This window comes from Roseivirga sp. YIW32, assembly GCF_057219245.1.
Genome location: NZ_JBXVVG010000001.1, coordinates 226,650 through 284,137 on the forward strand (window position 1 = coordinate 226,650; position 57,488 = coordinate 284,137).

The following is a 57,488-nucleotide window of genomic DNA, read 5'->3' on the forward strand; positions in this document are numbered from 1 at the left end:
TGAACAATCCATTGAAAATGACCTGAGTACCTACAGCTCCCATTTGGTGAACATGAAGCACTTATTGGGGCATGTCAACAAGAAAAGCCTATTCCTGATCGACGAATTTGGAACAGGCACTGAACCCCAATATGGCGGAGCAATAGCAGAGGCCATACTGGCTGAGATCAAAGCCTCCAATGCGATGGGCGTGATCACCACACACTATGGGAACTTGAAGGAGTTTGCAGAAAAAGAGGATGGGCTACTCAATGGTGCCATGCGCTACGACCTCCAACATTTGCAGCCTTTATATCAATTGGAGATGGGCAAACCCGGAAGCTCATTTGCTTTAGAAATTGCACAGAAGATCGGATTACCCAGACCAACCCTAGAAAGAGCAAAGAAAAGAGTAGGCAAGAAGTTGGTGTCCTATGATCGCATGTTGGCTGAGCTAGATCAAGAGCGTCAACTGGTTGAGCAGAAGAAAAAGGAGATCAATTTTCGTGAGCAGGCTTTGGCTGAACTCACTGAGCAATACACTGAGCTGAAGAAGCATTTAGAAAATCGAGAAAAGAAAGTCCTTAATAAAGCCAAACAAGAAGCGCTGGATATTGTCAGTCAAGCCAATAAAGAAGTCGAGCGAGTGGTCAGGGAGATCAAGGAGGCCGCTGCAGAAAAGGAATTGGTGAAGGCCAAAAGAAAAGAACTAGAGTCGATCAAGCAGTCGCTAAAACCTGAAAAGGTGGAAGAATTCAAGGCAGCTTCAGGTGCTCTTGCCGTTGGTGACTATGCCAAGGTCAAAGGGCAGACCACGGTGGGTTTGGTGAAGAGTATCAAGGGCAAAGATGCGGAACTGCAGATCGGGGCCTTAAGCTCTATAGTCAAATTGCAGCGATTGGAAAAAGTCAGCAAAAAGGCCTTCAAGCAGCAAAGCGATCCGATGGCTTCTAGAAATTTGGACTTAACTCAAAAAATGTCTGACTTTAACCCTAAGATCGATATCAGGGGGAAAAGAGCAGAAGAGGTCATCCCTATTTTGGACAAGTGGATCGATGAGGCCGTCTTATTGGGTGCAAAGCAAGTACAGGTGTTGCATGGGACAGGAAATGGCGTTCTACGTCAGGTCACCAGAAACTACCTGCAGTCACTCCGAGAAGTAAAGTCATTCAAAGACGAGCATGTCGAAAGAGGGGGTAGCGGCATTACCCTGATCACTATGGCATAAAAAAAGCCTCAAATGAGGCTTAGTTGTTTTTTTGCTGTGTTGGCTTATTCTGCAACGAGCTGAAAGACATAGAGTCCATCGGTACCCATCACACCATTTGCAATTCCACCATTAGAGGTGAAATTCACTGTTAAGGTCATGGTTGCGGGTGTTTGGTCAGCATCGAAATTGCTTATGCTGAACACGTTGTCGTCATTTTCATCTATGATGATCTGATTGATGTTTGATCCATTGAAGGACCAAGTTCCACTGGAAGAGAATAATGGGTCTCCATCCGTGGAGTTGTAGGTCAAAGTTGCCGAAGGGTTATCTCCGAATAGGGTTAAACTAAAGTTGTCAAAGCCATTCGCAGGTCCTCCCTCGAAGGTAATGGATGTCGCCGTCCATCGGGTTCCGCTTGAACCCGCTAGTGTGAGAAGTCTTTCCTCTTCTGGGGTTAGGCTTGGTTCATCATCACCACCTCCTCCACAAGCGCTTATGGAAACCATGGAAATGAGAATGAAAAGTGAAAATAAGAGTGTCTTTATCCGTTGCATCCTTGATTATTCTAAACTCAATAATAACACTTAAATGAGCCAATCACCTATAACTTGGTTGAATTTATTTGAAATCTGGGATGAATAGCTGTTGCGTACAGCAATCATATTCGTGTGGTTGATTAGAACTAATGATAAGGAGTCGTTTTTTAGCGACTTCCTGAATATGGTCTAAGTACCAATTCACACCAAAGCTGTCGAGGTTGGCCGTAGGTTCGTCTAGCAAACAGATGGCCGACCTTGTAAAAAAGCATAAGCCCAGCTTTAAACGTTGTTTCATGCCGGAGGAGAACTTCCTGACCTCTTTTTGCCCCTCCTTCTCCAAATGAGTCAGTGACTTGAAGTCGTTCGTTGATAAGCCTTCTTTGAGGGGTTTGAATTTGAAGTGAAAAGACAAGAGCTCATCTAGTTTGAATTCCTCTATCAACTCGAGATAGGGGGCAGCTATGGCCAGGTGAGTATAGATGGACTCTACTGGTATGTCATCTTGACCCAATTGGTATCGAATCGTTCCTTTTGTGGCTAATTGTTGACCCGAAAGCAGCTGGAGCAAGGTTGATTTTCCACTGCCATTAGGTCCGGTAATGGCCGTAGGGCTGCCGGTGTTGAAGGTGGCATTCAAGTCCTTGAATATCCATTGCTGGATAAACTTTTTACCAAGCCCGGCTACTGTGATTTCCATTAGCGGGCTGAATAACCCTTCATGATACCTCTGTCCGACTGCCTAAAGAAATTGAGTATTTCATCACGTTCCTTTGATGGCGTCATTTCTAATTCAATCAAGTCAATGGCCTTTGAGTTATTCAAGCCCTTGAGGAATACGTAACGGTAGATCTCCTGAATTTCAGCAATTTTTTCGTTACTGAATCCTCGTCTCCGAAGTCCGATCGAATTGATGCCTGCATAGCTCAATGGCTCACGTCCTGCTTTGGTAAATGGTGGTACATCCTTTCTTACCAGAGAACCACCAGAGACCATGGTGTGAGAACCAATGTTTACGAATTGGTGCACTGCAGCAGCTCCACCGATGATGGCCCAGTCTTGGATGGTCACGTGGCCTGCTAGCTGCACGGCATTCACCAAAATGCAATTGTCACCCACTACACAGTCGTGGGCGACGTGCGTGTAGGCCATGATCAGGCAATTCTTTCCAATGCTGGTCTTGTTGGTTGCTTCTGTCCCTCTGTTGAGGGTCACACATTCTCGGATGACCGTGTTATCACCGATCTCCATAATTGTCTCTTCGCCGCCAAACTTAAGGTCTTGTGGAACAGCAGAGACCACTGCACCGGGGTATATTTTTACATTTTTTCCAATGCGTGCCCCTTCCATGATGGTGACATTCGAACCAATCCAGGTGCCTTCTTCGATCACAACATTCTGACTAATGGTTACGAAGGGTTCGATCACCACGTTTCGAGCAATTTTTGCTTCGGGGTGTATGTAAGCTAAGGGTTGGTTCATGCGTTCTTTACGATTCTAGCGGTCATGCTGGCTTCACAAACTAAGGTGTTTCCGACATAGGCATAACCTGTCATTTGGGCGATTCCTCTCTTAATTGGAGCGGTTAGTTCGCATTTGAATTTAAGGGTATCTCCGGGTACTACCATTCTTCTGAATTTACACTTGTCAATGCCAAGGAAATAAGGAGTGTAATTCTCTGGGTCTGGCACCGTGTTCAACACCAGTATACCACCGATCTGTGCCATGGCTTCTACTTGTAAGACACCCGGGAAAACAGGATTGTTTGGAAAATGACCAGTAAAGTGTGGTTCATTCATCGTGACATTCTTCACGCCCGCTACAACGGTGTCGTCCAAATGTATGATCTTATCAATCAGCAAGAATGGATAACGGTGAGGTAAGATCTTCATGATGTCAGGAATGTCCATTACCGGCTCAATGTTCGGGTCATAAAAGGGTGCAGATGTTTTGGCATCCTTCATTGCCTTTTTGAGTTTTTTCGCAAAAGCCACATTGGCTGCATGACCAGGTCTAGCGGCAAGAATTTGTGCCTTGATCGGTCTTCCTGCTAAGGCAAGGTCACCCACAACATCCAGCAATTTGTGGCGCGCCGGTTCATTTCTGTGCCTAAGCTCAACGTTATTCAAAATACCTTCTTTCTTTACTTCTACTTTCGGCTTATTGAATAGGCCAGCGAGATAGTCCAATTCTTCATCTTTCACTACTCGATCGACTACAACAATGGCATTGTTGAGGTCGCCTCCTTTGATCAAGTTGTTTTTGTATAGCATCTCCAGCTCGTGCAGAAAACAAAAGGTTCGACTAGAGGCAATGTCTTTCTTGAAGTCTACAATATTCGTAAGAGAGGCATGCTGACTTCCCAGTACCGGTGAATTGTAATCCACCATAACCGTTACTCGGTAATCATCTAGTGGCAATGCAGCAATTTCAACATCACGTTCATGGTCGCGATACATGATACTCTCCGTCACTTCAAAAAAGTTTCTAAGGGCATTTTGTTGTTGTGTACCGACCTTCTCCAAGGCTTCGATGAACATCATAGAACTTCCATCCAATATGGGTGGTTCTGGACCGTCCAATTGGATCAGTACGTTATCAATTTCAAGCCCGACCAAAGCAGCAAGGGTATGTTCTACGGTATTGACTCTGGCTCCATTGTGTTCAATGGTAGTGCCTCTCGAAAGGTCGACAACGTAATCCACGTCTGCATCAACGATGGGTTGGTGCTCGAGATCGATTCGTTGGAATTTGATGCCATGGTTGGGTGGTGCCGGATTAAAGGTCATATTCGTCACCACACCCGTATGAAGGCCGACTCCCGATACCGTTACAGGTTCTTTAATGGTATGTTGTCTTGTCTGCATGAGTTGTCTTAAAATCTTGCAAATTTAGGATTTATTTTCCAGTTCTTTGATCCTATCCAATAGCTTTGGCAGGTTTCTCAAGATGACACTAGTTCTTAAAAAGTCTTTGTGTTCAACTATAGGCGTACCAAACCAAACTTTCCCTTCTTCTTTGATGCTCTTCGGAACACCTGATTGCGGCCCAATGATGGTTTTGTTGGCAATGTGCAAATGTCCAGTAATGCCTGCTTGACCGCCAATTTGTACATTTTCGCCAATCTTTGCGCTGCCGGACAAGCCTGCTTGTGAGGCAATTGCCGAATTCTTACCCACCTCTACGTTGTGCGCAATCTGCACTAAGTTATCTACTTTTACTCCAGATCGGATCACAGTAGAGCCCATTGTTGCACAATCGATTGTGGTATTCGCACCGATATCGACATGATCTTCGATAATAACGTTGCCGATCTGTGGAACATTTTTGTAGGTGCCGTCTTCTTGTGGTGCATAACCAAAACCATCACTTCCGATCACTGCCCCGGCATGGATAATGCAATGACTTCCTACCTGACAATTTGCATAAATTTTCACTCCTGCATGGATCACTGTATGCTCTCCGATCTTGACGTTGTCGCCGATCACTGCATTCGGGTAGATCTTGGTTCCTTTGCCAATGCTCACCTGCTCGCCGAGGTAAGAAAAAGCACCCAAGTATACGTCCTCTCCAAGCGTTGCCGTCTCATGTTGAAATGAAGGGTGTTCAATGCCTTGTTTTTCGACCTTGGTCATTTGTTCATAGGCTTCTAGGAGTTGTGCGAAGGCAGAATAGGCATCCTCTACTCGAATGAGTGTCGTGCTGATGTCTTTCGTTAATTGGAAATCTCGGTTGACAATTACGGCGCTGGCCTGGGTGGTGTAGAGGTGTTCTGTGTACTTGAGATTGGCCAAGAAGGCGATGCTGCCTTCTGTGGCTTCTTCGATCTTCTCCAGACGGCTGACTTGCTGATCTCCATTTCCCTCAACCGTTCCTTTAAGGATTTCGGCTACCTGAGCTATGCTTATTTCCATTGTTTAATCTTGTCTATCACAAATTTATCTCTTTTGGCCAGCAGTAGAAGTATTTACGCACTACTTTGGTCATTGCCTTTATGTTCGGTAGGTCTGCCGCATCGACCACATCTCGAATCTCGCCATTTTTTGACAGAATCATGATCTTTTGGTCTGCGGCCTGGTATGCATTATTGCTTAATTGACCGGCATCAAAAAAGTACTGAGCTTCTTTTTCACTGATTTGGTATTGTTTGGCAATTGCCTTAAGGATTTTCTGTTGGAATTCTTTCTCAATTGGCTCATTGCCCACCTTTATTCTGAAAAGCCGGCGTTCCAACAGCATGTTGCATAATTTGGAGAGGATAGCGTCAGGATGTGTTGCCCACATTTTGATGGCTCCCCAAATGTCGTAGTCGTCTAATCTGGTGAAAGCAGCCAATACTGCTGGGTCCTCTGCGAAAAGCCCGATGCCAATTTCTCGCTGAAAAAAGATCTTTAAGCCTTCAGACATCGGTAGGTCGATCCCTTTTTTGGTTAGTTTTTTTGCCCGCTCAATGATCGAAATGAGCATTTTTTCCGCGCTTACTCCCGCCTTATGCAAGTAGACTTGCCAGTACATTAAGCGTCTAGCGCTGAGGAAATTTTCTATGCTGTAGATCCCTTTTTCCTCTACCACCAATTGCCCGTTGTGTACGGTCAGCATTTTGATGATGCGGTCTGCTCCAATGGTACCTTCAGAAACGCCTGAAAAAAAACTATCGCGTTTTAGGTAGTCCAAACGATCAATGTCCAATTGGCTACTGACCAATTGATGCAAAAAAGCCTTATGATAGTGGCCATTAAATATCTCCAAGGCCAGGCTCAATTGGCCGTTCATTTCATCGTTGAGCTCAGCGATAATGATCCTGGATAGTTGCTCGTGAGGGACATTCTTGAGTAAACTAAATTCCAGGGCATGTGAAAAAGGGCCATGTCCCACATCGTGCAATAGAATGGCGATCAATGTGGCTTCAAATTCTTCATCGTTGATCTCTATGCCTTTGTAGCGGAGGTTCTCCAAGGTGACCGACATGAGGTGCATCGCACCAATGGCATGATGGAATCGGGTATGGTGGGCGCCTGGATAAACGAATTCGGCAAGGCCCATTTGTTTGATGCGTCTGAGCCGCTGAAAATAGGGGTGATCGATGATATCAAATAGGAGCTCGCTGTAAATGGTAATAAAACCATATACCGGGTCGTTGATAATCTTGCGTTTGTTCAAAGTATAAACTTTAATCTTTTAAATTCGAGCCTGTCACCAGAGAAGCGCGATGCAAAGATATAATATTTTATGGGCGGACGATGAGATTGACTTGCTCAAACCGCATATGCTATTCTTAGCCGATCGGGGCTACGATGTGACTCCAGTCACCAGTGGAGCTGATGCCATCGATGCTTGTGAGCAAGAGAATTTCGATATCGTGTTCCTTGATGAAAACATGCCGGGCATGACAGGCTTGGAGACCTTAGCCTACATCAAGTCGCATAAGCCTTCTTTACCAGTGGTCATGATCACAAAAAATGAGGAAGAGCACATCATGGAAGAAGCCATCGGCTCACGTATTGCCGATTACCTCATCAAACCCCTAAATCCGAATCAAATCTTGATCTCGGTCAAAAAGATATTGGACAATAAACGATTGGTGACAGAACGCACCAACACACAGTACCAACAAAATTTTGGAGAGCTCAGCTTGAAGTTGAATGATCATATGGATCATGAGGAATGGGCTGATGTTTACAAAAAGCTAGTCTACTGGGAGCTTGAGATCGACAATACCGAGAATAAAAGCATGCGTGAGGTGTTGGAGATGCAAAAGGTAGAGGCGAATGCCAATTTTGCTCGTTTTGTTAAAGAAGAATACGAGGGTTGGGTCAACGAGGAATCCGAACGCCCCATGTTGTCTCACGAGCTCATGCGCAAGAAGGTGTTCCCTGTGCTTAAGGAGGAACCGCTGTTTTTCATTGTCATTGACAATTTGCGGTTTGACCAATGGAAAATATTGGAATCGGAGATCAATGCCTACTTCAATATTGAGGCAGAAGAAACCTATTATTCTATTCTTCCCACCACCACTGGTTTTGCGAGAAACTCAATTTTTTCCGGGCAGCTACCTCTTGAAATGTCAAAAGCAAATGCTGATCTATGGGTCGGCGACGATGGAGAGGATGGTAAAAACCAACATGAATACGAATTCTTGCAACGACAAATACAGCGTGAAGGGGTTGATGTCAAGAGCTCCTATCATAAGATCATCCATGCTGCCCAAGGCAAGCAGCTCAATGAGCAATTCAATAATCTATTGACCAACCAACTGAATGTAGTGGTCTACAATTTTGTGGACATGCTGTCGCATGCGCGAACGGATATTCGCATGATCCGTGAGTTAGCAGCAGATGAGTCGGCGTATCGCTCCTTGACGAAAAGCTGGTTTCAGCATTCTCCTTTATTTGATATGCTCAAATTGATCGCCCATCATGGCAAAAAGGTCATCCTGACCACCGACCATGGGACCTATCGCGTGAATAAACCGTTCAAGGTCGTTGGCGATCGTACGGTCAACACCAACTTACGATATAAGCAGGGTAAGAATTTAGGATACAAGGGCAAGAATGGTATTTTTTCTGTGGGGAAACCCGAAGCCTTTCATTTGCCTAAGCTCAATGTAAGTACCGAATACCTGTTTGCGACCGAAGACACATTTTTCGCTTACCCGAACAATTATAATTACTACGTCAACTATTACCGAGATACTTTTCAGCACGGAGGTATTTCAATGGAAGAAATGATCATTCCAATTATTGACCTAAGCCCAAAGTAGATGCATCCCGAAATTGAATTGACATCCAAGGGCCTTGAAGACCTTGAGCGCATTGCAGAAGAATTGGTCGCCTTTGCAGACCAGCAACGCATTTGGTTGTTCATTGGTGAGATGGGTGCTGGGAAAACAACCCTGATCAAGGCGCTTTGCGAACATTTAGGGGTTATCGACCAAGTGAGTAGTCCTACTTTTTCGATTATCAATGAATACGAGAGAGCCACGGGCGAATCGGTGTATCACTTCGACTGTTATCGATTGACCTCGGTTGAAGAGGCCATTGAAATTGGGATAGAGGATTATTTTTATCGTCAGGCCATTTGTTTGGTGGAATGGCCGCAAGTCATATCAAGTTTATTGCCTGATGAATTTATGACTGTGCATCTAGAAGAATTGCTCACAGGCGAAAGAAAGATTATATTGAAGCATCATGGTTGAAAAAGGTAAATCTGGTTTTGCTGCTCTAGCGAAGGAAGGAAGTCTATATCCACAGGAAAAGCTTGCTAAGATCAAGTCCGACCATAAGTCACTCACTATTGCCATTCCATCGGAAGTCTCTTACCAAGAAAACAGGGTAAGTCTGACTCCTGCTGCCGTAGGAATCCTTGTGGCCAACGGGCACGAAGTGCAGGTGGAGCAAAATGCCGGGCAGCATGCTTTTTTTGACGACAACGAATACTCTGAGGCAGGGGCACAGATCTGTTACTCCAAAGAGGAGGTTTTCCAGGCAGACCTAGTCGTGAAAGTAGAGCCTCCAACCAAGGAGGAGATTGCACTGATGAAGCCAGGGACGACAGTTTTTTCAGCCTTGCAGACGGGAAATGCGGAAGCGGAGTACTTCGAATTGCTCAACAAAAAAAGAGTGACGGCTTTGGCTTATGAAATGCTTGAAGATAAAGTAGGTGGACTCCCCATTGTCAATGCGATGAGTGAGCTTGCGGGAACCTTAGTGATTCCTATTGCAGCGGAGTACATGAGCAGTGTCAATGGCGGAAAAGGAGTCATCGTGGGTGGCATAACCGGCGTTCCTCCCACACGCGTCATCATCTTGGGTGCAGGAACAGTCGCTGAATACGCAGCAAGGGCTGCATTAGGCCTTGGTTCAGAGGTGAGAATTTTCGATAATGAAGTCTACAAACTGCGAAGGATCAAGCATAAGTTGGCCAATCAGGCCTTTACTTCCGTGATCGATTCTGCAACCCTTGAACAGTCCTTGAGATCGGCGGACGTTGTGATCGGAGCCTTGAGGGCAGAAAAAGGTAGGGCAAGGTGCATTGTAACAGAAGAGATGGTGAGTAACATGAAACCCGGTGCAGTGATCATTGATGTGTCCATAGACCAAGGTGGGTGTATTGAAACCTCAAGAACAACGACGCATGCCAATCCTATTTTTAAGAAGAATGATGTCATCCATTATTGTGTGCCAAACATAGCTTCTCGCGCTGCACGCTCTGCTACAACGGCCATGAGTAATATTTTGACCCCGATCCTTTTGAAGATCGCGGATTCAGGAGGGATGGAATCGTGTATGGCTCAGCACAAGTGGTTGAGTAATGGGGTGTATGCATATCGTGGTGCAACGACTAATTTAGAAATTGCCAAACGATTCAATTTGTCCTTCAAAGACCTGAGCCTTTTCCTTGCGGCCAGACTCTAGCGGCTGATGATCTGTTGGCCCATGATATTGAATAGAATCTTTGATTCTTTCGATTCATTCTGCTGCGTTGGAAGCTCTTTAAATTCCTCCACACCTGTAACTTCTTTCAAGACACTGTCTTCTTCGATGACCTTATAGGCCATAGACCATTTATCGAATATTCGGTCTTCGATCTCTTTCATGTGCAGTGTGATCACATCAGAATGTCTTTTGTCCTTTTTGATCTTGCTGTAGAGTGAGGTGATGGTCTCGAATTCGCCTTCAAGAATTTGTAAGAATTGTCCCTTATGAAAAAGTAGACAACCCGTTATGTTGTGTGCTTCATTGAATTCTCTTGCTGTGGCCAGAATATTGACATGCTCAGAATTCTCTAGATTCGGAGCAGCCTGACTATGGTAGATGAGTTCAAATAGCATAGAAAAAAATCTCTTGGTTCAATTGATCTAATTTACATCATATAAACCACTCAAAAGCAATCCAGGTTCGTTAGAATCATTCTAAAAAACACTTTCTTTGAATATGCTTCCTACAAAAGAACACCTGATCAGTAAGTCATTGGAATTGGTTCAAGAACGCATTGATGCGCTCGAAAAAGAACTTAAGAACTTAAATGATGCAGCAGCCTCCGATACCAAATCATCTATGGGTGATAAGTACGAAACGAGTCGGGAAATGATCAATTTGGAAAAAGCGAAGCTCTCCGAACAACTAAAGCTGGCGCAAATGATGCGGTCAGGATTAGCGAACATAGACGCTAAACGAGTTCATCAAACGGCAACACTCGGTGCTGTAGTGAGCACGGACTCGGGACACTATTTTCTCAGTGTGGCCTTAGGACAGCTTGAGGTACAGGGGCAAACGGTTTTTGCCATCTCTATGACGTCTCCTTTGGCCCAACAAATGATGAAAAAATGCAAAGGCGATTTCTTTCAGCTGGCTGGTAGAAATCACCGGATCCTGGATATCTTTTAACTCTTCTAGGGCTGGCCAATGATTCTGGCTAAGTACTCGTCCCTTATTTTTTCGATAAGGTCGCCTCAAACAAAAGCCAGCTATCGGGGTCAAGGATAAGCTGAGCGGGTTCACTGTTCACCTTGGGCTTCCACTGTTGGAGTTTTTGGTCAATGGTAATGGTTCTTCTTTCTTTACTTCCGTCCTGATAGACAATGTCCACTTCCAGTTCGAAAGCAAAGTCTTCTTGCTGCAATTGACGAAAGGTGACATCGAGCGTACGGTCTTTGTAAGACCATTCCACGTCCAGCTCAGGCTGGCCCGCCTGCATCACCCATTGATTGAAAAAGGGATCAAGGTCAACTCCTGAGATTTGTTCTACCACCTCCTTCAGGTCAGCGGTATAGGCGTTAGAAAGTGTATAGCGTTGGTAGTAAGTTCTCATGGCTGTCCAAAAGGTTTCATCGCCCACTTTCTTTCGCAACATGTGTAAGACCCATCCGCCTTTCTGATAAGAATTGGCATTGAGAAGTTCCATGTACTGCTCAATGGCAGGATTGACAATAGGGACTCGTTTTTCTTTGGCATAGTTAAGCACGGAGCGTCGTTGCTCCTGAACCCTCTTTCTAAGTTCTTCTTTGCCGTATTGATGCTCCATGTAGAGGTTGGTGAAATAGGTAGCGAAACCCTCGCTAAGCCAAACGTGATGCCAGTTGGCTTCCGATGCGGAGTTGCCAAACCATTGATGTGCAATTTCATGGGCAATCAAGGCTTCTGCAGATCGATCGCCCTTGACAGAGTTTTCGGAATAAAAAATCGCCGACGCATTTTCCATTCCGCCGAATTGAGTTTTGGACTGTACGTTGGCCAATTTAGCAAAAGGGAAAGGCCCCACATGGTTGATGAACCAATCGGTAATGGGGACCGCCAAAGCATAATCGTAAAAACCTTTTTCACGATCTTGTGGGTACACCCAGGAGCTAATCGGAATACCATAAATATCTCCAGCCGTTTGGGTAGCGAATCTTGCGGCCCCAAAGACCATGACTTTCGTGGGTAGCGGTACACGAGAGGCCCAATGAGTGAGGGTGAGTTCGTCTGTGATGTTGGTCCTTTCTTGTAATCTACCGTTACCAATTACCTGGTAATGACTTGGAGCGGTAATCACCCATTCAACGGTGGCTTTATCAGAAGGATGGTCCACCGTTGGTAGCCAATGCTTGGCCCTGTCAGGCCAATTGTCTCCAAAGAAAGTGCGTTCGCCGTATTTATTTTTAGAGATGATCAATCCGGTCTCCGGAACTCCCTTATAGGCGATGAGATAATCTTTTAGACTGCCGGCTTCGACCACATCAGTAATGCGCAGCGCTCCACCTTCGTGGGCAAAGTTCAGTGCTTTGTTGTCAGACATGACAGCGATGACTTCCATTCCTTTTTTTCCGGATCGCTCAACCAAATCCAATGAGAAGTTCGTGAGCGACTCATTGAATTTGATCTTGACATGGGCAATTGCATTTAGTTCGTCGCTGGCATCGGTGATGGTGAGTTCAAAACGGTAATGCTGAACATCCATGGTTGCCAAACGCTCGTAATGCTTTTGCGCAAAAGCGGAAAAACCAAAAATCAAGAAGGCAGAAAGCGTAAAGAGCTGTTTCATAGACTAGTCAATTTCTCTTTTTAATGGACGTGTTAAACAAGTAGGGCCGCCGCAGCCTTTTTGGCTGATCTCTTCTCCTTCATAAAAAATGACTTCACAACCGTGAGCCTTTAACAAGGCGGCTGTTTTTGGATTTCCTGAGATCATCAACACCTTTCGAGGAGCCAGCGCCAACACATTGCATCCCATAGAGTCAAATTCATCTTCCGGACAATCGATCAACGAAAACCCTCTTTTGAGCAATTCAATTCGAAAACCAATGGGCATCAGCGGGGAATATACGACGGCAAGGTCTTTGTCGATCGGAGAGAGGATGGACATGAGATGAAAAACGTCAGATTCTCCTTTGTAATGGGGCAGGTCAACTACCAAAACATCAATTCCAAAAGGGGCTACTAAAGCCTTTAGTTGACCGATCCCCTCCATGTTCGATCGGTAGGTATGTCCAACACAGAGGGTGTGCTGATCGATCCAGCACATGTCACCTCCTTCTAATGTGCCTGGAGCTTCAATCCTTCCTAAAATGGGGATGTCATTTGTTTTGCAAAAAGCTTCTTGAGCGGCAGGCTCATGTACGCGAGCACCCTTGCCCATGCGGCAGAAAATCATGCCATGATCAGTGGCAATTGAGGCATCACGGCAATAGATCGAGTCAATAGTCGTGTCTGCCTTTGGAAGATAAAAAGGGGTAGCCCCTTGAGCGATGATCGCTTTTGAAAAAGCTTGATATTCGTTCAAGGATTCGGCAAAGTCAATCTTTTCGAGGTAGTTCAACGCTCGCCATTCTTTGTCGGTTTTCTCTTGTGTCTGGAAAGCAGTGGAGGCTTCCTTCAACAAGAGGCTCTTGATTCTTCCGTATTCAGAATGACAGGTGATCATCGCGTTCGTTTTTTCCAAAGATAAATGGGAAGCCCTAAAACCAAACCCACGCCGCCCCATAAAGTCGCCTCTAGTCCTGATCCGATGAACATCCAAATGGAAAAGCTGATACCGACGAGAGAGTAAAGACCTGTTTTGAGGTTGAGATGGAAGCCGTGGAGTTTTTTCACACAAAAATACGCATAGACGATGGCTGTTGCCAAATAAGATACCAGCACGGTCACGGCGGTTACCAAAATCATGAAAGCGTAGAGGCTGCTAAAGTTTTTTGATTGATTGAAGAGTATTAAGAAGGTGATCAGCACACTAGAAATGATGATGCCCATGGCGGGGGTATCTCGTTTATTCTTTTGGGCAAAAACTTTCGGTAAAAGTCCATCCTCCGCGATGGCCAATGGCATTTGTCCTTGAACCAAAATCCAGGCGTTTAAGCCACCAAAGGTTGAAATACAAGCTCCGGCAGCAATAAAATATTCGGCACCATTGCCGAACATCAGGGCAGCAGCATCACTGAAAGGAGCTAAACTGGTTTGAACAGCTGCAGGTGGTAAAATGCCGAACAAGGAAATGGTGCTGAAGACATAAACTAAGACCACGATGCCTGTGCCGATCATAGTGGCTCTTGGTATCGTTTTTCGTGGTTCTTTGATGTTTCTGGCAGGAACGGAGGCAATCTCGAGTCCCATAAAGGCAAACAAACACATGGCAGCAGCCATGGTGATCGCCCTGAGGTCGGACTGGGTACTCAGGTTGAAAGGTACGAAATGGGCCGCCTTAAAAAAGAAGATACCACCGACAGCCACAACCAAAATGGGAATGACTTTGAGAAAGGTAGTCACCACTTGCATTTTACCACCGGCACTGATCGAACGACTATTGATGAGGGTCAACAGCCAAATCACCAAAATGCTCGTTGTGATGGTGAGATATCCTTCGCTTAGTGCGGGCATGAACACGGATAAATAGCCGGTAAAGGTCAGTGCGATGGCGGCATTTGTACTCCAAATCGATACCCAATAGCCCCATGCAACAATGAAGGCCGGGAATTCTCCGAAAGCCTCGCGGGTATAGGCATAAGCCCCTCCTGTTTGAGGCAAGACTTTGCTCAAGCTTCCGTACATACGAGCCAATACCAGTGCTCCCGAGGCGGCTACTCCCCAGCCTAAGAGGCTAATTCCACCAAATTGGGCTAAGGAGGCAGGCAAGGTGAAGATGCCAGAACCGATCATGGAGCCTACCACCAGACAGGTGACCGTCAAAAGACCAAGGGATTTTGTTGGGGAAGAATTGCTCAAACTAAAAAGTAGATTGAATGGAAATCATTACTTTGAAAGGAGAAATTAGATAAATAAAATTGAAAGCGTTTACCATCCATCCGAATATCGAATTGGCAGAAACTTTGCCCTCACACTTTTATCGTTCGCAAGAGGTCTTTGACGCCCTGATCGAAAAGGTCTTTGGGAAGGCATGGCAATTTATCGGCGATGATTCTCTTGTATCAACAGAGGGTCAATTGCATCCATTTAGTTTTCTTGAATTTGGATTGGAAGAGCCTATGCTGCTGACCAACGATGGAGAGGGGCTCAATTGCGTATCAAATGTATGTAGCCATCGCGGAAATATCTTGTGTCATGACCCCTGTCGCGCCAAGCAAATTCTGTGTGGTTACCATGGCAGACGCTTTGACCTAAAGGGGAATTTTAAACACATGCCCCAATTCGCAGAAGCAAAAGACTTTCCCAGACCCGAAGATCATTTGCATAGATTTCCTTTAGAGCAGTTTGGCCCTTGGTTGTTTACCGCTTTGGAAGAACAAATGGATTTTAGGCAAGTGATCGACGCCATGAATAAAAAAGTTGGCTTTTTGCCTTTGCATGAATTCACTTTAGATAAAAGCCGAAATAAGGACTATCTGGTCAATGCGCATTGGGCATTATACTGTGATAACTATTTGGAAGGGTTTCATATTCCTTTTGTCCATGAAGGACTGAATGCGGTCTTGGATTATGGAAAATATGAAACGAAAATTTATCCTCATGCAAATCTGCAAATTGGCCATTCGGCAGGAGGCGAGCATGTGTTTGACTTCCCTGAGGATCATGAAGATCATGGTCAAGCGATCAGTGCCTATTACTTCTGGATATTTCCCAATATGATGTTTAATTTTTACCCTTGGGGATGTTCCATCAATGTGGTCAAACCCATAGCAATCAATAGAACCAAGGTTTCTTTCATCACCTATGTTTATGACGAAACAAAGCTCGATACGGGAGCAGGAGCGGCATTGGATAAGGTGGAGCGAGAAGATGAGTTTGTTGTAGAAGGGGTTTTCAAAGGCATGCAATCTCGCGTGTACAACACCGGTCGTTATTCGCCGAAAATGGAAAAAGGAGTCCATCATTTTCATGGGCTATTGGCAGATTATTTGGGGCGTTGATGTGGTGAAAAGCGTCTTCTTGTCATTGACTTGTGACTTGAAGGACAAAGCCTTAACTTATTCGAGACATGGAGTACGGAAATCTCATTTTGATCTTGGTCATCGCTTATGTACTCGCGAACATTGTCCTCTATTTTATGCAAGAGCGTTTTCTGTTTAAACCAGAAAAGCTGCCTGATGACTTTGAGTTCAGGTACCCTAATCTCCGATTTGAAGAGTACAATTTGGAGAAGGAGCCTGGTGTTAATATCAATGGCATTCACTTCAAGATCGATCAGCCAAAAGGTGTGGTGATCTACCTGAAGGGAAATTCTAAATCGTTGAAAGGTTGGGGGAAATTTGCCGTCGACTTCACACGCATGGGCTATGATGTACTGATGGTGGATTACCGTGGTTTCGGAAAGAGTACGGGAAGACGGAGCGAAGAAAGTATCAAAGAGGATCTACAGTATGTCTATGATTTGGTAAAAGAGCAGGTGGATGAAAAGTACATCGTGATTTATGGGCGGAGTTTAGGATCCGGCTTTGCATCAAAGATCGCTTCCATCAATCATCCGCGCATGCTGGTGTTGGAATCCCCTTATTATAGCTTGGCCAAAGTAACGAAGCGATACATTCCTTTTATGGTGGTCACCTTGTTTATTAAGTTTCCCATTCGCACGTACAAGTGGCTCAAGTATGTGAAATGTCCGATTAAAATAGTGCATGGGACAAATGATAAGTTGATCCCATTCAGCACAGCAGTTGCTTTGTCAAAGGTCAATGCGAAAAATACGAGACTTTACTCCGTCATTGGTGCCGGTCACAATAACTTGCATACGTTCGAAGAATACCACCGCATGCTAGCGGAGATCATGGATTCAAAATTGCCCGAATCGATTGATCCGGAAAAATCAAGCTTGAATTTCAGAAGAAAGAAAAAGAAGAAAACACTTAATCTTTGAGACGATTGATTTATGTCATAGCAAGCCTGCTCTTTGTGTACATTTTGGGTTTTGTGATCCTCATTTTAATTCAGGAGAGGTTCATATTCTTGGATGATGACCTACCGCAAGATCACCAATTCAATGTGGAGGGTTCATTCGAGGAATTTTTTCTGGAAGGCCCACAGCAAGGGCGTTTAAACGCCTTGCTTGTTAAGGCGGATAGCGCCAAAGGCCTGATCCTTTACTTTCATGGCAATAGAGGAAACCTGACACGCTGGGGCCCTGTTGTCGCTCCCTTGACTAAATTTGGTTATGATGTAGTGGTGATGGATTACCGGGGATTTGGTAAAAGTACCGGAAAAAGAAATCAGAAAAACCTTTTGGCCGATGCATCACTGTTTTATCACTGGGCAAAGGAGCGTTATGCTGAACAGGATATTGTGCTCTATGGTCGCTCGCTAGGCACGGGTATTGCCTCTTATCTAGCACAAGAACATCAGCCCAAACTCCTCATTCTTGAAACGCCCTATTACTCATTGGCCAAGGCTGCACAGCGTTTCTATCCCATTTATCCTTCGAAATTCGCCTTGAAGTATAATTTCAAGTCTTATGAATACCTGCAAAAGGCGAGTTGTAAAGTGCTGATCCTGCATGGGACGGAAGACACGGTGGTCCCCTATGAACAGGGGAAAAGGTTGGCCGAAAGTATGGACGATAAAAAGGTGGAACTCGTCACTTTTGAAGGAGGTCAACATCGTAATCTGGCAGAATTCCCAATGTATTGGCAAACCATTGAGCGGGTGTTATCGAATGAATAAAGGGTTCTTTTCTTGCTTTATTTTGTCAATGCATTTTATCTTACACCATGGAATGGATCGTTAATTTCTTTGGAAATATTCCGACGGAATTTAGAGTAGGTATCTTGGTTGGAGGATTGGTGTTGTTTTGGGTCTTAGAAGGCACCTTACCCTTAGTGGCTTTCAAGTACAAAAAAGTAAGACATGCCGGATTGAATCTCTTTTTCACCTTATGCACGATGATCATCGGCTTTGGCTTGGCGGGTGTATTGTTGGCCGCTTCTGATTTTGTGTCAGAAAAACAATTTGGATTGCTCTACCTAATCGAATTACCCATTTGGGCACAGCTGGTGGTTGGCGTGCTGTTGATGGATCTGATCGGTGCCTATTTCATTCATTGGACAGAGCACAAGGTGAAATGGATGTGGAAATTTCATGTGGTGCATCATTCTGATACCACAGTTGATGTGACCACTGGATTGCGTCATCACCCAGGGGAAACGGTTTTCAGAATAGGCTTTACCATTCTTGCGGTAATCGTGATCGGTGCTCCCATGTGGATCATTATGTTCTACCAAAGCATGTCTGTTTTATTTGCTCACATTACCCATGCCAATATCAACATGCCAAAGGGGCTAGATCGTGCCTTATCTTGGGTGTTCATTACTCCTTTAATGCACAAAGTACATCATCACTACAAGCAGCCGTTGACTGACACCAACTATGGGAATATCTTTTCCTTTTGGGACCGAATGTTTGGAACATTCGCTCAGGTTGAAGATACCAAGGATTTGGTCTATGGAGTAGACACCCATATGGATGCTTCAGAGAATGATAAAATGGGCAATCTGCTCAAAATTCCTTTTCAGCCTTACCGCACACCTGAAGGAAAGTAGGGTCTTTATGGGTCAATCTTCCCTTTGCTCACTAAGGTCTGTGGTTAGCGGGATGATCCAACTGGCATACCCGAAATTGGGTTTGGGGAAAGAAGTCAAGTCGACATTAGGGTCTACGATGTGCTGGTATTCACGGCCATTCAAAGAAGCCAAGGCGTCTACATAGACTTCCACGTCTACGCCTTTTGCTGCATATGTTTTCTTGAGGAAATCGGCAAATTCCCAGATCATGTAAGGTTTTCCATCCATGTTTTCGATCTGCCAACCTTCTAAGTACTCATAAGAGTCAATTTCGGTGATGGCTCCATCAGTTTTGTCTTTTACAAAGAAGGTGGTGTCGCCTTTTTTACTTCTCAGTTTCATGTGCCAGCTGTAGCGGTGCCCTTCTTCTGTCCAATGCACATTGCCCGGTATAACCAAATGGCGGAAAGGAAGAATGAGCTGAATGGCACAAAAAATAGAAATGCCAATAAGTATGGGTTGTCGATTTACACCTGAAACATAGTCCTCAAATGCCTTAATGTATTCTTTCGTGATGAGTAATTTGTGTTTGTTCTTAAAGAAATTACGGAAGTGTCTTGGCCAACTTGGGTCAAAGAATAGGGTGGTCGCAATCATCATGAACCAAGGGAAAATACCAATGGTGAACAGCTCAGAATTCATCAAATGAAAAAGGGCAATGGCGATGAAACCGGCTTTTCTAGTCTTTTTCCACAAGAGGGCCGGAACGATCAACAGATCGAGTAGCAGTCCAGAATATGACATGATCAAGATCATCCAATACTCCGTAAAATAGGGACCTATGATCGGAAAGTCGAGGTCTCCCAAGAGCCAGATGCGAAGGGGGTAGCCTTGGAGCCAATCAGGATTGATCTTGGCTACTCCACCGAAAAAGTAAGGGACAGCAAGAAGGAATCGGATCATCCACAAACACCAGCCCTCGATCACCGGACTTTTGATCTGTTTCCAAATGCGTGCATCGACGGAATAATAACGATTTGCCGGAATAAAGATCATGACAAAGCTGATCAGAACAACCAAATAGAAATGGTTAAGGTATCGTCCTTGCTCTAGCAGAAAGGTATAGGTAAAACCTAAAAAGAAAAGAACTGTACTGATCCGATAGAGAAATCCAAAAGCGATGAAAAGACCTAAAAGACCCAATAGTATCCAAAGAATGTGCATGGCCGTACCACCCATTGGAGAAAAGTGGAAAGGTCCGTAAGAAAAGTTCCAGAGCGGTTCTACCCAATACCGATTGATCCAATCATGACGAAAGTAACGGGTGACTTCCGATAAAGCCAAACCCAATGCGGAATAGAACTACCGCAGCAATATCGACGGGAGCGAAGAGGTTCTTCCAATTGCCTTTACCCCACACTTCATGGAGTTCGCCTTTTAATAAGCTGTTCATGCCTTTACTTCTGGTTGAGCTTGAAGATAAAAAGCCAAGTGGAAAAACCAGAAAGAGCGAACGCTAAATCTACAGTGGAATCGAGTGATCAATAGCGTAACTCGAATCCTGTAGGTTCAGGAGACTGAAATCCTATCGGCAGTCGGTAATGGTCTTTTCTAGAATGCCCATCACTTTTTCGGTGTTCATGCCGGCCAAAGAGGCAGGAAATCCTACCGATAAGTTTTCAATGCGCAGGGTTTGTGCTTCTTGATCAAAGGCAAAGTCTAAGGATATGCCATTCTTTGAGAGGTATCCCGAGCTGCCTTCGAGCGTAATGCCCTGACTGCTGAGCTTATTCTTTAAGCTATCAAAAACCGCTTCACTGACTTTTTCAAATGTCTTGTTCATCGTCTTCTTCGTCTTCGGTTAGCTCGGATAAAGGGGTTAGATTATCAGGTATTTTTTGCTCTCCTGTATGATGAAAAACTTCAATGATCGGTGATTCTTTGATCTCCGGCACAGCAAAAGTGGTCAGCATGTTATTCAACGCCTCGTGGATCCGGTCATAGGCTTGACTAACATTCTCGGCATGAATGATCATGATGTTGGATACTTTTTTCTCTTTCCCGCTATCGGCATCTGTGATCAAGTAGGTGATCTTCACTTGATAAAAAACATCGCCTCCAGGGTATTCAAAAACGTCCACGATCCTCGATTTGGTGATGCTGGTCACAATGAATTCCCCCATCACTCGTTGTCCCATTTCCTCGTAAATGCGCGCTTCTGCTTCGGTAAAAGACAAAGCATCGGTGAGGTATGCTTCATTCACATTCTTTATGCGACCTTGATCGTCTTGTTTTTGGTATTTGACTTTGCAGGTGAACCAGGTTTTCATATCCTTTTGAATTTGGGAAGGCGAAGATAAGGGCTTAGTGCTTAGACCCAAGCCAGAAGTGTCAAGAAAATTACAAAGTGCTTCTCACTTGTGGCTTACAGCTTTTTAAACCAATTTCGCTTTATGAGTCAGGTATTTCCTTATAAAAGTGACATCGTCATCACTACTTTTCCTATGCAGGCCGATGCCCTGGCAACAGAGGTGCGTAACCTGGGTTATGCAGTCCAGTACCAAAGCCTCACAGAGGTAGAGATCAATGGATATTTTGATGAATGCCTGCGGCTCAACATGTATTTGCGAACAGCGGGCAGGGTGCTCTGGCAAATTCAACGGTTCCGCGCGAATACAGCCAATGACCTGTACAAAAGGGTCAAGGCCATTGAATGGGAAAAATTTATTCCTGTAGATAGCTATTTCACCATTACCTCTTATGTGAAAAACGAGTTCATCAAAGATGACCGTTTTGCAAATGTTCGGGTAAAGGATGCGATTGCCGACCGCTTCATGGAAAAGTTTGGCAAACGTCCGGATTCGGGTCCATCACGCGATCAAGTGGTGATCCATTTGTACTGGAAAGAAGAGAAAGTAAGGATCTATTTTGATACCTCTGGCAATTCCATCGCTAAGCATGGCTATCGAAAAATCCCTTTTAAAGCCCCTATGATCGAGTCCTTGGCTTCCTCTACCATCATAGCTTCCGGCTGGGATCTGAATTCGCATTTCGTGAATCCGATGTGTGGCTCAGGTACCTTGGCCATTGAGGCAGCCATGATGGCGACCAATACGGCACCCGGCATGTATCGCGAACATTTTGGTTTTATGCACCTCAATGGGTACGACGCCGAAAGCTGGGAGAATTATTATCGATTGGCCAATTTGCAGGCCAAGGAAAGCTTGGATTTTAAGATCATTGCTACAGACATCAGTAAAAAGGCCTTGTGGGCGGCGAAGGAAAATGCAAAGATCGCCCAGGTAGATCACCTGATCGAGTTCCATCAGTGCGATTTTCAAGAAACTCCCGTCCCTGAAGCACCCGGTGTCGTTTTTATGAATCCGGAATACGGCGAACGACTAGGGGAGGAAAAGATATTGGAAGGTACCTACCAACAGATCGGTGATTTTCTTAAACAGAAATGTCAAGATTATGATGCGTTTGTTTTTACTGGTAACATGAATTTGGCCAAATTCATTGGGCTAAGAACTTCCGCTCGAATTCCCTTTATGAATGCAAAAATTGAATGTAGATTGTTGAAGTACGAAATGTATAGAGGTACTAAGAAACAAAAAGATTGAAATTTTTTAGATCAGTCATTCACAGCTTTCCGCTTAAACTCCTGCTTGTCCATGTCAAGTACAATCAGGTGTTGTTGGTTTATTGGCTGATCTTGTTTGGTATTGTCGAAGGAAAATTTGGAAGAAGCCTGGGCATTCCTTTTTTATTGTTAGACCCCATTTACCTTGGAGAAGTTGGCTTTTTAGGGCCTTTCATTCTAGGGCTGACGTTGGGAGGGTTTTCAATGGCCTTCAACATTACCAGCTATATTCTCGACGGTTTTCGGTTTCAGTTTTTGGGCACCCTGCCACGGCCTTTTGCACACTTTTGTCTAAATAATTCGCTGATTCCGCTCAGTTTCTTGTTGTTTTATGTCTACAAGATCATTGATTTTCATCGGTCAGCTTCACTCTATTCGATCGCAGAGTCTTCTGAGATCATTGGCGGCTTGCTCATGGGCTATTTGGTCATGCTGACCACGCTGTTTACGTATTTTAGATTAACTAATCGCGACATCGTTAAGGTCTTGGCTAAGCGGAAGGGAAAGAGCAAGGCCAGGAGCAATGTCGATCGACTGAATGCATTTCGTCAGTTAAAAAAACTAAAGCGAAAGCCAGTGCGCGCCGAAAGTTATCTCTCCCTCAAATTCAAATGGTTTTCAACGCGCCGTTTTGAATCAAGGTACGAACGCATTTCAATTCTTGGTATTTTCAAACAAAACCAGCGCAATGCGATCATTGCAGAGCTTTTTCTGATCCTGGTGGTGTTTGGTATTGGTGTCTTTCAGGATACCGATGTGTTTCAGGTTCCCGCCGGTGCTTCGTTCACCTTGTTGCTTACCGTCTTCGTAATGGCCACTGGCGCCTTGAGTTTCTGGTTGCGCTCTTGGGTAGTCTCTACATTGATCCTCTTGCTCTTCGCCTTGAATATTTACTCGAGTGAATTCAACGCGGGCTACGTCTACCCGGCCTTTGGATTGGATTACCAAAAGGAGCCAACCGCCTACAACTTAGAAAAGTTGAATGCCTTAGCTTCGCCGCAGGCAGTAGAGGAGAGCAAGCAATACTGGATACAGATGCTTGAAAACTGGAAGGCGAAGACCGGAAAGGAAAAACCACGCATGATGCTCGTGGCCGTTAGTGGCGGTGGACAACGGGCTGCACTGTGGACCACCACGGCTATGCAACATGCAGATTCTGTGTTGAACGGACAGCTCATGCAAGAAACCTTCCTGATCACCGGAGCCTCCGGTGGATTGGTTGGAGCAGCATTCTATCGTGACCTTTACTGGAAGGACGCGAAGCCCAATAGCCGGACACACTTGACTCAAGTGAGCAATGAAATTTTGAATCCACTCATTTTCACCCTGTTGGTGAATGACCTGTTCTTCAAAGTAAATAGTTTCGATTATGCCGGACAGCGCTATAAACGAGAAAGGGGCTTCGTTTTTGAAGAGAGCTTGAAGGATAACATGAACGGGATGCTGGATCGACCGATCAGCGCTTACCGTGAACCAGAATTTAAGGGAGACATTCCCAAACTGCTGGTCATTCCTCTGATCACAAATGACGGTAGAAAACTATACATTTCCCCGCATCCGGTGGGCTTGTTCAATGAACGAGACGAAGCCAATTCCTTGGTCCAAGGTGTTGACCTGAGGGATCTATTGAAAGGGCATCAGCCCGATAGTCTTCGCTTTCTCACGGCCTTGCGCATGAGTGCGACCTTTCCTTATGTTGTACCGACCATTACCTTACCCACGGAGCCTCCCGTTCAAATTGCGGATGCAGGCATCTCCGATAATTACGGCATCGTCGATGCATTAATTTTCTTGAATAAATTCGAAGACTGGATCAAAGAGAATACCTCTGAAGTGGTGTTGTTGACCATTCGGGATTCGAAAAAACAAGAGGAATTGCAAGCACCTGAGCAACTCAACATTCTACAACGCTTTTTCTCACCCATACAATCGGTGTATAAAAGCTGGGACAAGGTCCAGACCATCAAAAACGACCAATGGTTTGAAATGACAAAAGAAGGTTTTGGAGCGCATTTGCGAAGAGTGGAATTGCAGTATGGCGTGCTCGATGAGAACAGGGCTTCACTCAGTTGGCGTCTTACTGAAATAGAAAAAAAGGACATTTTAGAATCCATCCATACACCGGAAAACAAAGAGGCTTTGGAGTTACTCAAAAAGTAAACCTGCCGCTTATCAATACTGCCTAACAACTGTTAGGAAGTAAAGTCATTTTGCCTAAATTTGCCATCGAAACGGAGAATTATGCAGGAAGTAGCACCTTATCAACCCAAGAACAAAGTAAGAATTGTCACCGCTGCCTCGCTATTTGATGGACACGATGCTGCCATCAACATCATGCGCAGAATTATTCAAGCCACAGGATGTGAGGTCATTCATTTAGGACACGATCGTTCGGTTGAAGAGGTGGTCAATACGGCCATTCAAGAAGATGCACAAGCCATTGCCATGACCTCTTATCAAGGGGGGCATAACGAGTACTTTAAATACATGCATGATCTGCTGAATGAGAAAGGCGCTGGCCATATCAAGATCTTCGGAGGTGGAGGAGGGGTGATCCTCCCTGAGGAGATCAAAGAACTCATGGACTATGGAATCACAAGGATCTATTCTCCCGATGATGGCCGTGAAATGGGCTTACAAGGCATGATCAATGACATGGTCGAAAAGTGCGATTTCCCAACTGGTCAGCACTTGAATGGTGAGGTCAATCAATTAAAAGAGAAAGAAGTAACGGCCATTGCGAAATTGATCTCTGCAGCCGAGAATTATCCGGAAGAATCGAAAGAGCAGTTGGTCAAGGTACATGAATTAGCAAGTGCCGGGGAAACGCCCGTGTTGGGTATTACCGGAACGGGTGGTGCCGGAAAATCTTCGCTGGTCGATGAGTTGGTCAGGCGGTTTTTGATCGATTTTGAGGACAAAAACATTGCGATCGTTTCAGTAGATCCTTCGAAAAGAAAAACAGGCGGTGCCCTTTTAGGGGATAGAATCCGCATGAATTCGATCAATAACAATCGGGTATACATGCGTTCGCTCGCCACTCGCCAATCTAATCTTGCCCTTTCGAAGCATGTGAAAGAGGCGATTCAAGTATTGAAGGCTGCAGCCTATGACCTGATCATTCTGGAGACGTCTGGCATTGGCCAGTCCGATACGGAAATATTAGATCACTCCGACGTATCGCTTTACGTCATGACTCCGGAATATGGGGCAGCGACGCAGCTAGAAAAGATCGATATGCTAGATTTTGCTGATGTCATTGCCCTGAATAAATTCGATAAAAGAGGAGCGCTGGATGCATTACGCGATGTGAAAAAGCAATACCAACGCAACCATGGGCTATGGCACGATGATATTGACAGCATGCCCGTTTACGGAACAATAGCCTCGCAGTTCAACGATCCGGGGATGAATAGCCTCTACAAAGTGATCATGGATAAGTTGGTAGAACAAACAGGCGTCAACCTGAAATCTACGTTCGAGATCACCAACGAAATGTCGGAAAAGATCTTTGTGATTCCACCCAAACGAACGCGCTACCTTTCTGAGATCGCAGAAAACAATAGGGCTTACGACGAGAAAGCCTTAACACAGGCAGAAGTAGCTGATAAACTCTATGGATTGCATCGTTCGATCGAGACGATGAAGGAAACGAATATCGCCGATAAAGATCGTTTGATCAAAGGCTTGCAGGAATCCTTTGAGCAAGTGAAACTGGATCTGGACCCTTACAATTGGCAGCTCATTGAGCAATGGGAAGAGAAGAAAAAGAAATACACAGACCCTGTTTATAGCTTCAAGGTTAGAGATAAGGAGATCAAAATTAAGACACACACCGAATCACTATCGCATACACAAATCCCCAAGGTGGCCTTACCAAAATACAAGTCCTGGGGAGATGTCTTGAGGTGGTCTTTACAAGAAAATGTGCCAGGTGAATTCCCTTACACCGCAGGTATCTATCCTTTTAAACGAGAAGGCGAAGATCCAACGAGAATGTTTGCCGGGGAAGGAGGACCTGAAAGAACGAATCGTCGTTTCCACTATGTGAGCTTGGGCATGCCTGCTGCTCGCTTAAGTACTGCATTCGATTCGGTAACACTTTACGGCAACGACCCGGATTACCGACCTGATATTTATGGTAAGATCGGAAACTCGGGCGTAAGCATTTGTTGCTTGGATGATGCCAAGAAATTGTACTCTGGCTTTAATTTATCTGATCCTACGACCTCGGTTTCCATGACGATCAATGGCCCTGCACCGATGTTGCTCGGCTTCTTTATGAATGCTGCCATCGATCAGCAGTGTGAGTTGTACATCAAAGAAAATGGATTAGAGCAGGAGATAGAAGATAAAATAAAAGCGATCTATGAGGAGAAAGGGGTAGACAGACCTAGCTACCAAGGAGAGCTACCGGAAGGGAATGATGGCCTGGGTTTAATGCTCTTAGGAGTTACAGGAGATCAAGTGTTGCCAACTGAGGTGTATCAAAAAATCAAAGCGCAGACCCTTTCTGTTGTGCGCGGTACGGTACAGGCCGATATTTTGAAAGAGGATCAGGCGCAAAATACTTGCATCTTCTCTACGGAATTTGCCCTTCGCTTAATGGGTGATGTGCAACAATACTTTATTGATGAGGCCGTGAGAAATTTCTATTCGGTCTCTATTTCAGGTTATCATATCGCGGAAGCGGGAGCAAATCCAATTTCTCAGCTCGCCTTTACCTTGGCCAATGGCTTTACTTACGTAGAGTACTACTTGAGCAGGGGAATGGACATCAATAAATTTGGTCCTAACCTGTCGTTCTTCTTTTCGAATGGTATCGATCCGGAATATGCAGTGATCGGTCGAGTCGCCAGAAGAATTTGGGCGAAGGCGTTGAAGGAGAAATACGGAGCCAATCCAAGAGCACAGATGCTGAAGTATCATATCCAGACTTCTGGGCGTTCACTGCATGCGCAGGAGATCGATTTTAATGACATCCGAACTACTCTTCAGGCCTTGTATGCGATCTACGACAATTGTAATTCTTTGCATACCAACGCCTATGACGAAGCCATTACCACACCAACGGAGGAGTCTGTGCGTAGGGCAATGGCCATTCAGCTGATCATCAATAAAGAGCTAGGGCTGGCGAAAAATGAGAACCCACTGCAAGGGTCATTCATCATTGAGGAACTCACAGACTTGGTGGAAGAGGCGGTATTACTTGAATTTGACCGCATTACTGAACGAGGAGGTGTCTTGGGTGCCATGGAAACCATGTACCAGCGTTCTAAAATCCAGGAAGAATCCTTGTACTACGAGACCTTGAAGCATACGGGAGAGTTCCCGATCATTGGTGTCAATACCTTCTTGAGTTCAAAAGGCTCTCCGACCATTTTACCTAAAGAAGTGATCCGAGCCACTACCGAAGAAAAGGAGTACCAGATCAACATGTTAGGGAATTTGCATAAAGGTAATGAATCGAAAGCGGCTGAAATGATCAAGAGAGTACAGCGGGCTGCGGTACAGAACAAGAACATCTTTGAAGAGCTGATGGAAGCCTGTAAATATTGTTCGCTGGGCCAGATCACGGCAGCACTCTTCGAGGTAGGTGGACAATACCGCAGAAACATGTAGAGGCGTTCCTCATAGTTAAAAGGAGATTGTTTCTCCTCCCGATATGCTTGGGGATCTTTGCAATGACGAAAGAACTAAAATCGAATCGTCACGGCTAGCCTGCCTGTAAGGGTAGGTCACGAAGCGGTCTGTTCCTCTTGTCTATTTCTTCACAGCGGCTAACATGCCATCGAGATCTGTTTTATCATAGGCTGTGCCTTGCATGACCATGTGGGCGATGGATTGCGTATTGCGGATGTCTTCAAGCGGATTTCCATCGAGAATTAGGAGGTCTCCGGATTTCCCGACCGCTAAGCTTCCGTATTCATCTTCCACACCCAAGAACCGGGCGCCATTGATCGTTGCGGCCTGAATAGCCCCAATCTCCGGGATTCCCGCAGCTACCATGGCCTGTAATTCTTGATGCAATGAGATGCCCGGGTAAACGTAACTGTTGGATGCGCCACAATCCGAGCCTGCCATCAATTGAACTCCGGCATGGAATAGTTTTGGTGCCAATTCGATGAAGGATTGATTCAAGTTTTGACGCATTGTTGCGAATGATTCACTTGCCCGCATCGCACTTTGTATTCTTCCTTGATAAGTCTCGATAATCCCGTCCCCTATGTAGTCGAGGTATGGGTCGTTCGAATGGTCGGTTGTCTTGATGTTGGTGAGTGTATTGCCAATAAAAAGGGTCGGTGTGACGTAGGTGTCATTTTCTCTCAACAGGTTGAAAGTGGCATTTTCTTGTTCTGTAGTTGTGGAGGCCATTAAGCGATTCATAGAACCCCAAAAATTTGCTCTTCCGGCAATGTTGTCGTCGGTCACGGCTTGTTCCTCAGCGGACGAGCCTTTCAATGCATAGTAAAGGTGTTCCACAGAACCAAGCCCAGCGGTAACGGCTTCTTCCAGGGTCACCGTAAAAGGCATATGCCCAGAGGTTCGAATCCCGCGTCTTTTGGCTTCTTCTAGCACCCAGATGTAGGCGTCCCTCGAGATGCGGCTATCATAAAGTTTGATAAAATCAACCCCCATGTTGATCAACGAATCTACCGCTGCTTCGGCATCTGTCTGAGTGACCACGGGTATTGATCCTGCCCAGGTAGCGCCAGGTCCATCCAATTTAGGGCCAGAAGTAAAGATCTTAGGTCCAACAAGCGAACCCGCCTCGATCTCATCTTGCCACTCGAAGATCTTGTTTGTCATATCGCCTCCAGCCTCTCGAACTCCGGTAATGCCATTGGCCACAAAGAGTGGGATCAGGTTTTTATTCTCATCAACCAGTGCTTCGCCACCTCGAAAATGAATGTGCATGTCCCATAAGCCCGGGATGACATATTTTCCTTTGGCGTCGATCGTTTCTGTGGCCAAATAGGTTTTGGAATAGTCGTTATCGATGAATTCAATCTTTCCATCCACTATGCCAATTTGATGGTCGGAGAGGATGTTGCCAGAGTTTACATCGATCAGCTCTGCATGGGTGATCAAGAGGTCTACGGATGTGCTTTGGGTACAAGAAAAGGCGAACAAAAAGGCAAAGAGTAGGGAGATCAATCGTATCATGCTAATGATTTTAAGAAATGTAAGAAAAATTACAGACCATCTTCGCTGGAGTTTGTTGGGTGGTTTTCCTATTTTCAATCACCTAATGCGTACTACCATCCTTCGGTTTGGATTGATTATCGCTGCTCTTTTGATTCTGTTTGAATTGAGTAAAGTGGCTGCCTTCGTTCCAGAAATTTCATCGGACTTGATCTTGGCACTTACAGGAGCGGCTTTTATTGGCTTAGGAATCTATGTGGGCTTAATGTTTCGAAAGGAGAAGATCATAGAAGTTGCGCCTTCGGTTGAAATCGATCGAGACAAGATAAAGGCCTTGGGCTTGAGTGAAAGAGAACTGGAAGTATTGCAAGCTATGGCCGATGGTGAGTCAAATGTAGGGATAGGGAACAGACTCTTCGTTTCCGAAAGTACCATCAAAACGCATGTTTCAAATATATTCGTGAAACTTGATGTAAAGCGCAGAACGCAAGCGGTCACCAAGGCGAAAGAGTTACGAATCATCAACTGACCCGTCATTCCCGTGAAAACGGGAATCTCATCAAATGAACCCTTTCTCAAATGAGATCCCACATATTTTTCTTTGCAGAAGAAAATGCATAGAAATATCCTGGAATGATGGCAAAATGATTGCTGGTGAATCATTTACCACTTCAATCTAGCTCCTTCCAGCGTCATCCTACTTTCGTATGATTTTAGTATTTTGGTACGAAAGTATGAATGATTTTTTTGTCGATTCCTGCTGATTTGGGCAAACAAAAATTTTTAGCTCATGAATCCATTTATTCAAAAATTCGGAATTATTTCAGTTGCCATCATCTTTGGTGTCAATTTACTTTCGCTCGCCATAGTGGGCACAGACGCGGAAGCTTTTGGTTTAGGCGAAGTCATCGGTTACGCCACCATACTTGTGGCAGAATTATGAATTCTACTGGCCATTGTGCAATACAAAAAGCAATTGGGTGGCGTCATCAGCTTTGGCCAATCCATGAAGTTGGGTTTGGGCATAGCCACACTGGGTGGCCTGACTTTTGGAATTTACAACGCCATTTATGTAATCTGGATCGACCCTTTGTTCAATGAGCGGTATTTCGCTTATTCCATGAATTTGGACATGAATGCTGCGGATTTCCCTGAACAATACGCAATTTTTGCTGCCGAACAGGGTGTTTTCCTATCCGTTCCTTTTCAATCATTTCTGATGTTCATGACAGTTTTCTTGATCGGGATAGTGATCAGTGTCATTGGCGGTTTGATATTTCAATCTAAAGGAAAAGTTTCTGCCGCTTAGGACTTCAAGTTTATTTTGCCAGATTTGAGGGAAATGAAAAAGGTAATTCTTCTGCTCTGCATCTCCCTCGTACTGGCTTGTCAAGAACAGACGGACGATTATACGCAGGAGATCAGGGCCTATCGAGAGGAGCAGAATGCGAAGTTCTTAGCAGAAAAAAGCTCTCCGCTTAGCGCCGCCGAACGACAGCAATTTACAGGGCACGAGTACTTCCCAATTGATGAAGCCTATCGAGTCAAGGCGCGTTTTGAGGCAACGCCAGATGCGAAGCCTTTTCAGCTGGGGACGAGTACCGGCGGAACACAATTGTATAGGCGGCTAGGGATACTTCATTTTGACATTGAAGGGCAGCCTCAGACATTAGAAGCCTATTTGAGGGTCCAGGGCTTTGGTTTAGCAGCTAAAGTCAACTACGTCTTTTTACCCTTGATCGATGCAACTTCGGGGTTCAGCACCTACGATGCAGGGCGCTATTTGCACTTTGACAAGATCCCAGAAGGGAAAGAGTGGATCATAGATTTTAACAAACTCTACAATCCACTCTGTGCCTACAACCCGAACTATGAATGTCCAATGGTACCAAGCCCAAACCACCTCGATGTTGCCATAAAGGCCGGCGTTAAAGGATATTGGCAAACCGAAGAGTTCAAGTGATTCAGGTTAACAAGGCTCACTCTTGAACTAACTATTTATTCCAAAACACAGCTGCCATTAAAGTCTGACGCATTGAACTGCGTTTTTGCATTTCCAACCAGTGCCCCTTTGGTCACCTCAATGGTCAGTTGATTGCTACCCGAGCGCTTGGGTGAGCAATACTCCAAAAGGTAGTAGCTATTTGCTCTGCCACTGATCAGGTCGCCGATCTCCTGAAAACGATCCAATAGTTCGCCAATGTTTGAGGCAGAAACAAAGCTCGTTTTCCCTATCTCGCGCAAGATCCGTTCATCGATCTCGCCACCCAGGCCAATGGTATAAAGGGCCAAGTCAGGATCCGCATTTTTGACGGATTCAGCAGCTTGACCACGCGTATTTCGGTTGGCTTGGTCTGTTCCGTCCGTAAAAATGACCAATGCGCTGGAGGCGATTTCATCCAGTTGCCTGGTTTGAGACAGTTTGGTGCTTGCTACTTCAATGCCTTGAATGACTGCGCCATAAAGATTAGTCGAGTTGTCGGCACTCATTTCAGGGCTTATGCCATCAATGGCATTTTTGAGTGTGGTGGAATGGGTAGATGTGCCTTGCAATTGCTTGATGTTTGCTGCTCCATCGAACCACCAGATGTCCATTTTAATGGCTTGTGCATTGACCTCGCTCTCAGCAGGGATCACTTCATCGATAAAGCCTTTGGCTGCATCCTTCAAGGCGGCAAGACTCTCGCCTTGGAGCACGGAGCCGCTGAGGTCAAGCATGAGGGTGATGTGGTAGTCAAAGACCTGCTCGTTGGGTTGAATTTTACGAGTCGCCTCAAAGGCCGATATCTTCGATCCATTCTCGTAGATGCTGAAATCTGCTTCTGTCAGGCCGGCAATCCCTTTGCCGGCCCCATCTTCCACCCGAAAAAAGACCGATACATTGGATGGAAGGTTGACAAATTGATCTTCAATCCGCACGGTAAGACTTGGTCTCTGGTCGTCATCACTCCCACATGCGGTTACTACGAATAAAGAAATAAGACCGAATAGGCTACGTGTTAATTGCTTCATATGCTTAGTGTTTTAGGTAGTGAGAAAACAGGAAACTTATGGGCTTATTGTACTGTTAGTGCAATAATTGATTTAAATTTACTTTCCAGACCTATTGCTATACTATGAAGACAACAACCACGTTACTAGGAGATTATGAGTTTGAAGCAGAGAACCCGAGCGGGCACAAAGTGCATATCGACATGCGACCCGAAGGTGAGAAGGTAAGCCAGTCACCTACCGAGCTGTTGTTATCTGCTGTTTCTGGCTGTGCCTCAGTAGACCTGGTGGCGATGTTGAAAAAAAGAAAGCGAACGGTTCATGGATTAAGGGTTGAAGCTGAAGGTGTTAGAAAGGAAGAACATCCCCGTTCTTTCACACACATCAAGTTGCATTTTATTTTAGACTCACCGGATGCCAAGCAAGAAGAGTTTGAGAAACTAGGGCATTTGGCCGCCACCAAATACTGTTCGGTTGCCGGAACCTTGAATTCTGAGGTAGAACATACATTTCAGATCAATCGATAAGCCGCATTAAACTTTTAAGGGGCAGCTAGAGTCTAAGAGCCAAATCATGCGCTATGCAACTCAGTCCTGTTCAGATCAATCATCTTTACAATCGAGCGTGCTTTGGCTTGTCGTTCACGAGGTTTCAAGAACTTGATACGGCGTCTCATGAACAGGTCATCGCAACACTCTTCACAAGAGCCTATCAAACCGATGCCTTAAAAACCTTTGGTCCATCACCGCAGGCGACAATCCTGCAACGGGTAAGAGGCGGAGAGATCACAAGAGAAGAAGCCAGACAACTGGTGCAGCAAGAAATGCGGTCGTCCAGAGAGAAGATCAGGAACTTGAACTTGGAATGGATCGACAAGATGCAGGCTTCTAATTCAGCTGGGATCGAAAAACTGGTGTATTTCTGGCATGATCATTTTGGCGTGCGGGTACTCAATGGTTACCTGGCTCAAGAGCACAATAATACTTTGCGCAGGCATGCACTGGGCAGCTACAAAGAGTTGCTTCGTGCAGTAGCACAGGATGGCGCCATGCTCAATTTTCTCAATAATCAGCAGAATGTAAAGTCCAAACCGAATGAGAATTTTGCACGAGAGCTGTTGGAGTTGTTTACGCTGGGTAGAGGAAATTATACGGAACAAGATGTGAAAGAAGCCGCACGTGCCTTCACCGGTTGGCGAATCGATCGAAGAACCAATCGCTTTGTTTTTGATCAACGCAACCATGATGACGGGCGCAAACGCTTTCTGGGTAAAGAAGGTACGTTTGATGGCAATGATATCATCGATATACTCTGCGATGATCGCAGAACGGCCTATTTTTTAGCGAAAAAACTCTATGCCTTTTACGTGTCGGATGTGCCCAATGAGGCGCATATCGAAGCCATGGCGACATACTACTATGCCAATAACTACCAGACCGACGCCCTGCTTCGCTTTACTTTCGTTCAACCTTGGTTCTATCAAGAGGAGCAAGTACAGTCAAAGATCAAATCTCCGCTGGAACTGATCAATGGGTTAGAAACGCAGCTTGGGCTTTCCTTCGGAAATGCAGCGGGCTGGCTATTGCTTCAGCGTAATTTTGCACAGGTCATGTTTTATCCTCCGAGCGTGGCCGGCTGGCCAAAAGGGCAGGAGTGGATCGACAGCAGTTCGCTGGTAAATCGGATGAAGTTACCGGCCATCATGGTTGGATTAGACCGTATTCAAGAGGAAGAGAGCCCTGAACTCGATGCCACCGATCCTTTCCAGCAAATTGACCGTAAGAAGGTGATGCAATCGGCCGAATTAGGCCTCTGGGCTTATGAGCTTCCGCCAATCACTGAAGAAGAGCAGGTTAATTTGGTGGTACGCTACATGTTTACCAAGCCCTTGCCAACTCCGCTTAAGCAAAGAATAGCAACTGAATATGTCCAACAGCCTGACACCAAGAAGAAAAATTGGTTGTTCATGACCTTGGCCTCTTTACCTGAATATCAAATGAGTTAAGCATGAAACAGAAAAGAAGAGATTTTTTAAAACAGAGTTCGCTGCTAGCTGCCGGCACCTGGTTAGTACCTCATTTCCTTCAGGCTCAAGGTGTTCAGGGGCACAGTTTTCAGGGCAAGCGCTTGATCGTGATACAGCTATCAGGAGGCAATGATGGATTGAATACCATTGTACCCTTTGAAAATGATCTATACTATAAGGCAAGGCCGGCCTTGGCTCTGAAGAAGTCAGAAGTATTGCCGCTAGATCAGCAATTGGGATTTCACCCTTCCCTCAGTGCGTTGCGTCCGTTATTTGAGCGGGGTGAAATGAGCATTGTGAATGGGGTAGGCTATCCAAACCCTGATCGTTCGCATTTTCGCTCGATGGACATCTGGCACTCGGCGAGCAACAGCAGTGAATATTGGCAAACCGGATGGCTTGGTCGTTACTTGGATGCACAGTGTGAATTTCCCCATCAAGCCATTGAACTCAATAATTCACTCGATTTGGCAATGAAAGGTGAGCGAATGAAGGGATTGGCCATGAGCAACCCGCAGCAGATGATTCGTGATGTCAATACCGGGTATAACCGGCAGTTGGCAAAAATCGCAAAAGAGCATCATGCGCATGAGCACGAAGGTGTTGGCTACCTCTACAAAACTTTGCTCGAATCGGTCAACTCTGCAGACTATTTACAAGAGCAACTGGGCAAAAAGGGAAGTGCTACACGGTCCACGCCCCAATCACAGTTTGCCAATCATCTGAAAACCATTGTGCAAATGATCAATACAGGTCTAGAGACGCAAGTATACTACACACAGTTGGGAGGGTTTGATACCCATGCCCAGCAAAAGAATCAGCAGGCTCGCTTGTTAAAACAGTATGCAGATGGAGTCAGCTATTTGGTGGATGAATTAAAAGCGGCGGGCGAATTTAAAAATACCTTGATCATGACGTTCTCTGAATTTGGTCGACGGGTAGGTCAAAATGCGAGTCAAGGAACGGATCACGGAACGGCGAATAACCTGTTTTTGATTGGCGACTCCGTTTCGGGAGGGTTCTACAATGACCTGCCTGATTTGTCAGATCTCGACAACGGTGACCTCAAGTATAGCATCGACTTTAGGCGAGTTTACGCTACTGTTTTACAGAATTGGTTGAACGCAGATGCGCGATCGATCTTGAAAAAGGAGTTTAGTCCACTAGATGTGATCAAGTCTTAAGAAAGAAGCGAACGAATCCTTACTTTTGAGGCCGTTATGCGCATACTCAAAGAGATTCTCAATAAGCCCTGTAAGGTCACTGTGTTTTCATGGAATGAGAAGTACCTCATCAAACTGGAACATTTCGGTATGGAGCAAACCTTTAAGGTGAGCGAATTTGATGTGCTCGAACAAGAGCTAGATGAAATTCTTTCCGACGAGTTCATGACAGAAGCGATGAACAGATTTCAGGAGATGGCCGATTCCCTTGGCCGATCCTTGTCGAAGCTCTAGAGATTCTTCTTAATTTAGATGGCATGAGTAACCTGTCGCTCGTCTATGTATTGATCTTTGCCTTGTTGATGGCCATCACACTGGCGGTCTTGTTCTATTTTAGAGTAAGACGCCAATCCGGCATGCTCCAAAAAGTTGGTGCCAAAGCGCAGCGTACACGAAAGAATTTAGAGCACCTGATGATGCATACCTCTGATTTTGCTTACAAATACAATGAAAAAGGAGAGGTGTTCTATGCGTCAGAAAACGTCGGTAGAATATTTGGGTTTAGCCTGACAGAGCCATTACATTTTACAGACATCGTTACGGATAGCCCGCAGAACAAAGATGTATGGAAGCACATGAAGCGTGTGTTCAGTACGGGGCAGATCAAAAAAGACTCTTATGAGATTGAGGCAAAAGACGTTTGGGGTAAGGTCCATCGCTTAGAGATGTTCGAAACTCCAGTCTTCGATGCCGATGGACAGGTCAAGTATGTCTCGGGTGTAGCAAAGAACATCACGGAAGAATACGAAGCCAGAAAAGCAACCAAAGAGAGCGAAAGGCGACAATCAGTTATACTTCGGGCAATACCCGATGCCTTGTTTACCATTAATCGTGCGGGTGAGTATGTGGATTATGTGATTCAGAATGAAGAGCAGCTGTCGTACAAACCCAGCAATTACATCGGAAAAAATGTAAAAGAGGTGGTACCGGAGCCCTTAGGTACGCTGTTCTTAGAATTGATCGAGAAAGCCTTTACCACGGGTGAATTGCAACGGCTTGAATATTCTTATTCCGTCGGAAGTCAGACACAGTTTTATGAGGGCAGGGTCGTCAAGCTCGATGAAAAGAAAGTGCTGATCTTGGTGCGTCGTATCACGGATCAGAAGCAAGTGGAAGAAGAATTGAGAAAGGCTGCAGTAGCAGCCGAATCCGCAGCACAGGCGAAGAGTAATTTCTTAGCCACAATGAGCCATGAGATTCGAACCCCAATGAACGGGGTCATTGGCATGACGAGCCTGTTGGAAGATACCGAGCTGACACCTGACCAACGGGACTTGGTGGAAACGATCAAATCGAGTGGTGACACCTTGCTAAGGGTTATTAATGACATCCTCGACTATTCTAAAATTGAGTCGGGTAATTTGGCCATCGATGAGTCGGTTCTTTCATTAGCGAAACTCATCGCTGAGATCCGAAAGGTGGTGACTTTTGAAGCCGACAAAAAACAATTGGCAGTAGACATGACCATCAATGGTGATGTGCCCGAGTTTATCATTTCAGACCGTGGTAGGATCAGGCAGATCTTGCTTAACCTCTTAACGAATGCGATCAAATTCACGGAAATGGGTAAGGTGTCGATGGACATTACTTGCGAGAAGGAATACGCTCGCTCCGTCTTGTTGAGTTTTATCATCAAAGACACGGGTATTGGTATTCCGGAAGAAAAGATCGGAATTCTATTTGACGAATTTACCCAGGCGGACTCTAGTCATTCCCGTATGTTCGGGGGAACCGGTCTTGGTCTGGCCATTGTCAAAAAATTGGTGAACCTCATGAATGGAAAGGTCGAGGTGAACAGTAGGGTAGGCATCGGATCCGAATTTAAATTCACCATTATGGCCCGCAAAGTTCAGGACCATGGCATGAAGGTGGTGAAGAACGATCAGCTGGAGAAAGAGCCAAAAGAAAGCCTCGATCTGGTGGGCAACCTTTATCCCATGAAGATTCTGATCGCTGAAGACAATAGCGTGAATGGCAAGTTGACAGCGCTTTTCCTTGAAAAAATGGGGTTGAGTGCAGATTTTGCCTCCAATGGATTAGAAGTGCTGGAGCGATGCCAAAAGAATAACTACGATCTGATCTTAATGGATGTCGCGATGCCACAAATGGATGGCTTCCAGGCAACCAAGCAGATTAAAAAAATGAATGAACATAAACCCTACATCATTGGTCTTTCAGCCAATGCGTTTAAAGAAGACATCAAGAAGGCCTTGGATATAGGAATGGATGACTACCTTGCCAAGCCAGTGGCCTTCGAAACCCTCAGGAATAAATTAATGACTGCAGGAGAGCAGCTCAACACCCAAAAGATATCGTAAGGAATGAACTACTTTGTGACAGCTATCGGAACGGATAGTGGTAAAACCTTGGTGTCCGCCATTTTGGTAGAGGCCCTAATGTCAGATTATTGGAAGCCCGTGCAAGCAGGAGAGCCGGGTGATACAGAAACCGTAAAGGCCCTGGTGAGCAATCCAAACACCAGGTTTCATCCCGAAACACATCGGCTGAAGTTACCAGCATCTCCTCATGCAGCAGCAAAATACGAACACAAAGCAATCTCACTGATCGATTTTGAATTACCGGAAACAACGAATGATTTGGTCATCGAAGGAGCAGGTGGAGTATTAGTTCCGCTCAACGACCAAGACTACGTCATTGACCTCGCCAAGCAACTCCAAACAGAAGTGGTATTGGTTGCTAACCTGTACTTAGGAAGCATCAATCATACCTTATTGACAGTGGAATATTTGAAAGCCCATAAGATCCCAGTGAAGGGCATTATCTTTAATGGTGATGCAAATCCGGAAAGTGAAGCGATCATCTTGAAAAAATCGGGTTATCGGGTGTTGTTGCATTTACCACAGCTGAGTTTGATCAATAAAGAGGTGGTCAAGTATTGGGCGGATGAATTGATGATGAATTGGTATGCCTGATTGGATTAACAGAGATAAAGCAGCCATCTGGCACCCTTTTACGCCATTAGAAGGAATGGAAGACCCGTTGATGATCGAAATAGCAGAAGGGGTCAGTCTTTACACCAATGAAGGCAAGCGCATCATTGATGTGATCTCTTCGTGGTGGGTCAACATTCATGGACATGCGCATCCCGCATTGGCACAAGCCATTGCTGAACAGGCCGCGAAATTAGAGCATGTGATCTTTGCAGGGTTTACTCATCAACCGGCGATAGAATTGGCAGAACGATTATTATCGATATTACCAGACAATCAAGCCAAGGTCTTTTATTCAGATAATGGCTCAACCGCAGTAGAGGTCGCCATTAAAATGGCCTTCCAGTATTTTTATAATCAAGGTGTTGAAAAGAAAAAGATCATTGCCATCGATGGCGCCTATCACGGTGACACCTTTGGGGCGATGTCTGTTGGCGATAGAGGACCATTTACTGCTCCATTCGATCCTTACTTATTCGATGTGGAGTTTCTGGCCTTTCCTCATGCCGGTCAAGAGGAGGCGGTTTGGCAGCACTACGTTCAACTGGTGGGAACCGGGGAAGTTGCGGCCTTCATTTTTGAACCCATTGTTCAGGGAGCCTCCGGTATGCAGTTTTATTCCGCTGAATTGCTGAATCGAATGATTGCTTTTGGACAGCAGCAGGATGTGGTCTGTATTGCCGATGAAGTCATGACCGGTTTTGGTCGCTTGGGTACCCTCTTTGCTGCGGATCAGCTAAAGCATAAACCAGACATCATGTGTCTTTCGAAAGGGTTGACCGGTGGTGCGCTACCAATGGGAGTCACTACTTGTACAGAAAAGATCCAGCAAGCGTATCGTTCAAATGATCTGATGAAGACCTTCTTTCACGGACATTCCTTTACGGGTAACCCGATCATTGCGGCAGCTGCCAATGCCTCTTTGGATTTACTGCTCGACCCAGGCTGTGAAAACAACCGGAACCGCATTCACCAAAAGCATCAAGAATTTTTTAATCAGATCAAGGAGCACCCAATGGTGCGTAACGCTCGCGTGATCGGTACCATCCTCGCCTTTGACCTCAATACGGAAAAGGATACCTCGTATTTCAATGAAGCACGGCATCACTTGTATCCTTACTTTATCGAAAAAGGCTTACTCATTAGGCCATTAGGCAACGTGATCTATTTGATCCCACCGTACATCATTTCCAATGAAGACCTGAATTATATCTACGACACCATTCTACATTTTTTGGAGGAGTACCCGGGGCTGCTGAGGCATTAAGAGGCGGCCTGCACCGCTTTTTCGATACAAGTGGGCCAGCTAGGAGCAGGGTTAAAAATTCAGTTCGTGCCGCACCTGAAGCCAAAATACGTTGGCCACATTGTATCGTGAGTCGTCTACAGTAGCTGAGAATTGTCTGTTCCATGTCAAAGCGAAACTCAGCGCTTCACTAACGTGAAGATTCGGACTGATGATGAACCTGTTTTGTGCAAAAGCAGTAGGCAACAACTCATTCCCACTTTGCAAAAAGACTTCATTTCCTACGTTGAGGTCGAGTACTAAGGCAGGGTTCGAGGCCGATAGTGCAATGCTCAAGAGTTTGAGGTTCAGGCCGTAGCGATAGCGAACTTCGTTGCTTTGAATATCATTCACATTGAAAAAGCGTTCTTCAATCCTTAAGCGGTGGCTAAGGGCAAGTCCTGCCAGTTGATGCTGATAACTCAGTTCCTGATAGGGTCTGTGCTCATGACCCGTGAGAATAGCAGACTCATAAACGCCTAAGTAGGCATAGCCTGCAGCGGCGGTAAGACCATTATTGAATCGGTAACCCAAAGCACCTCTTAAAAGAAACTGCGATTCAATGAGGAAGTAATTACTCCATCGAAAGCCGGCATCCGCAAAAATCACCCAGTGCTCATTCAGGTTTCCAGCACCATAATACTGGACCCACTGCTGATCGGGTAAAGAGTTCACTTCTCGCTGAGCCATAGTGGGTATGCTCAGGCTGAGAAATACCACCAGGAGAACTGCTGAATAGGAATGAGTCGTTGGCATTGCGTCAAAGGTAACAAGGAAAGTCTTTTTAAATGAAACTAAGGTTACCTCTCGTCAATTGCCCTTTTTTGAAGGCAGAATAATCGCTAGAAAAGTGAACAAGCTTTGAAGAAATGGGGTTATAGTTAAGTGCATAAACCCGTAGTGGTGAGTGCGTCCATCAATTGATGCGTTAAATAAGATTTCTTTAGTATTGATTCAAACTATAAGGCATAAGTGTAATAAATACACTTTAAGGTCTTTTCAGCGGTGGAATTGATAATTTTATAAAAGCTGTATAACCAAAAAAGTATTAACAACATGGAGAACCAAAATCCACATGAAAACTCCAGCACGAGCTACAACATGAATGGGGCAGAAAACTGCCCTTTCTTGGGTGGTCAGCTCAACGAAACTGCTGGTGGCGGAACCAATAACCAAGATTGGTGGCCAAATCAATTGAAATTAGATATTCTTCGACAGCATTCTGAGCTTGCCAACCCAATGGGCAAAGACTTCGATTATGCGGAGGAATTTAAAAAATTAGACTTAGCGGCAGTCAAGAAAGACTTGACTGACTTGATGACCGATTCCAAGGATTGGTGGCCTGCCGATTTTGGACATTATGGTCCTTTCTTCATCAGAATGGCATGGCACGCTGCTGGTACTTACCGAATTTCCGACGGTCGTGGCGGTGGAGGAACAGGCGCACAACGCTTTGCTCCATTGAATAGTTGGCCTGATAATGGAAACCTTGATAAAGCGCGTGCTTTGTTGTGGCCAATCAAACAGAAGTATGGTAACAAATTGTCTTGGGCAGATCTGTTGATCTTGACAGGAAATGTCGCGCTTGAGTCAATGGGCTTTAAGACCTTTGGTTTTGGCGGTGGTCGTCCTGACATCTGGGAATCAGAGAAAGACATTTATTGGGGTTCTGAAGGTGAGTGGCTTGATGACAAGCGATACACTGGAGAAAGAGAATTAGAGAATCCGTTGGCAGCAGTTCAAATGGGATTGATCTATGTGAACCCTGAAGGTCCTAATGGTAATCCTGACCCGGTTGCTGCGGCACATGATATTCGTGAAACATTCGGCCGCATGGCGATGAATGACGAAGAAACAGTTGCTTTGATCGCAGGTGGTCACACATTTGGTAAAACGCACGGCGCAGGTGATCCTGGGCAGTACGTAGGTCCCGAGCCAGAAGGCGCTCCAATGGAGCAAATGGGCATGGGATGGAAGAATACCATGGGTTCTGGTCATTCAGAAAATACCATCACTTCTGGATTGGAAGGTATTTGGACGCAAAAGCCTACAGAATGGAGTAACCTCTATTTCGACAACTTATTCAAGTACGATTGGGAATTGTTCAAAAGCCCTGCTGGAGCTTATCAGTGGAGACCAAAAGACAATGGTGGGGCAGGTACTGTGCCTGATGCACACATCGAAGGCAAAACACATCAGCCAACGATGTTGACCACTGACCTTTCGCTAAGAATGGATCCAGCTTACGAAAAGATCTCCAAGAGATTCTACGAGAACCCTGATGAGTTTGCAGATGCATTTGCAAGAGCATGGTTCAAATTGACGCATAGAGATATGGGACCCAAGAATAGATACCTAGGTCCAGAAGTACCTGCTGAAGATTTGATCTGGCAAGACCCAATTCCTGCTGTTGAACATGATTTGGTCAATGAAGCCGACATTACGCACTTGAAAGGAGAGATTTCAGCTTCTGGCCTAACGGCTACTGAGCTAGTTTCTGCTGCATGGGCGTCAGCGTCTACTTACAGAGCTTCTGACATGAGAGGTGGAGCTAACGGTGGACGTGTGCGTTTAGCTCCTCAGAAATTCTGGGAAGTCAACAACCCGGATCAATTGGCCAAAGTGCTTGACACCTTAGAAGGCATTCAAACCGCCTTTAATGGGGCGCAGGCTGGAACTAAGCAAATTTCTATAGCCGACATGATCGTCTTAGGCGGTTGCGTAGGAGTAGAAAAAGCAGCTAAAGAAGCAGGTGTTGACATCAATGTGCCGTTCACACCAGGAAGAGGAGATGCTTCTGAAGAGCAAACAGACGTAGAATCGTTCGAATGGTTGAGACCAAAAGCTGATGGCTTTAGAAACTTCGTACAAGCGGAATATTCAGTACCAGCTGAGAAGTTATTAGTTGACAAAGCGCAGCTGATGGGTCTTACAGCACCTGAAATGACAGTGCTTGTAGGGGGTATGCGTGCCATGAATGCCAACTGGGATGGATCCAAGCATGGAGTGTTCACAGATCGTGCAGGTCAATTGACCAACGATTTCTTTGTGAATCTATTGGATTACAATACAGTTTGGGGTCCTACTGACGATAAAAACACGGCTTACGAAGGTAAGGATAGGGCGACGGGCAAAGTGAAGTATACAGCGACAAGAGCTGATTTGGTATTCGGTTCGAATGCTGAATTACGCGCCATTGCAGAAGTATACGCACAAAGCGATAACACAGAGAAGTTCTATCAAGACTTCGTTGCGGCATGGACGAAAGTGATGAATGCAGATCGTTTTGATCTGAATTGATCGGATATACAGTTAAAACCGAAAAGGCAGCCCAATGGGTTGCCTTTTTTATTTCCCTGCCTTCAGCAAAAGCCAAAACGCAAAGGCCATTTCACCTAAGATGCTCGGTATGGCTACTAAAGTCAAGGCAATGGTCGCGTAGTCATCATAATTCGGTAGTACGAAGTGAGCGGCGGAATCTGCCATGTACATGACGCCGGCGAAGGACATGAACAAGGCGATCCATTTGGGCATGGGTGCTATTCTTGCCAATAAGAGCAAGTGCGCCCCGAAAAAGAAAAGACCGATCAGCCACATGTTATTGAATGCCTCGGCGTAGAGCAAAATGTCGTCATTGGTAGTGTGCTGCAACGCCACGGGTAGGGCAAAAAGCGCTGCCGACATGATCGTGGCATGGATAACCCTTAAGTAGGTGCTCAAACGCGTGAAGACATGGTTTTTATACATTTCAAAAAGTGACCAAGCAACGACGACATCGAAAAGTGCCGCGAACAGAAAGGCCAATATGCCAAAGCGAATCACTTGGCTGTTGTGCATTACGGTACCGTAAGGGTCTGCAAGTAAGGGGTCTAGTGCTAAGAAATTGCCGAAGATGGCGGCAAAGAAAATAATCAGGTAGCTGATGCCTGCAGTTTTGGCTAAGAGTCGATGATTCATAACGTGAGTTTACTGAAGCTAACAACAGCTCCACCAACATATATGACTTCATTGTTCAATTCCTCAAGTGCTAATGCAACCTTTTCAACGATCCTTAGATTGATTGTTTGATTTTTAGGCATTTTCAATCTTTTCTTTTAAATACTCAAATGCCATATTCTGCTCTCTAACTTTACCTATCCGAATTGCGTCTGTCAGAGCCATTAGTTCATAGTATTTTAAGTCATTCATGCAGGCTTCCGGAGTTTTTGGATGTAATGGTTCTATAGCTTGACCTCTAACGTTGCCCTTTCCATATGGCCAAACAAAATGTTCATTATTTAGAAATTCTTCATTCAAAGGGGGAGCTGATATTGCCGTTCCAATTCCTCTGGTAATGGAGCCTGGTCGTTGAGGAAATACGTAGCGAATTCCAGACTTTAAGAAGTCTATTAGAGCTAATTTTCTTAGTGTTCTTTTATCACTGTTTATAAGTCCAGCTATAACGGATCTATTGATACTTTCACTGATTTCACTTGGACTAATTATTAGTTCATTAGCTAAGTCTTTCATAAACCATTTATCAGCTCCTTTACTAGCAATCTTTAGAAGTATAGCAATATCATGTGGTCGCATCCCACTATGTTTTTTCATCTCACTAGTGCATTTAAGGTTATAAAAGTATGGAAAATATTTTCAATTCGCGAATCGCGAATCAAGGATTATTTTCTTGAGAATGGTATACAACGTTCGAAGGTATGAACCGTGAATTATGGAGGAATATCAAAATGCTTGCTGTTTCCTTTGTTTCAGGTCTGCCTTCTGTTTTATTGATTAATGCATAAGATACCACTGAATTTGTTGATTTTGAATATTCCGGGAATAAGATCGGTTGACAATGCTGGCTGTCATGGTATATACCAGATGTTGGGTATTAGTGCTTTGGTGGTAGATGAGTGCGCTAACCGCGTTTGGGCTGCCAGGATTGCTTCGAACGTTGGGATTAATGAATAGGCTGGGAGCGCAGCGGAAGACTATGCCCCTCGCGGGGCATTAATCCCAACGACCAGATATGGCACGTGCCTCTGGTCTTTCAAATATCACAAATATTTCGGTTTTATTAATCACTATCAGATTTCTCAGAAGAGGCATGTGCTATATCGTCTGTTATGAGCTTTCATTTTCTTCGGTAAACAATCCATCTAGTTCATTGAATAGGATTCTGAAGTGTTCGAAATCGTGAGGATTTAAGGAATTCAAGGATGTCGAGAAGGTGGTCTTATTCCCTTGGATTTCGAAAACATTAGTTGATAAAATATTATCTCCCTTAAGGTTGTGACTTTCTAAAATTGGATTCTCAAAGTAGTGTTCCATAACAAAATAGCGTTGAGTTATATTGTTAGTGGTTACAAAATCAGATCGATGCTCGGGAACAGGAAGAAGTAATCCAAAAATTCGTTTAGAGATATGCTTCCTTGATATGGTTTCATTGCTATGAGATTCAAAAATCTTATTATTTAAACCTTTGAATTGCTCATTTCCTTCACGGTCATTGTCGAACAGACCAACGATTTTGAGATCATTCGTAATTGTTGATATAAACTCAATGGTTCTTCTCACAGTATCTGCATTTCCAGATCGCTGTAATTCATTAGCATCGAGTCCAGATGAAATAATGTGGTATGGTTGCTCAATATCTGGATTTAGTTTTTGCCAAGCCATCTCAACAATGGCTTTGTCGGTCTTACCTTCTGTCAGGATTATTATTTTTCTTAACTGACTTTCATCTAATGAAAATAAATTATTTGCAAGTTCATTACTGACATTAGAATAGCTATTGATTGGTAGACTTTTGACTTCTTTATCTTCAATAGCTTTCTTGTTAATGAAAAACAATTCTCCTTCCTCCGCTTTGCTTATTAGTCTATCGTTATGCGAAATAAGGAATGTTTGATAGTTGGTGTTATTCTTGAGTTCGTCAATTAGGTTGGACTGAAGATTAGAGTGAATGTGAGAATCAGGTTCATCTATTAAGAGAACATTTAGACAATGCTCTTTCTTATTTATAAACTCAAGGGTAGAAAATATCTCAAGAATTTGAAGTAGTCCACTACCTAAAAGAGAAAGTTCCACTTCTTTTTTATCTACTTCTTGTATTGTAATTCTGACGTATTCCTCGTCTTGCCGATTTTTATTCTTGAACCTTATCTGAAAGGTTGAATTGAAAACATTATTTAACCTTGCTTCTAAGGACGAAAAGTTCCCTTCCTTCTCTGATTTAAGAATCTTATTTCGGATAGATTCTTGCGATTTACCCAGTGATATCTTCTTTAATAATTGTGCATTATTGTAGAAAGGCTCATTCTTTACCGAATGGAAAATAGGCCTAGTTTGATAGATAAAAATGGCTTCTCTGAGACTGAGACCAAACTCTAATATTTTATCTCTGAACTTATTAAAAGGTTCAATATCATATTTAACCCTTAAGTATGAATTTGGGATTCCTGGCTTTTCAAGTGCTATGCTTAAAGGGTACAACTCTTCTTCATGAATTAGTACTAAAGTAATTGTCAGTTTCTTTTTCCAATGCGAATGAAAAATGTCGTTAAGATCCCTTAAACGAAGAAAAAAGAGACTTTCAAATCCCAAATAACATGGAGTAGATTGACCGTAAAATTTCTTGCCCTTGCTCTGAATTAGCCTGTCGAATGCTACTTTCCAAAGTTGAATGGCTTCTAATATGGTAGACTTTCCAATATTATTTTCACCAACTATATAGTTGAACTCCTCGTTTGCATGGTATTCAAGCTTTATGAAAGTTTTGAAATTCTCAAGAGTTATTTTATGAATTCTCATATTAGAACTGTGTTGCTAATACAAGTTAATCGGAATACGATAAAAATTGTAAAAAGCTGAATAATCTACATACGTCTAAGTCATTGCTCATAACGGTCTCGGCTATGAGTAGTTGCGTGGGTTAGCACTTAACTTTGCAAGTACACACCAAACTGAAAATCCGCGAGGACTTTCAGAAGTAGGCGAGAACAAGCAATTACTTATAGCCATTGTTGTATGCAGTTATTTTTTGTCAGCTGTTATCAGATGTTGTCTAAAGAACTGTTCAGGTTTTTCCATTCTACGAGATGGATTAGGTATAATATCTGTATAGTATTCACTACCATTAATCCTAATTGTTTCCCAATCGTATTGTTTTAGTAAATCTAAATTGTCAGCCATTAAATTCTTTAAATTAGGGTCTTTTAACTGTTCCTTTTTTAAAGGAATAAATCTTGCAGTTGGATAATCACCACAGTCCGTATCACTTATCTGTGAAAATTCAACTATTTCTCCATTTGTAAGTTTGACTTTCATAGTCGTACTATATTCAGACATACATCCTAAATCTCCAGAATATGAAATTGAAAATACGGTTAAATCGTCTACTCTTATTAAACTGCCGCTTATTGTTCTCCCAAGTTTATTTTTTCCAAATTTCGACCAACTTTCTGTTCTTATTTTTTTTGATTTATCAAATTCGTCTACTTCAACTGTTGCTTCTACAGTACTTTCAATATCCGCTATTTTTTTGACCTTATTCAATTTTTCCCAAGTTCCATTTTCATAGACATTAATCGTGTCGCCTTTTTCGGTTACAGCTTTTATTTGAGCTGAAGCTTGAATTGAAATTGATAAAATTGTAATAATTGTAAATAGTTTTTTCATTTTATGATTGGTTTTAATTGCATACAACGTTGTGTAATGAAACAAAAATGTGCCATTATATTCAAATGGTTATTCAAAAAGTGTCATTATATCACCAATAGAGTTGGCTAATGACACATTTATATATCGAGTTTGTCTAAGGGGCTTCTTATGGTTTTCCATCCTTTGTGCGTGATGTGGGTATATCCCGATAGCTATCGGGATCAGTTGTTTTGCTTGAGCTATGGCCGAGTAATACTTGGATATACCTTAAATCAACGCCACTTTCTAACAAATGAGTTGCAAAACTGTGTCGCAAACTATGTAGGCTGACTCGTTTCTTAACTCGAGCATCTTCAAGTGCTTTGCTAAAAACTCTTCGCAAGCTCGAAACGCTATATTGCCCTCCATTCTGCCCTTCAAAAAGATAGTCCTTTGGCCTGTATTTTTTAAAGTATTGCCTGAGTACCTCAAGTGCTTTTTGTGAAAGAATGGTCACCCTATCTTTCTTGCCTTTGCCGCCTCTCACAAATACACGCATTTGCTCGCTGTCGATGTCATTCACTCTCAAGTTGATCAGTTCTCCGGCTCTCAATCCGGCACTGTATACCAAGAGCAGCATGGCCTTATGCTTGAGGTTGTGCACGGCATTCAAAATAGCTGCTACTTCTTTTTCTGTCAGCACCTTAGGAAGTTTAAACTCCTTGATGGGGCGTTCAATACGATAGTAGCCTTTGTCTCTGCCCAACACTTTTTCAAAATAGAACTTGATCGCATTGATGTATTGATTCTGACTGCTGGTGGAAACCTTTTTTCGCTTTACCAAATAGGTCTGGAATTGGGCCACGTGTGCATTGGTCAGTTTTTCTGGAGGAACATCACTAAAGTGAGCCAAGAATTTCTCAAATAGTGAGACATAGGTTTGGATAGTGTTGGGGCTGTAACGCCTGCGTTCGAGTTGATCTAAATATGCTTGAGGTACTTTGGTATGATTGGGTTTTGGGATTGGTTTGGACAACTCAAAAGTTTTGTTCAACTGTTCATGTTTGATTTTGGTATAAGAAAATACCCAAAGTTGAAGCTTAGGATTCCAACGGCCTTTTAATTTCTTAGCCTTCTCAATGAGTTGTTTGTCATAAGGAAAAGCGATCCCGTAAAAGGCTTTTCCATCGATTTTTACTGTTTCCAGTTTAATTGTGTGCATTCACTCAAATTACTAAAAAACTGAAAACCCCAACTCTATCACTCGAATTGGGGTTTTTAATGCTTAGGATGTCTTGTTGGGAGTCGGGAGCGGGAGTCGGGAGTCGGAAGTCCGAAGACCGAAGTCGGAAATCTCGCAACTCAAAACTCGTGCCTCTCGCCCTACAGCTCTCTCTTCAGGTCGAATCGCTCCAAGTAATCGGCTACACGTCGCACGAACATACCGCCTAACGAGCCGTCCACCACGCGATGATCATAGGAATGTGACAAGAACATTTTATGACGGATCGCAATGGCATCACCGGCAGGTGTTTCGATCACAGAAGGCTTCTTCTGTACCGCACCCAAGGCCATAATACCAACTTGCGGTTGCATGATGATAGGTGTTCCCATGACATTACCAAATGAACCGACATTGGATACAGTGTACGTACCGCCTTGCAGGTCATCAGGTGTCAATTTGTTGTCTCTGGCCTTTTTTGCCAATTCATTCACTTTCTTCGTCAATCCGATCAGGCTGAGCTGGTCTGCTTTGTGTATCACCGGAACGATCAGGTTACCTGATGGCAGGGCCACAGCCATTCCGATGTTGATGTCTTTCTTCTTCACGATGTTGTTGCCATCCACCTGGATGTTCATCATCGGATAATCTTTCATTGCTTTCACGATCGCTTCGATAAAGATCGGAGTGAAGGTGATCGGTTCGCCTTGGCGCTCTTTAAAAGATTGCTTCACACGGTTTCTCCAGTAGACGATCTCTGTCACGTCGGCTTCAACAAATGACGTAACGTGTGGAGAAATACGCTTAGAATCCACCATTCGCTCGGCGATCATCTTACGCATGCGGTCCATTTCGATGATCTCATCTTCACCGGAGATCGATACCGGCATGGCTTGCGGTGCATGCGCTGGCCTTGGTGTCGCAGCAGGAGCAGGGCTAGGCGCTGCTGCCGGAGCGGGTGCTGGTGCGAGGTCTGCACCACCGGCCGGACGGTTCTTCAGATAGGCCAACATGTCTTTTTTGGTTACGCGTCCTTCTCGGCCCGTGCCAGGGATGCGCTCTAGTTCTTGCATGGCTACACCTTCTTCTTTGGCCATGTTCATCACCAAAGGCGAGTAGAATCGACCAGACTGCGGCGCCTGTAAAACGGCTTGTCCGTTGGAAGCGGCTACCGGTTCAGGGGTAGCTTGACCATTAGCGGACGCTTGTCCGTTCACAGCTTTTGGCTCTTCGGCAGGAGCAGGTGTAGTAGGAGCTGCGGTATCTTCCACTGCGGCATCCGTTTCTATTTTGGCAATTGGTGCACCAACGGCAACCACGTCACCTTCTTGCACCAAGATCTCCTTCAAAACCCCTCCATGGGTGGCAGGTACTTCTGTGTCTACCTTATCGGTGGCCACTTCCAATACAGACTCATCCGCCTCTATCGTGTCACCTTCTTGCTTGAGCCACGAAAGAATTGTACCCTCCATGATACTTTCTCCCATCTTGGGCATCACCATTTCTACTATAGCCATAATTCTTTATTTCTAATGAATTAAATCGATTGCACTAACGAACAAAAATAAAGGTTTACCAAATAAAATCTAAGTTTTAGCTGATTAAACTTTTTCTAACCAAATTTAATAATGATATATTCGTCAGTTCAATATTTAATTTTCTATTTTTTGTCAATTGCAGTTTTTTAGCAATGGTTTGTTTGCCATCTGCATAAGCGATCCAAACGGTACCCACCGGTTTGTCGGCTGTACCGCCTCCAGGGCCTGCAATTCCGCTACTGGCTGCACCAATATCCGATTTAAATAATTTCCGCACATTTTCCGCCATTTCACTGACCGTTTCTTCACTAACAGCGCCATGGGCATGAATTGTTTCAGCTTGGACTCCCAGAATATTTATTTTGTGATCGTTATGGTAGGGCACTAGTCCTCCTTGAAAGTAATCACTAGACCCGGCGATGGTCGTGATCTGGTGTTGTACATAGCCACCAGAACAGCTTTCAGCGAATGCGATGTTCAGTCCCTTTTCTTTCAGCAAGGCTCCGATCGCCTCAGGGAGGGTGGTGCTGTCGTAGCCATAGATATATTTACCCGCTAAAGGCATCAGTTGGTCTATTTGCTGCTGAACGTCTTGTGCCAATTGTTCTCTGTTTTCTCCAACAGCTGTAAGCCGTAGCTTGACATGTCCCACACTCGGCAGATAGGCGAGGGAGATGTGTTCAGGCAATGCATTTTCCCATGCTTCAATCTTCGAGGCCAAAAAGGATTCTCCAATGCCAACCGTTTTGATCAGCTTATGGTAAATGACAGGTGTTTGAAAGAACTCCTGAAGTTTCGGCAGTACATGCTCCTTCATCAGGTGTTTCATTTCATGGGGTACGCCCGGCATGGAAACAAAGACCTTGTTGTTTCGCACATACCAAGTGCCGGGTGCCGTACCCAAGTCGTTATGGAGCACCAGGGCATTGGCCGGTACCAGTGCTTGTCGTCTGTTCAACTCAGTGAAGGTTCTGCCGCGACTTTCGAAAAAGTCTTTGACATGCCCCAGCACCGCTTCGTTCATGACAATTTCTACCCCAAAGTATTGGGCCAACATCGGCATGGTCAAGTCATCATTTGTAGGACCTAGTCCTCCGGTGATGAGGGTAATGTCTGCTCGAGCTTCGGCTTCTGCAAAGGCTGAGAGAATCGCTTCTTCGGTATCGCCCACCGTTGTTTTACGGATCACCTTAATGCCCAACTGATCCAGTTCGGCACTCATCCATTGGGAATTCGTATCAGTGATCTGACCGTAGAGAATTTCATCTCCAATGGTTAAAATTTCGGCAGTGATCTCTTTCATTGTCTGTTCTGAGGGTTAACGTTTGGTTAAAGCCTGATCGATGTCTTGGATGATGTCGTCAATATGTTCCAAACCCACGGACACGCGGATAAGTTCTGCGCTAATGTCAACTTTTTGCTTTTCTTCTTCTGTTAGCTTGGCATGTGTGGTCGAGGCCGGATGTGTAACAATGGTTCGACTATCGCCCAAGTTCGCCGTAAGGGAACACATCTTGAGACTGTTGAGGAAATTTACGCCCGCCGTGCTGCTTCCTTTGATGCCAAAACTCAACACACCGCCACCAGCTTTCATTTGTTTTTTAGCGGTCGCATGTTGTGGATGCGAAGGCAGAAAAGGATATTTCACCCATTCCACCGCTTGATGCTCGGACAGGTACTCGGCCAATCTCAACGCGTTGTCACAATGTCGATCCATGCGAACGGGAAGGGTTTCCATACTTTTCGAAAGTACCCAGGCATTGAAAGGCGAAAGGGCCGGACCGGCGCTTCGACTAAAGGCGTAGATCTCATCGATCAGCGCCTTCTTGCCCACAGTGATTCCTCCCATCACGCGCCCTTGTCCATCAATAAATTTGGTTGCTGAATGAATGACCAGATCGGCTCCAAAGGAGATCGGCTGCTGCAAATAGGGAGTGGCAAAGCAATTATCAACGACAAGAATGAGCTCATGCTTTTGACAGAATGTACCTAGCCATTCCAAATCGATCAAGTCAACACCGGGATTTGTTGGGGTTTCGACATAGACCATTTTCATTCTCGGGTTGAGCTGCCCTTCCCAAGTCTCTGGCGCATGGATGTCGACATAAGTGGTGTTGATGTTCCAGCGGGGAAAAATTTTGGTAAAGACCGTATGCGTAGAACCAAAGATGGATCGACAGGAGAGGATCTCATCTCCCGCATTCAGTATGGCGGCAAAGGTGGAAAAGACTGCGGCCATACCCGTGGCAAAGGCATAGCCAGACTCAGCGCCTTCCATCAAGCAGACCTTATCGATAAATTCCTGAAAGTTCGGATTGGAAAAACGGCTGTAAATGTTCAGGTCGTTCTCACCTGCAAAAGCAGCCCGCATTTCCTCTGCATCTTGGTAGGTAAAACTAGACGTAAGGTAAAGTGGGGTGGCATGCTCTTGTGCATGTGTACTAGGAATCTGTGTCCGAATCGCGTCTGTTTCTGGGTGATGTTTTATTGCCATATGATCAAAGGTAAAGGCCTTTGCGGATATTGTGAATGGAAAACGTGTTCATTTCACGTAAAAATTCCAATGGATGTCATCTTGGGAATGCCGCCGGAATGCACTTTATTTAATTGTCGTCCTGTTGCTAACCATACCCATAAGAGACCGTATCAAATGAAAAACACCCTTCTTTTACTTTTTGTGCTGTTTGTCTGTGCCTGCCAGCCTGCTGAACAAAGTACAGTCACAGCCAGCAACTCACCCGCTCAAGCGGCGACCGATCATCATGTTGAAGAGATTTCAAAGGTGTTTGATGCCCATGGAGGCTATTGGAACTGGATGAAATTGAAAAGCTTGAGTTACGAGAATGGAGGGAGCAAGACCTTGGTCGATCTTCAACATCGGTTCACGCTGATTGAAAGCGAAAACCAAACGGTAGGATTTGAGGGCGAGTACGTTTGGGTGAATCCACCAATCAAGAATGCCGATCAGCAGCGCTTGCGATATAACCTAATGTTCTACTTCTATGCTTTTCCTTTTGTGGTAGGAGATCCCGGAGTATACTACGAAAGCCTACCTGCCAAGATCCTAAACGGAATACCCTATAATGCTGTTAAGGTCAGCTATGAAGAGGGGGTTGGTGACTCCCCGAAGGACAATTACATCATCTTATCCGATCAAGAGACCAATAGGATGGAGTGGTTGCTTTACACAGCCACCTTTGGTGGACAAGAAACCAAAGACCAATACAGCTTGATTCGCTACACGGGCTGGCAAGAACAGGGTGGCGTGTGGCTACCAACAAGCTTACAATGGCATCAATACCAGGAAGGAGAAGTAGGGGAGCCTCGAGGTCCTGCGCGCACCTTCACTGAGGTTGTGGTATCCGAAGAGCATCCCGATGCAGCACTTTTTGAGCCTCCTGCAGGGGCTTACATCCTGGAAAAATGAGTTAATTCCCTCTTTCTTGTAAGTTACCCCAGGCGCTATGCGGAAGCATTGAAATTGACTAGTTTGTCCGTGTAAATGGACGATAAGCGATGAAGATAAACGCCTTTCTTAACCTAATCCTGGTTAGTCTGCTGCTGTCTGCTTGTCAGAAGAACGACGATGACCGGAGCCCAGAGATCGACCCTGCTGAATCCTTGTATGGCATTTGGAACCGACTGGAGTTTGGCACTCAAGGGTGTGAAGATCCTTTTGACAACAATACCCAATTTGGGGATGGTTCTGTCTCTTTTGCGAAAGGCGGTTTTTATTCGACCTATTCATTGAGGAATGGGCAAGACAGGATCAATACGGTCCGCTTTGAGGTCCAAAATGACAGCCTACTATTCACCAACACCCAAACCTTATGGAAATACGAAGTGCTGGAGGATAACTTGGACCTTACCACCGCAGGGAGTAATGGCTGCACACGGTATTTTCGTTTTGTGCGTTCTAGTCAGGCGCTTTAATCCGTATACTTTTTGAAAATCGCTGTGGCGATGTGTCCACCAAAGCCAAAAGTGTTACTCATGGCATAATTGACAGGGCGTCGTTGCGCTTTGCCTAAGGTCAAATTGAATTTTCCAGCCCAGGCTTCATCGACTTCTTTTGTGTTGATGGTGGGAGGTACCTGATCATCGATGGTTGATAAAACACAAGCGATGGCTTCAATGGCTCCTGCAGCTCCCAACAGATGCCCGGTCATGGATTTGGTAGCACTGATGTTCAAGTCGGGTTGAGAGCCAAAGACTCTTTCCATGGCGATCAATTCGCTATGGTCACCAGCAGGAGTAGAGGTGGCATGCATGTTCACGTGGTCGATATCACTTGCCGTTAGGCCGGCTTCGCGCAATGCTTCTTTCATGCCCAAAACGGCGCCTTCTCCTTCCGGATGCGTACTGGTTAAATGGTAGGCATCTGCTGCCATACCTCCGCCAACTACCTCTCCAAAGATCTTAGCACCCCGTTGCTGCGCATGCTCGAGGGATTCGAGTACCAGGGCACCAGCACCTTCACCCATCACAAAACCGTCTCTGCTTTGATCGAAAGGACGAGAGGCCGTTTGCGGATCATCATTTCTTGTCGAAAGGGCGCGAGAAGCGTTGAAACCACCGATGGCCGCTTGAGTGATCGGCGCTTCGGATCCTCCCGTGATGATCATGTTTGCTTTCCCCCATTTGATGTGGTTGAAGGCTTCAATGATGGCCGTAGTACTGGTAGCACAGGCTGACATGGTGGTGAAATTGACCCCACGCAAATCGTAGTTGATCGAAATGATACCAGAGGCGATGTCGGCAATGATCTTAGGAATGAAGAAGGGGTTGAAGCGCGGGTTTTTATCCCCTTCGACAAAGTCGATCATTTCGTTGTTAAACGTTTGTATCCCACCGTTTCCCGAACCCCAGATCACCCCAATTCTATTTTTGTCAAGGCCGTCCAACTCTATGTTCCCGTGCTGAAGGGCTTCTTCAACAGCTACTAAGGCATAGGAAGTGAAGGGGTCGTACCGACGGGCTTCACTTTTGGGGATGTGGGCATGCAGGTCAAAGTCCTTTAATTCGCAGGCAAATTTCGTCTTGAATTTTTCTGTATTGAATGAGGTGATGGGACCGGCTCCGCTGGTTCCTTTCAATAAGTTGCTCCAAAAGCTTGATAGGTTGTTGCCGATTGGGGTTAAGGCACCCATTCCTGTAATGACGACTCTGTTCATTTGTGCTTAATCAAGGGTGTTGACCATGTCTTCAAGGGTCTTCATGACGTCGAAGAAATGGCTAGTTTCATTGAGTGTTTTAGCCAAAAGTATACCGCCTTCTATCATGGCGATGAAACTATTGGCAAATGGTTCCGGGTCAAAACTAGCACGGAATTCACCGTTTTCCTTTCCGATAGCGAGTATATTGATGACTTCTCTTCTCCATTTTTCGAAAGTAGTGCTCACATCTGCTTTGAGCAACGGATAACCATCATCGGCTTCTATGGCAGTATTCATTAACGGGCATCCTCCTTTCTCTGCCAAGGTTTCGTACTCCGTTCGGTAAAAATCGATCAGGTCTAATAATTTGTCTTTTGGGCCTCCATTCAACGTGATGGCATGGTAGAGCCCTTTTTGCAAAAACTTCAAATTATGTTGGAAACAAGCTGATGCCAGGTCGTCCTTGTCTTGGAAATTACCGTAGATGGCTCCTTTGGTCAATTGAGTGGCTGTCGTGAGGTCATTCAATGAAGTACCTGTGATCCCTTTCTTGTTGAAGATCGGAGCCACTTTCTCAATGATGTAGCGCGTGGTGCGTTCGGCTTTCTTCATAGATAAAAATATACCATTTGGTATTTAAATCAAAGTTTATTTGAGTGGTTCTACTAAAGCTGCCTAAAAAGGAAAATGAGAGTATATTGAAGCATGAAAAAGATCATCGTACTTGGCTTGCTGTTGTTCAGTATGCAATTGACCGCTCAGGAAAGAAATTGGGTCAACCCACTCATACCAAATTATGGACGCATTCTGGAGCTTGACGATGTGGATGTCACACCAGATCCTGACCGCCAATACAACATCCTGATCGAGTTGGTGCATGACATGGAGAAGCCGGAGCGGCTGAACTTTTATGCGAACAATGTGGCCCGTCTGATCAACCTGCATGCCCTTGGTGGTGTGCCCCCTGAAAAGTTACATGTTGTGGTGGTTATCCATGCGCAAGCAACGAATAGTGTAATTAATAATGAGGCCTACCTCGAAAAATATGAGGTCGATAGTCCTTATGTTAAATTCTATAAGGAATTGCATGAGGCAGGTGTAGAGTTAATTGTGTGTGGCCAATCCTTTACCAGACTTGGCTATGAGAAGAGTGACTTACTTCCGGGTATTAAAATGGCCACCTCGGCACTAACCGCCATCAGCACTTACCAATTACAAGGATACGCTTTCTTTAAGATGGGTTAAGTTTTATCTTATGGCATAAATGAATGTCATGAAATTGAAACTACTCCTAGCTCTTTTGTTCTGTTGTGCATTTTCACACGTTGTCTCAGCCCAAGAAATGATCAATCCCATCATTACCGGATACGGTGGCATCTTTGATGCTCCCCATGCGACAGAAAAACCAGATCCTACCATGGAATACAAGGTGGTGATCGATGTTGCTACGGACGATAATGACAAGTCTAAACCCTTTTACTCCTTGGTAAATGTCGCGCGTTTATTGAACCTCCATGCCATGGGTGGAGTACCTAAAGAAAATTTGAAAGTCGTTTTGGCTATTCATGGCGGTGCGGTGTGGTCTGTTTTGGATAACGAGACCTATAAAGGGCGGTTTGATACCGATAATCCTCATCTAGAATTATTCGAGCAACTTCAGGCGGCAGGCGTTAAGCTATTCGTGTGTTCCCAGTCTTTGTTGGGTCGTGAATTGGATCATCAAAAACTCGCCCCCGGCGTACAGGTCGCCACTTCTATGCTCAGTGTGATGACCACCTATCAGTTAAAAGGTTATGCGGCGCTGAAGTTTTAGACAAGTCTCAACTATTCAAAAGCATATTTTAAGGGCTTATTAGGTTTCGACATGGTTGAGATTAAAGATTTTAGTCGTGAAATGAATTGATAATGGTAACCCCCGACTGTTGAAAATCATTCATTTTGGGCAGTCTATTGAGGACTTCGTTCAATGGAATACTGTCTTTGATCATTTGCTGAGGATTCAACTTTCCTGCTGCGATCAAGGCGAGCATTTCTGGATAAGCAT

At 44.8% G+C, this 57,488-nt stretch carries 56 protein-coding genes (2 of these 56 cut by a window edge); 28 read left to right on the plus strand and 28 right to left on the minus strand.

The genetic code is table 11. The features are described from left to right. Positions 1-1,207, plus strand: the 3' portion of a protein-coding gene (locus AC2D6U_RS01195; RefSeq protein WP_484719106.1) for an endonuclease MutS2. Its footprint begins 1,163 nt before the window's first position; the window shows 1,207 of its 2,370 coding nt (coding positions 1,164-2,370); its start codon lies off the left edge, out of view; it ends in the stop codon at positions 1,205-1,207. A gap of 44 nt (positions 1,208-1,251) precedes the next feature. Here the strand turns inward: AC2D6U_RS01195 and AC2D6U_RS01200 are convergent, their stop codons facing one another. From AC2D6U_RS01200 to AC2D6U_RS01225, 6 genes are all read right to left on the minus strand, one after another. Further along, positions 1,252-1,743, minus strand: coding sequence for a hypothetical protein (locus AC2D6U_RS01200; protein WP_484719107.1), 492 nt, complete (start codon positions 1,741-1,743; stop codon positions 1,252-1,254). Between the two features lie 64 nt (positions 1,744-1,807). Then, complete coding sequence (locus AC2D6U_RS01205; RefSeq protein ID WP_484719108.1) at positions 1,808-2,425, minus strand: ABC transporter ATP-binding protein; 618 nt, start codon at positions 2,423-2,425, stop codon at positions 1,808-1,810. Continuing rightward, positions 2,425-3,207 (minus strand): acyl-ACP--UDP-N-acetylglucosamine O-acyltransferase, encoded by a 783-nt coding sequence (gene lpxA / locus AC2D6U_RS01210; protein ID WP_484719109.1) that lies wholly within the window; start codon positions 3,205-3,207, stop codon positions 2,425-2,427. The genes AC2D6U_RS01205 and lpxA overlap by 1 nt, the downstream gene beginning before the upstream one ends. Beyond that, entirely contained in the window at positions 3,204-4,592 is a 1,389-nt protein-coding gene (locus AC2D6U_RS01215; protein WP_484719110.1) for a bifunctional UDP-3-O-[3-hydroxymyristoyl] N-acetylglucosamine deacetylase/3-hydroxyacyl-ACP dehydratase, read from the minus strand. The genes lpxA and AC2D6U_RS01215 overlap by 4 nt, the downstream gene beginning before the upstream one ends. A gap of 24 nt (positions 4,593-4,616) precedes the next feature. Next, positions 4,617-5,639 (minus strand): UDP-3-O-(3-hydroxymyristoyl)glucosamine N-acyltransferase, encoded by a 1,023-nt coding sequence (gene lpxD, locus AC2D6U_RS01220; protein WP_484719111.1) that lies wholly within the window; start codon positions 5,637-5,639, stop codon positions 4,617-4,619. Between the two features lie 16 nt (positions 5,640-5,655). Next, positions 5,656-6,885, minus strand: coding sequence for an HD domain-containing protein (locus AC2D6U_RS01225; RefSeq protein WP_484719112.1), 1,230 nt, complete (start codon positions 6,883-6,885; stop codon positions 5,656-5,658). A 49-nt stretch (positions 6,886-6,934) separates the two neighbouring features. On the opposite strand from AC2D6U_RS01225, the gene porX reads away from it, so the two are divergent. The 3 genes from porX to AC2D6U_RS01240 are packed head-to-tail and all read left to right on the plus strand — an operon-like array spanning position 6,935 to position 10,139. Next, the gene (gene porX, locus AC2D6U_RS01230) at positions 6,935-8,485 is read left to right on the plus strand and encodes a T9SS response regulator signal transducer PorX (RefSeq protein WP_484719113.1); all 1,551 of its coding nucleotides are present in this window, start codon (positions 6,935-6,937) and stop codon (positions 8,483-8,485) included. Then, complete coding sequence (tsaE, locus tag AC2D6U_RS01235) at positions 8,486-8,920, plus strand: tRNA (adenosine(37)-N6)-threonylcarbamoyltransferase complex ATPase subunit type 1 TsaE (protein WP_484719114.1); 435 nt, start codon at positions 8,486-8,488, stop codon at positions 8,918-8,920. It begins immediately after the preceding gene. Then, entirely contained in the window at positions 8,913-10,139 is a 1,227-nt protein-coding gene (locus AC2D6U_RS01240; RefSeq protein WP_484719115.1) for an alanine dehydrogenase, read from the plus strand. The genes tsaE and AC2D6U_RS01240 overlap by 8 nt, the downstream gene beginning before the upstream one ends. On the opposite strand, the gene AC2D6U_RS01245 is transcribed toward AC2D6U_RS01240, so the two are convergent. Beyond that, on the minus strand, positions 10,136-10,555 hold the full coding sequence (locus tag AC2D6U_RS01245) for a BLUF domain-containing protein (RefSeq protein WP_484719116.1): 420 nt from the start codon (positions 10,553-10,555) through the stop codon (positions 10,136-10,138). The two genes, AC2D6U_RS01240 and AC2D6U_RS01245, sit on opposite strands and share 4 nt — an antisense overlap. Before the next feature lie 103 nt (positions 10,556-10,658). Here AC2D6U_RS01245 and AC2D6U_RS01250 point away from each other — a divergent pair, with 103 nt between their 5' ends. Continuing rightward, complete coding sequence (locus AC2D6U_RS01250) at positions 10,659-11,111, plus strand: hypothetical protein (protein WP_484719117.1); 453 nt, start codon at positions 10,659-10,661, stop codon at positions 11,109-11,111. A gap of 43 nt (positions 11,112-11,154) precedes the next feature. Here the strand turns inward: AC2D6U_RS01250 and AC2D6U_RS01255 are convergent, their stop codons facing one another. The 3 genes from AC2D6U_RS01255 to AC2D6U_RS01265 are packed head-to-tail and all read right to left on the minus strand — an operon-like array spanning position 11,155 to position 14,921. Then, on the minus strand, positions 11,155-12,747 hold the full coding sequence (locus tag AC2D6U_RS01255; RefSeq protein ID WP_484719118.1) for a M1 family metallopeptidase: 1,593 nt from the start codon (positions 12,745-12,747) through the stop codon (positions 11,155-11,157). 3 nt (positions 12,748-12,750) lie between these two features. Then, positions 12,751-13,644: a dimethylarginine dimethylaminohydrolase family protein gene (locus AC2D6U_RS01260; RefSeq protein WP_484719119.1), complete on the minus strand. Its 894-nt coding sequence runs from the start codon at positions 13,642-13,644 to the stop codon at positions 12,751-12,753. Then, positions 13,623-14,921: an amino acid permease gene (locus AC2D6U_RS01265; RefSeq protein WP_484719120.1), complete on the minus strand. Its 1,299-nt coding sequence runs from the start codon at positions 14,919-14,921 to the stop codon at positions 13,623-13,625. Before AC2D6U_RS01265 ends, AC2D6U_RS01260 begins: the two co-directional genes overlap by 22 nt. 59 nt (positions 14,922-14,980) lie before the next feature. On the opposite strand from AC2D6U_RS01265, the gene AC2D6U_RS01270 reads away from it, so the two are divergent. From AC2D6U_RS01270 to AC2D6U_RS01285, 4 genes are all read left to right on the plus strand, one after another. Continuing rightward, on the plus strand, positions 14,981-16,063 hold the full coding sequence (locus AC2D6U_RS01270; protein WP_484719121.1) for an aromatic ring-hydroxylating oxygenase subunit alpha: 1,083 nt from the start codon (positions 14,981-14,983) through the stop codon (positions 16,061-16,063). 68 nt (positions 16,064-16,131) lie between these two features. Further along, positions 16,132-17,007 carry an alpha/beta hydrolase gene (locus AC2D6U_RS01275; protein WP_484719122.1) on the plus strand — a complete coding sequence of 292 codons (876 nt, stop codon included), beginning with the start codon at positions 16,132-16,134 and terminating at the stop codon, positions 17,005-17,007. After that, entirely contained in the window at positions 17,004-17,807 is an 804-nt protein-coding gene (locus AC2D6U_RS01280; RefSeq protein ID WP_484719123.1) for an alpha/beta hydrolase, read from the plus strand. Before AC2D6U_RS01275 ends, AC2D6U_RS01280 begins: the two co-directional genes overlap by 4 nt. A gap of 47 nt (positions 17,808-17,854) precedes the next feature. Further along, positions 17,855-18,682, plus strand: a complete 828-nt coding sequence (locus AC2D6U_RS01285) for a sterol desaturase family protein (RefSeq protein ID WP_484719124.1) — start codon at positions 17,855-17,857, stop codon at positions 18,680-18,682. A gap of 12 nt (positions 18,683-18,694) precedes the next feature. Here AC2D6U_RS01285 and AC2D6U_RS01290 read toward each other — a convergent pair whose 3' ends face one another. The 4 genes from AC2D6U_RS01290 to AC2D6U_RS01305 all read right to left on the minus strand — a co-directional run bounded on the left by AC2D6U_RS01290 (position 18,695) and on the right by AC2D6U_RS01305 (position 20,973). After that, the gene (locus tag AC2D6U_RS01290) at positions 18,695-19,987 is read right to left on the minus strand and encodes an HTTM domain-containing protein (RefSeq protein WP_484719125.1); all 1,293 of its coding nucleotides are present in this window, start codon (positions 19,985-19,987) and stop codon (positions 18,695-18,697) included. Beyond that, a complete protein-coding gene (locus AC2D6U_RS01295) occupies positions 19,950-20,096 on the minus strand; it encodes a hypothetical protein (protein ID WP_484719126.1) in 147 nt (48 codons plus the stop codon). The genes AC2D6U_RS01290 and AC2D6U_RS01295 overlap by 38 nt, the downstream gene beginning before the upstream one ends. A gap of 132 nt (positions 20,097-20,228) precedes the next feature. Continuing rightward, complete coding sequence (locus AC2D6U_RS01300) at positions 20,229-20,486, minus strand: hypothetical protein (RefSeq protein WP_484719127.1); 258 nt, start codon at positions 20,484-20,486, stop codon at positions 20,229-20,231. Continuing rightward, a complete protein-coding gene (locus tag AC2D6U_RS01305) occupies positions 20,470-20,973 on the minus strand; it encodes a DUF4494 domain-containing protein (RefSeq protein WP_484719128.1) in 504 nt (167 codons plus the stop codon). Before AC2D6U_RS01305 ends, AC2D6U_RS01300 begins: the two co-directional genes overlap by 17 nt. Positions 20,974-21,096: 123 nt before the next feature. On the opposite strand from AC2D6U_RS01305, the gene AC2D6U_RS01310 reads away from it, so the two are divergent. The 3 genes from AC2D6U_RS01310 (at position 21,097) to AC2D6U_RS01320 (ending at position 27,908) form a co-directional block, all read left to right on the plus strand. Then, positions 21,097-22,266: a THUMP domain-containing class I SAM-dependent RNA methyltransferase gene (locus AC2D6U_RS01310; protein WP_484719129.1), complete on the plus strand. Its 1,170-nt coding sequence runs from the start codon at positions 21,097-21,099 to the stop codon at positions 22,264-22,266. Beyond that, the gene (locus AC2D6U_RS01315) at positions 22,263-24,446 is read left to right on the plus strand and encodes a patatin-like phospholipase family protein (protein WP_484719130.1); all 2,184 of its coding nucleotides are present in this window, start codon (positions 22,263-22,265) and stop codon (positions 24,444-24,446) included. The genes AC2D6U_RS01310 and AC2D6U_RS01315 overlap by 4 nt, the downstream gene beginning before the upstream one ends. An 81-nt stretch (positions 24,447-24,527) precedes the next feature. After that, a complete protein-coding gene (locus tag AC2D6U_RS01320) occupies positions 24,528-27,908 on the plus strand; it encodes a methylmalonyl-CoA mutase family protein (protein ID WP_484719131.1) in 3,381 nt (1,126 codons plus the stop codon). A 141-nt stretch (positions 27,909-28,049) separates the two neighbouring features. Here the strand turns inward: AC2D6U_RS01320 and AC2D6U_RS01325 are convergent, their stop codons facing one another. Then, positions 28,050-29,453 (minus strand): amidohydrolase family protein, encoded by a 1,404-nt coding sequence (locus AC2D6U_RS01325; protein ID WP_484719132.1) that lies wholly within the window; start codon positions 29,451-29,453, stop codon positions 28,050-28,052. Positions 29,454-29,457: 4 nt separating this feature from the next. Between AC2D6U_RS01325 and AC2D6U_RS01330 the strand changes: the two genes are divergently transcribed. The 4 genes from AC2D6U_RS01330 (at position 29,458) to AC2D6U_RS01345 (ending at position 31,395) form a co-directional block, all read left to right on the plus strand. Next, positions 29,458-29,961, plus strand: coding sequence for a helix-turn-helix transcriptional regulator (locus tag AC2D6U_RS01330; RefSeq protein ID WP_484719133.1), 504 nt, complete (start codon positions 29,458-29,460; stop codon positions 29,959-29,961). Positions 29,962-30,222: 261 nt separating this feature from the next. Then, positions 30,223-30,375 carry a hypothetical protein gene (locus AC2D6U_RS01335; protein ID WP_484719134.1) on the plus strand — a complete coding sequence of 51 codons (153 nt, stop codon included), beginning with the start codon at positions 30,223-30,225 and terminating at the stop codon, positions 30,373-30,375. A 12-nt stretch (positions 30,376-30,387) separates the two neighbouring features. After that, positions 30,388-30,741 carry a DUF4199 domain-containing protein gene (locus tag AC2D6U_RS01340; RefSeq protein ID WP_484720572.1) on the plus strand — a complete coding sequence of 118 codons (354 nt, stop codon included), beginning with the start codon at positions 30,388-30,390 and terminating at the stop codon, positions 30,739-30,741. Positions 30,742-30,774: 33 nt separating this feature from the next. Continuing rightward, entirely contained in the window at positions 30,775-31,395 is a 621-nt protein-coding gene (locus AC2D6U_RS01345) for a DUF1684 domain-containing protein (RefSeq protein WP_484719135.1), read from the plus strand. A 35-nt stretch (positions 31,396-31,430) separates the two neighbouring features. On the opposite strand, the gene AC2D6U_RS01350 is transcribed toward AC2D6U_RS01345, so the two are convergent. After that, positions 31,431-32,444: a vWA domain-containing protein gene (locus AC2D6U_RS01350; RefSeq protein ID WP_484719136.1), complete on the minus strand. Its 1,014-nt coding sequence runs from the start codon at positions 32,442-32,444 to the stop codon at positions 31,431-31,433. 104 nt (positions 32,445-32,548) lie between these two features. Between AC2D6U_RS01350 and AC2D6U_RS01355 the strand changes: the two genes are divergently transcribed. From AC2D6U_RS01355 to bioA, 7 genes are read left to right on the plus strand one after another with little or no spacing between them, the layout of a single operon-like run. Then, entirely contained in the window at positions 32,549-32,950 is a 402-nt protein-coding gene (locus tag AC2D6U_RS01355) for an OsmC family protein (protein ID WP_484719137.1), read from the plus strand. A gap of 53 nt (positions 32,951-33,003) precedes the next feature. Continuing rightward, a complete protein-coding gene (locus AC2D6U_RS01360; RefSeq protein ID WP_484719138.1) occupies positions 33,004-34,428 on the plus strand; it encodes a DUF1800 domain-containing protein in 1,425 nt (474 codons plus the stop codon). A 2-nt stretch (positions 34,429-34,430) separates the two neighbouring features. Next, positions 34,431-35,633 (plus strand): DUF1501 domain-containing protein, encoded by a 1,203-nt coding sequence (locus AC2D6U_RS01365; RefSeq protein WP_484719139.1) that lies wholly within the window; start codon positions 34,431-34,433, stop codon positions 35,631-35,633. A 36-nt stretch (positions 35,634-35,669) separates the two neighbouring features. Further along, positions 35,670-35,906: a hypothetical protein gene (locus AC2D6U_RS01370; protein WP_484719140.1), complete on the plus strand. Its 237-nt coding sequence runs from the start codon at positions 35,670-35,672 to the stop codon at positions 35,904-35,906. A 23-nt stretch (positions 35,907-35,929) separates the two neighbouring features. After that, positions 35,930-37,990 carry a response regulator gene (locus AC2D6U_RS01375; protein WP_484719141.1) on the plus strand — a complete coding sequence of 687 codons (2,061 nt, stop codon included), beginning with the start codon at positions 35,930-35,932 and terminating at the stop codon, positions 37,988-37,990. Between the two features lie 3 nt (positions 37,991-37,993). Continuing rightward, positions 37,994-38,605: a dethiobiotin synthase gene (gene bioD, locus AC2D6U_RS01380; protein ID WP_484719142.1), complete on the plus strand. Its 612-nt coding sequence runs from the start codon at positions 37,994-37,996 to the stop codon at positions 38,603-38,605. Next, complete coding sequence (gene bioA / locus AC2D6U_RS01385; RefSeq protein ID WP_484719143.1) at positions 38,598-39,890, plus strand: adenosylmethionine--8-amino-7-oxononanoate transaminase; 1,293 nt, start codon at positions 38,598-38,600, stop codon at positions 39,888-39,890. The genes bioD and bioA overlap by 8 nt, the downstream gene beginning before the upstream one ends. Before the next feature lie 51 nt (positions 39,891-39,941). On the opposite strand, the gene AC2D6U_RS01390 is transcribed toward bioA, so the two are convergent. Continuing rightward, entirely contained in the window at positions 39,942-40,598 is a 657-nt protein-coding gene (locus tag AC2D6U_RS01390; protein WP_484719144.1) for a DUF2490 domain-containing protein, read from the minus strand. A 366-nt stretch (positions 40,599-40,964) separates the two neighbouring features. On the opposite strand from AC2D6U_RS01390, the gene katG reads away from it, so the two are divergent. Continuing rightward, a complete protein-coding gene (gene katG / locus AC2D6U_RS01395) occupies positions 40,965-43,208 on the plus strand; it encodes a catalase/peroxidase HPI (protein ID WP_484719145.1) in 2,244 nt (747 codons plus the stop codon). A gap of 48 nt (positions 43,209-43,256) precedes the next feature. On the opposite strand, the gene AC2D6U_RS01400 is transcribed toward katG, so the two are convergent. From AC2D6U_RS01400 to AC2D6U_RS01435, 8 genes are all read right to left on the minus strand, one after another. Next, positions 43,257-43,865 carry a DUF4386 domain-containing protein gene (locus AC2D6U_RS01400; protein WP_484719146.1) on the minus strand — a complete coding sequence of 203 codons (609 nt, stop codon included), beginning with the start codon at positions 43,863-43,865 and terminating at the stop codon, positions 43,257-43,259. Positions 43,866-43,979: 114 nt separating this feature from the next. Continuing rightward, positions 43,980-44,498 carry a hypothetical protein gene (locus AC2D6U_RS01405; protein WP_484719147.1) on the minus strand — a complete coding sequence of 173 codons (519 nt, stop codon included), beginning with the start codon at positions 44,496-44,498 and terminating at the stop codon, positions 43,980-43,982. 513 nt (positions 44,499-45,011) lie between these two features. Next, positions 45,012-46,700, minus strand: a complete 1,689-nt coding sequence (locus AC2D6U_RS01410) for an ATP-dependent nuclease (RefSeq protein ID WP_484719148.1) — start codon at positions 46,698-46,700, stop codon at positions 45,012-45,014. 222 nt (positions 46,701-46,922) lie between these two features. Then, positions 46,923-47,567: a hypothetical protein gene (locus AC2D6U_RS01415; RefSeq protein ID WP_484719149.1), complete on the minus strand. Its 645-nt coding sequence runs from the start codon at positions 47,565-47,567 to the stop codon at positions 46,923-46,925. A 148-nt stretch (positions 47,568-47,715) separates the two neighbouring features. Next, positions 47,716-48,750 carry a tyrosine-type recombinase/integrase gene (locus AC2D6U_RS01420; RefSeq protein ID WP_484719150.1) on the minus strand — a complete coding sequence of 345 codons (1,035 nt, stop codon included), beginning with the start codon at positions 48,748-48,750 and terminating at the stop codon, positions 47,716-47,718. Positions 48,751-48,911: 161 nt separating this feature from the next. Beyond that, positions 48,912-50,267 (minus strand): dihydrolipoamide acetyltransferase family protein, encoded by a 1,356-nt coding sequence (locus AC2D6U_RS01425; RefSeq protein WP_484719151.1) that lies wholly within the window; start codon positions 50,265-50,267, stop codon positions 48,912-48,914. Positions 50,268-50,343: 76 nt separating this feature from the next. Continuing rightward, positions 50,344-51,591, minus strand: coding sequence for a competence/damage-inducible protein A (locus AC2D6U_RS01430; RefSeq protein WP_484719152.1), 1,248 nt, complete (start codon positions 51,589-51,591; stop codon positions 50,344-50,346). A 15-nt stretch (positions 51,592-51,606) separates the two neighbouring features. Then, positions 51,607-52,782 (minus strand): trans-sulfuration enzyme family protein, encoded by a 1,176-nt coding sequence (locus AC2D6U_RS01435; protein WP_484719153.1) that lies wholly within the window; start codon positions 52,780-52,782, stop codon positions 51,607-51,609. A gap of 156 nt (positions 52,783-52,938) precedes the next feature. Between AC2D6U_RS01435 and AC2D6U_RS01440 the strand changes: the two genes are divergently transcribed. Both AC2D6U_RS01440 and AC2D6U_RS01445 read left to right on the plus strand, forming a co-directional pair. Continuing rightward, positions 52,939-53,715: a hypothetical protein gene (locus AC2D6U_RS01440; RefSeq protein ID WP_484719154.1), complete on the plus strand. Its 777-nt coding sequence runs from the start codon at positions 52,939-52,941 to the stop codon at positions 53,713-53,715. A gap of 89 nt (positions 53,716-53,804) precedes the next feature. After that, complete coding sequence (locus AC2D6U_RS01445) at positions 53,805-54,221, plus strand: hypothetical protein (RefSeq protein ID WP_484719155.1); 417 nt, start codon at positions 53,805-53,807, stop codon at positions 54,219-54,221. Here the strand turns inward: AC2D6U_RS01445 and fabF are convergent. Further along, on the minus strand, positions 54,218-55,462 hold the full coding sequence (gene fabF / locus AC2D6U_RS01450; RefSeq protein WP_484719156.1) for a beta-ketoacyl-ACP synthase II: 1,245 nt from the start codon (positions 55,460-55,462) through the stop codon (positions 54,218-54,220). The two genes, AC2D6U_RS01445 and fabF, sit on opposite strands and share 4 nt — an antisense overlap. A gap of 6 nt (positions 55,463-55,468) precedes the next feature. After that, positions 55,469-56,056, minus strand: a complete 588-nt coding sequence (locus AC2D6U_RS01455) for a TetR/AcrR family transcriptional regulator (protein WP_484719157.1) — start codon at positions 56,054-56,056, stop codon at positions 55,469-55,471. A gap of 93 nt (positions 56,057-56,149) precedes the next feature. Between AC2D6U_RS01455 and AC2D6U_RS01460 the strand changes: the two genes are divergently transcribed. Both AC2D6U_RS01460 and AC2D6U_RS01465 read left to right on the plus strand, forming a co-directional pair. Next, entirely contained in the window at positions 56,150-56,689 is a 540-nt protein-coding gene (locus tag AC2D6U_RS01460) for a DsrE family protein (RefSeq protein WP_484719158.1), read from the plus strand. A 28-nt stretch (positions 56,690-56,717) separates the two neighbouring features. After that, entirely contained in the window at positions 56,718-57,257 is a 540-nt protein-coding gene (locus tag AC2D6U_RS01465; protein WP_484719159.1) for a DsrE family protein, read from the plus strand. Positions 57,258-57,327: 70 nt separating this feature from the next. On the opposite strand, the gene AC2D6U_RS01470 is transcribed toward AC2D6U_RS01465, so the two are convergent. Next, on the minus strand, positions 57,328-57,488 hold the 3' portion of the coding sequence (locus AC2D6U_RS01470; protein ID WP_484719160.1) for a zinc-dependent alcohol dehydrogenase family protein. It continues 883 nt past the right edge of the window; only the last 161 of its 1,044 coding nucleotides appear in the window; its start codon lies beyond the right edge, outside the window — the gene reads right to left on this strand; the stop codon is at positions 57,328-57,330.

What these genes read in the sequence shown, in the direction of transcription:
- AC2D6U_RS01295 (WP_484719126.1), bottom strand. Translation starts at nt 20,096, where the DNA reads ATGAACAGCTTATTAAAAGGCGAACTCCATGAAGTGTGGGGTAAAGGC.
- AC2D6U_RS01320 (WP_484719131.1), top strand. Translation starts at nt 24,528, where the DNA reads ATGCAGGAAGTAGCACCTTATCAACCCAAGAACAAAGTAAGAATTGTC.
- porX (WP_484719113.1), top strand. Translation starts at nt 6,935, where the DNA reads ATGCAAAGATATAATATTTTATGGGCGGACGATGAGATTGACTTGCTC.
- AC2D6U_RS01390 (WP_484719144.1), bottom strand. Translation starts at nt 40,598, where the DNA reads ATGGCTCAGCGAGAAGTGAACTCTTTACCCGATCAGCAGTGGGTCCAG.
- AC2D6U_RS01440 (WP_484719154.1), top strand. Translation starts at nt 52,939, where the DNA reads ATGAAAAACACCCTTCTTTTACTTTTTGTGCTGTTTGTCTGTGCCTGC.
- AC2D6U_RS01200 (WP_484719107.1), bottom strand. Translation starts at nt 1,743, where the DNA reads ATGCAACGGATAAAGACACTCTTATTTTCACTTTTCATTCTCATTTCC.
- AC2D6U_RS01460 (WP_484719158.1), top strand. Translation starts at nt 56,150, where the DNA reads ATGAAAAAGATCATCGTACTTGGCTTGCTGTTGTTCAGTATGCAATTG.
- AC2D6U_RS01435 (WP_484719153.1), bottom strand. Translation starts at nt 52,782, where the DNA reads ATGGCAATAAAACATCACCCAGAAACAGACGCGATTCGGACACAGATT.
- AC2D6U_RS01310 (WP_484719129.1), top strand. Translation starts at nt 21,097, where the DNA reads ATGAGTCAGGTATTTCCTTATAAAAGTGACATCGTCATCACTACTTTT.
- AC2D6U_RS01375 (WP_484719141.1), top strand. Translation starts at nt 35,930, where the DNA reads ATGAGTAACCTGTCGCTCGTCTATGTATTGATCTTTGCCTTGTTGATG.
- AC2D6U_RS01355 (WP_484719137.1), top strand. Translation starts at nt 32,549, where the DNA reads ATGAAGACAACAACCACGTTACTAGGAGATTATGAGTTTGAAGCAGAG.
- AC2D6U_RS01325 (WP_484719132.1), bottom strand. Translation starts at nt 29,453, where the DNA reads ATGATACGATTGATCTCCCTACTCTTTGCCTTTTTGTTCGCCTTTTCT.
- AC2D6U_RS01430 (WP_484719152.1), bottom strand. Translation starts at nt 51,591, where the DNA reads ATGAAAGAGATCACTGCCGAAATTTTAACCATTGGAGATGAAATTCTC.
- AC2D6U_RS01275 (WP_484719122.1), top strand. Translation starts at nt 16,132, where the DNA reads ATGGAGTACGGAAATCTCATTTTGATCTTGGTCATCGCTTATGTACTC.
- AC2D6U_RS01365 (WP_484719139.1), top strand. Translation starts at nt 34,431, where the DNA reads ATGAAACAGAAAAGAAGAGATTTTTTAAAACAGAGTTCGCTGCTAGCT.
- AC2D6U_RS01245 (WP_484719116.1), bottom strand. Translation starts at nt 10,555, where the DNA reads ATGCTATTTGAACTCATCTACCATAGTCAGGCTGCTCCGAATCTAGAG.
- AC2D6U_RS01330 (WP_484719133.1), top strand. Translation starts at nt 29,458, where the DNA reads ATGATTTTAAGAAATGTAAGAAAAATTACAGACCATCTTCGCTGGAGT.
- AC2D6U_RS01250 (WP_484719117.1), top strand. Translation starts at nt 10,659, where the DNA reads ATGCTTCCTACAAAAGAACACCTGATCAGTAAGTCATTGGAATTGGTT.
- AC2D6U_RS01405 (WP_484719147.1), bottom strand. Translation starts at nt 44,498, where the DNA reads ATGAAAAAACATAGTGGGATGCGACCACATGATATTGCTATACTTCTA.
- fabF (WP_484719156.1), bottom strand. Translation starts at nt 55,462, where the DNA reads ATGAACAGAGTCGTCATTACAGGAATGGGTGCCTTAACCCCAATCGGC.
- AC2D6U_RS01455 (WP_484719157.1), bottom strand. Translation starts at nt 56,056, where the DNA reads ATGAAGAAAGCCGAACGCACCACGCGCTACATCATTGAGAAAGTGGCT.
- AC2D6U_RS01205 (WP_484719108.1), bottom strand. Translation starts at nt 2,425, where the DNA reads ATGGAAATCACAGTAGCCGGGCTTGGTAAAAAGTTTATCCAGCAATGG.
- AC2D6U_RS01465 (WP_484719159.1), top strand. Translation starts at nt 56,718, where the DNA reads ATGAAATTGAAACTACTCCTAGCTCTTTTGTTCTGTTGTGCATTTTCA.
- bioD (WP_484719142.1), top strand. Translation starts at nt 37,994, where the DNA reads ATGAACTACTTTGTGACAGCTATCGGAACGGATAGTGGTAAAACCTTG.
- AC2D6U_RS01240 (WP_484719115.1), top strand. Translation starts at nt 8,913, where the DNA reads ATGGTTGAAAAAGGTAAATCTGGTTTTGCTGCTCTAGCGAAGGAAGGA.
- AC2D6U_RS01215 (WP_484719110.1), bottom strand. Translation starts at nt 4,592, where the DNA reads ATGCAGACAAGACAACATACCATTAAAGAACCTGTAACGGTATCGGGA.
- AC2D6U_RS01305 (WP_484719128.1), bottom strand. Translation starts at nt 20,973, where the DNA reads ATGAAAACCTGGTTCACCTGCAAAGTCAAATACCAAAAACAAGACGAT.
- AC2D6U_RS01300 (WP_484719127.1), bottom strand. Translation starts at nt 20,486, where the DNA reads ATGAACAAGACATTTGAAAAAGTCAGTGAAGCGGTTTTTGATAGCTTA.
- AC2D6U_RS01415 (WP_484719149.1), bottom strand. Translation starts at nt 47,567, where the DNA reads ATGAAAAAACTATTTACAATTATTACAATTTTATCAATTTCAATTCAA.
- AC2D6U_RS01400 (WP_484719146.1), bottom strand. Translation starts at nt 43,865, where the DNA reads ATGAATCATCGACTCTTAGCCAAAACTGCAGGCATCAGCTACCTGATT.
- AC2D6U_RS01350 (WP_484719136.1), bottom strand. Translation starts at nt 32,444, where the DNA reads ATGAAGCAATTAACACGTAGCCTATTCGGTCTTATTTCTTTATTCGTA.
- AC2D6U_RS01420 (WP_484719150.1), bottom strand. Translation starts at nt 48,750, where the DNA reads ATGCACACAATTAAACTGGAAACAGTAAAAATCGATGGAAAAGCCTTT.
- AC2D6U_RS01285 (WP_484719124.1), top strand. Translation starts at nt 17,855, where the DNA reads ATGGAATGGATCGTTAATTTCTTTGGAAATATTCCGACGGAATTTAGA.
- AC2D6U_RS01345 (WP_484719135.1), top strand. Translation starts at nt 30,775, where the DNA reads ATGAAAAAGGTAATTCTTCTGCTCTGCATCTCCCTCGTACTGGCTTGT.
- AC2D6U_RS01370 (WP_484719140.1), top strand. Translation starts at nt 35,670, where the DNA reads ATGCGCATACTCAAAGAGATTCTCAATAAGCCCTGTAAGGTCACTGTG.
- AC2D6U_RS01445 (WP_484719155.1), top strand. Translation starts at nt 53,805, where the DNA reads ATGAAGATAAACGCCTTTCTTAACCTAATCCTGGTTAGTCTGCTGCTG.
- lpxD (WP_484719111.1), bottom strand. Translation starts at nt 5,639, where the DNA reads ATGGAAATAAGCATAGCTCAGGTAGCCGAAATCCTTAAAGGAACGGTT.
- lpxA (WP_484719109.1), bottom strand. Translation starts at nt 3,207, where the DNA reads ATGAACCAACCCTTAGCTTACATACACCCCGAAGCAAAAATTGCTCGA.
- tsaE (WP_484719114.1), top strand. Translation starts at nt 8,486, where the DNA reads ATGCATCCCGAAATTGAATTGACATCCAAGGGCCTTGAAGACCTTGAG.
- AC2D6U_RS01255 (WP_484719118.1), bottom strand. Translation starts at nt 12,747, where the DNA reads ATGAAACAGCTCTTTACGCTTTCTGCCTTCTTGATTTTTGGTTTTTCC.
- AC2D6U_RS01335 (WP_484719134.1), top strand. Translation starts at nt 30,223, where the DNA reads ATGAATCCATTTATTCAAAAATTCGGAATTATTTCAGTTGCCATCATC.
- bioA (WP_484719143.1), top strand. Translation starts at nt 38,598, where the DNA reads ATGCCTGATTGGATTAACAGAGATAAAGCAGCCATCTGGCACCCTTTT.
- AC2D6U_RS01425 (WP_484719151.1), bottom strand. Translation starts at nt 50,267, where the DNA reads ATGGCTATAGTAGAAATGGTGATGCCCAAGATGGGAGAAAGTATCATG.
- AC2D6U_RS01410 (WP_484719148.1), bottom strand. Translation starts at nt 46,700, where the DNA reads ATGAGAATTCATAAAATAACTCTTGAGAATTTCAAAACTTTCATAAAG.
- AC2D6U_RS01360 (WP_484719138.1), top strand. Translation starts at nt 33,004, where the DNA reads ATGCAACTCAGTCCTGTTCAGATCAATCATCTTTACAATCGAGCGTGC.
- katG (WP_484719145.1), top strand. Translation starts at nt 40,965, where the DNA reads ATGGAGAACCAAAATCCACATGAAAACTCCAGCACGAGCTACAACATG.